This is a genomic window from Longispora urticae (assembly GCF_053902585.1).
The window spans coordinates 112917-169835 of sequence record NZ_JAQZSH010000002.1; the positions used below are offsets into that span (position 1 = coordinate 112917).

At 71.3% G+C, this 56919-nt stretch carries 51 protein-coding genes (2 of these 51 running past the window's edge); 17 read left to right on the forward strand and 34 right to left on the reverse strand.

All coding sequences use genetic code 11. From position 1 onward, the window contains the following. On the forward strand, window positions 1-1144 hold the 3' portion of the coding sequence (locus PT931_RS00675) for an AMP-binding protein (RefSeq protein WP_456243757.1). The gene continues 401 nt to the left of window position 1, outside the view; 1144 of the gene's 1545 nt are visible here — the last part of the coding sequence; the start codon falls outside the window, past its left edge; its stop codon occupies window positions 1142-1144. Window positions 1145-1367: 223 nt separating this feature from the next. Here the strand turns inward: PT931_RS00675 and PT931_RS00680 are convergent, their stop codons facing one another. The 4 genes from PT931_RS00680 to PT931_RS00695 form a co-directional block, all read right to left on the reverse strand. Then, window positions 1368-2375, reverse strand: a complete 1008-nt coding sequence (locus tag PT931_RS00680; RefSeq protein ID WP_456243758.1) for an N-acetyltransferase family protein — start codon at window positions 2373-2375, stop codon at window positions 1368-1370. Further along, window positions 2372-3286 carry a GNAT family N-acetyltransferase gene (locus tag PT931_RS00685; RefSeq protein WP_456243759.1) on the reverse strand — a complete coding sequence of 305 codons (915 nt, stop codon included), beginning with the start codon at window positions 3284-3286 and terminating at the stop codon, window positions 2372-2374. Before PT931_RS00685 ends, PT931_RS00680 begins: the two co-directional genes overlap by 4 nt. Beyond that, the gene (locus PT931_RS00690) at window positions 3286-4200 is read right to left on the reverse strand and encodes a GNAT family N-acetyltransferase (RefSeq protein WP_456243760.1); all 915 of its coding nucleotides are present in this window, start codon (window positions 4198-4200) and stop codon (window positions 3286-3288) included. The genes PT931_RS00685 and PT931_RS00690 overlap by 1 nt, the downstream gene beginning before the upstream one ends. 94 nt (window positions 4201-4294) lie before the next feature. Next, window positions 4295-5113, reverse strand: coding sequence for a hypothetical protein (locus PT931_RS00695; protein WP_456243761.1), 819 nt, complete (start codon window positions 5111-5113; stop codon window positions 4295-4297). Between the two features lie 175 nt (window positions 5114-5288). Here PT931_RS00695 and PT931_RS00700 point away from each other — a divergent pair, with 175 nt between their 5' ends. Further along, window positions 5289-5558, forward strand: a complete 270-nt coding sequence (locus PT931_RS00700) for a GlsB/YeaQ/YmgE family stress response membrane protein (protein ID WP_456243762.1) — start codon at window positions 5289-5291, stop codon at window positions 5556-5558. Between the two features lie 4 nt (window positions 5559-5562). Here the strand turns inward: PT931_RS00700 and PT931_RS00705 are convergent, their stop codons facing one another. Together PT931_RS00705 and PT931_RS00710 are read right to left on the reverse strand one after the other, a co-directional pair. After that, window positions 5563-6054, reverse strand: coding sequence for a hypothetical protein (locus PT931_RS00705; RefSeq protein WP_456243763.1), 492 nt, complete (start codon window positions 6052-6054; stop codon window positions 5563-5565). Between the two features lie 100 nt (window positions 6055-6154). Then, entirely contained in the window at window positions 6155-6895 is a 741-nt protein-coding gene (locus PT931_RS00710) for a hypothetical protein (protein ID WP_456243764.1), read from the reverse strand. Between the two features lie 101 nt (window positions 6896-6996). Between PT931_RS00710 and PT931_RS00715 the strand changes: the two genes are divergently transcribed. Together PT931_RS00715 and add are read left to right on the forward strand one after the other, a co-directional pair. Beyond that, window positions 6997-7467 (forward strand): hypothetical protein, encoded by a 471-nt coding sequence (locus tag PT931_RS00715; RefSeq protein ID WP_456243765.1) that lies wholly within the window; start codon window positions 6997-6999, stop codon window positions 7465-7467. After that, window positions 7464-8399 carry an adenosine deaminase gene (add, locus tag PT931_RS00720; protein WP_456243766.1) on the forward strand — a complete coding sequence of 312 codons (936 nt, stop codon included), beginning with the start codon at window positions 7464-7466 and terminating at the stop codon, window positions 8397-8399. The genes PT931_RS00715 and add overlap by 4 nt, the downstream gene beginning before the upstream one ends. A gap of 119 nt (window positions 8400-8518) precedes the next feature. Here add and PT931_RS00725 read toward each other — a convergent pair whose 3' ends face one another. From PT931_RS00725 to PT931_RS00760, 8 genes are all read right to left on the reverse strand, one after another. Continuing rightward, a complete protein-coding gene (locus PT931_RS00725) occupies window positions 8519-10753 on the reverse strand; it encodes a tetratricopeptide repeat protein (protein ID WP_456243767.1) in 2235 nt (744 codons plus the stop codon). Continuing rightward, on the reverse strand, window positions 10734-12254 hold the full coding sequence (locus PT931_RS00730) for a hypothetical protein (RefSeq protein WP_456243768.1): 1521 nt from the start codon (window positions 12252-12254) through the stop codon (window positions 10734-10736). Before PT931_RS00730 ends, PT931_RS00725 begins: the two co-directional genes overlap by 20 nt. 111 nt (window positions 12255-12365) lie before the next feature. Beyond that, window positions 12366-13793 carry a glycoside hydrolase family 18 protein gene (locus PT931_RS00735; RefSeq protein WP_456243769.1) on the reverse strand — a complete coding sequence of 476 codons (1428 nt, stop codon included), beginning with the start codon at window positions 13791-13793 and terminating at the stop codon, window positions 12366-12368. Window positions 13794-13883: 90 nt separating this feature from the next. After that, window positions 13884-15104, reverse strand: coding sequence for a hypothetical protein (locus tag PT931_RS00740; RefSeq protein WP_456243770.1), 1221 nt, complete (start codon window positions 15102-15104; stop codon window positions 13884-13886). After that, the gene (locus tag PT931_RS00745) at window positions 15097-15615 is read right to left on the reverse strand and encodes a SigE family RNA polymerase sigma factor (protein ID WP_456243771.1); all 519 of its coding nucleotides are present in this window, start codon (window positions 15613-15615) and stop codon (window positions 15097-15099) included. Before PT931_RS00745 ends, PT931_RS00740 begins: the two co-directional genes overlap by 8 nt. An 86-nt stretch (window positions 15616-15701) precedes the next feature. Next, window positions 15702-16637, reverse strand: a complete 936-nt coding sequence (locus PT931_RS00750) for an ROK family protein (protein ID WP_456243772.1) — start codon at window positions 16635-16637, stop codon at window positions 15702-15704. 11 nt (window positions 16638-16648) lie between these two features. Then, the gene (locus PT931_RS00755) at window positions 16649-17416 is read right to left on the reverse strand and encodes a DUF7158 domain-containing protein (protein ID WP_456243773.1); all 768 of its coding nucleotides are present in this window, start codon (window positions 17414-17416) and stop codon (window positions 16649-16651) included. After that, on the reverse strand, window positions 17413-21678 hold the full coding sequence (locus tag PT931_RS00760; RefSeq protein ID WP_456243774.1) for a glycoside hydrolase family 38 N-terminal domain-containing protein: 4266 nt from the start codon (window positions 21676-21678) through the stop codon (window positions 17413-17415). The genes PT931_RS00755 and PT931_RS00760 overlap by 4 nt, the downstream gene beginning before the upstream one ends. 167 nt (window positions 21679-21845) lie before the next feature. On the opposite strand from PT931_RS00760, the gene PT931_RS00765 reads away from it, so the two are divergent. The 3 genes from PT931_RS00765 (at window position 21846) to PT931_RS00775 (ending at window position 27990) form a co-directional block, all read left to right on the forward strand. After that, on the forward strand, window positions 21846-23852 hold the full coding sequence (locus PT931_RS00765) for an endo-beta-N-acetylglucosaminidase (protein WP_456243775.1): 2007 nt from the start codon (window positions 21846-21848) through the stop codon (window positions 23850-23852). 218 nt (window positions 23853-24070) lie between these two features. Further along, window positions 24071-27091, forward strand: a complete 3021-nt coding sequence (locus PT931_RS00770) for a UvrD-helicase domain-containing protein (RefSeq protein ID WP_456243904.1) — start codon at window positions 24071-24073, stop codon at window positions 27089-27091. A 17-nt stretch (window positions 27092-27108) separates the two neighbouring features. After that, on the forward strand, window positions 27109-27990 hold the full coding sequence (locus PT931_RS00775) for an LppU/SCO3897 family protein (RefSeq protein ID WP_456243776.1): 882 nt from the start codon (window positions 27109-27111) through the stop codon (window positions 27988-27990). 89 nt (window positions 27991-28079) lie between these two features. Here the strand turns inward: PT931_RS00775 and PT931_RS00780 are convergent, their stop codons facing one another. Beyond that, window positions 28080-29213, reverse strand: a complete 1134-nt coding sequence (locus tag PT931_RS00780; protein ID WP_456243777.1) for an FAD-dependent oxidoreductase — start codon at window positions 29211-29213, stop codon at window positions 28080-28082. Between the two features lie 93 nt (window positions 29214-29306). Here PT931_RS00780 and PT931_RS00785 point away from each other — a divergent pair, with 93 nt between their 5' ends. After that, a complete protein-coding gene (locus PT931_RS00785; protein ID WP_456243778.1) occupies window positions 29307-29864 on the forward strand; it encodes a TetR/AcrR family transcriptional regulator in 558 nt (185 codons plus the stop codon). Here the strand turns inward: PT931_RS00785 and PT931_RS00790 are convergent. From PT931_RS00790 to moaC, 6 genes are all read right to left on the reverse strand, one after another. After that, window positions 29861-31051, reverse strand: coding sequence for an AAA family ATPase (locus tag PT931_RS00790; protein ID WP_456243779.1), 1191 nt, complete (start codon window positions 31049-31051; stop codon window positions 29861-29863). The genes PT931_RS00785 and PT931_RS00790 overlap by 4 nt on opposite strands. Before the next feature lie 245 nt (window positions 31052-31296). Next, window positions 31297-32064: a methyltransferase domain-containing protein gene (locus tag PT931_RS00795; RefSeq protein WP_456243780.1), complete on the reverse strand. Its 768-nt coding sequence runs from the start codon at window positions 32062-32064 to the stop codon at window positions 31297-31299. Between the two features lie 46 nt (window positions 32065-32110). Beyond that, a complete protein-coding gene (locus tag PT931_RS00800; RefSeq protein ID WP_363729087.1) occupies window positions 32111-32524 on the reverse strand; it encodes a molybdenum cofactor biosynthesis protein MoaE in 414 nt (137 codons plus the stop codon). Continuing rightward, entirely contained in the window at window positions 32521-33702 is a 1182-nt protein-coding gene (locus PT931_RS00805; protein WP_456243781.1) for a molybdopterin molybdotransferase MoeA, read from the reverse strand. Before PT931_RS00805 ends, PT931_RS00800 begins: the two co-directional genes overlap by 4 nt. Beyond that, complete coding sequence (locus PT931_RS00810) at window positions 33702-34220, reverse strand: MogA/MoaB family molybdenum cofactor biosynthesis protein (RefSeq protein WP_456243905.1); 519 nt, start codon at window positions 34218-34220, stop codon at window positions 33702-33704. The genes PT931_RS00805 and PT931_RS00810 overlap by 1 nt, the downstream gene beginning before the upstream one ends. Before the next feature lie 221 nt (window positions 34221-34441). Further along, the gene (moaC, locus tag PT931_RS00815; RefSeq protein WP_456243782.1) at window positions 34442-34927 is read right to left on the reverse strand and encodes a cyclic pyranopterin monophosphate synthase MoaC; all 486 of its coding nucleotides are present in this window, start codon (window positions 34925-34927) and stop codon (window positions 34442-34444) included. 60 nt (window positions 34928-34987) lie between these two features. On the opposite strand from moaC, the gene PT931_RS00820 reads away from it, so the two are divergent. Then, a complete protein-coding gene (locus tag PT931_RS00820) occupies window positions 34988-36208 on the forward strand; it encodes a glycosyltransferase family 87 protein (RefSeq protein ID WP_456243783.1) in 1221 nt (406 codons plus the stop codon). On the opposite strand, the gene PT931_RS00825 is transcribed toward PT931_RS00820, so the two are convergent. Together PT931_RS00825 and PT931_RS00830 are read right to left on the reverse strand one after the other, a co-directional pair. Then, window positions 36205-36723, reverse strand: coding sequence for a hypothetical protein (locus tag PT931_RS00825; RefSeq protein ID WP_456243784.1), 519 nt, complete (start codon window positions 36721-36723; stop codon window positions 36205-36207). The genes PT931_RS00820 and PT931_RS00825 overlap by 4 nt on opposite strands. A gap of 15 nt (window positions 36724-36738) precedes the next feature. Continuing rightward, the gene (locus PT931_RS00830; RefSeq protein ID WP_456243785.1) at window positions 36739-37278 is read right to left on the reverse strand and encodes a hypothetical protein; all 540 of its coding nucleotides are present in this window, start codon (window positions 37276-37278) and stop codon (window positions 36739-36741) included. Window positions 37279-37380: 102 nt separating this feature from the next. Between PT931_RS00830 and PT931_RS00835 the strand changes: the two genes are divergently transcribed. Further along, window positions 37381-37776 (forward strand): TFIIB-type zinc ribbon-containing protein, encoded by a 396-nt coding sequence (locus PT931_RS00835; protein WP_456243786.1) that lies wholly within the window; start codon window positions 37381-37383, stop codon window positions 37774-37776. A gap of 99 nt (window positions 37777-37875) precedes the next feature. Here PT931_RS00835 and PT931_RS00840 read toward each other — a convergent pair whose 3' ends face one another. Further along, window positions 37876-38829, reverse strand: a complete 954-nt coding sequence (locus tag PT931_RS00840) for a helix-turn-helix domain-containing protein (RefSeq protein ID WP_456243787.1) — start codon at window positions 38827-38829, stop codon at window positions 37876-37878. A gap of 55 nt (window positions 38830-38884) precedes the next feature. Here PT931_RS00840 and PT931_RS00845 point away from each other — a divergent pair, with 55 nt between their 5' ends. Continuing rightward, a complete protein-coding gene (locus PT931_RS00845) occupies window positions 38885-39862 on the forward strand; it encodes an NADP-dependent oxidoreductase (protein ID WP_456243788.1) in 978 nt (325 codons plus the stop codon). A 114-nt stretch (window positions 39863-39976) separates the two neighbouring features. On the opposite strand, the gene PT931_RS00850 is transcribed toward PT931_RS00845, so the two are convergent. Beyond that, entirely contained in the window at window positions 39977-40234 is a 258-nt protein-coding gene (locus PT931_RS00850; protein ID WP_456243789.1) for a hypothetical protein, read from the reverse strand. Between the two features lie 463 nt (window positions 40235-40697). On the opposite strand from PT931_RS00850, the gene dnaB reads away from it, so the two are divergent. Beyond that, window positions 40698-43601: a replicative DNA helicase gene (gene dnaB / locus PT931_RS00855; protein WP_456243906.1), complete on the forward strand. Its 2904-nt coding sequence runs from the start codon at window positions 40698-40700 to the stop codon at window positions 43599-43601. A gap of 416 nt (window positions 43602-44017) precedes the next feature. Here the strand turns inward: dnaB and rplI are convergent, their stop codons facing one another. From rplI to PT931_RS00880, 5 genes are all read right to left on the reverse strand, one after another. Continuing rightward, window positions 44018-44467 carry a 50S ribosomal protein L9 gene (gene rplI / locus PT931_RS00860; RefSeq protein ID WP_456243790.1) on the reverse strand — a complete coding sequence of 150 codons (450 nt, stop codon included), beginning with the start codon at window positions 44465-44467 and terminating at the stop codon, window positions 44018-44020. Between the two features lie 11 nt (window positions 44468-44478). Continuing rightward, entirely contained in the window at window positions 44479-44718 is a 240-nt protein-coding gene (gene rpsR, locus PT931_RS00865) for a 30S ribosomal protein S18 (protein ID WP_197006297.1), read from the reverse strand. A 62-nt stretch (window positions 44719-44780) separates the two neighbouring features. After that, window positions 44781-45317, reverse strand: a complete 537-nt coding sequence (locus tag PT931_RS00870; RefSeq protein WP_456243791.1) for a single-stranded DNA-binding protein — start codon at window positions 45315-45317, stop codon at window positions 44781-44783. 88 nt (window positions 45318-45405) lie between these two features. Further along, window positions 45406-45696 (reverse strand): 30S ribosomal protein S6, encoded by a 291-nt coding sequence (gene rpsF / locus PT931_RS00875; RefSeq protein ID WP_197006295.1) that lies wholly within the window; start codon window positions 45694-45696, stop codon window positions 45406-45408. Between the two features lie 222 nt (window positions 45697-45918). Continuing rightward, window positions 45919-46662, reverse strand: coding sequence for a hypothetical protein (locus tag PT931_RS00880; RefSeq protein WP_456243792.1), 744 nt, complete (start codon window positions 46660-46662; stop codon window positions 45919-45921). An 87-nt stretch (window positions 46663-46749) separates the two neighbouring features. Between PT931_RS00880 and PT931_RS00885 the strand changes: the two genes are divergently transcribed. After that, window positions 46750-47523, forward strand: coding sequence for a deoxyribonuclease IV (locus PT931_RS00885; protein ID WP_456243793.1), 774 nt, complete (start codon window positions 46750-46752; stop codon window positions 47521-47523). Window positions 47524-47624: 101 nt separating this feature from the next. Continuing rightward, window positions 47625-49472 (forward strand): hypothetical protein, encoded by a 1848-nt coding sequence (locus tag PT931_RS00890; protein ID WP_456243794.1) that lies wholly within the window; start codon window positions 47625-47627, stop codon window positions 49470-49472. Here the strand turns inward: PT931_RS00890 and PT931_RS00895 are convergent. The 3 genes from PT931_RS00895 to PT931_RS00905 form a co-directional block, all read right to left on the reverse strand. Next, window positions 49362-51032 carry a glycosyltransferase family 87 protein gene (locus PT931_RS00895; RefSeq protein WP_456243795.1) on the reverse strand — a complete coding sequence of 557 codons (1671 nt, stop codon included), beginning with the start codon at window positions 51030-51032 and terminating at the stop codon, window positions 49362-49364. The genes PT931_RS00890 and PT931_RS00895 overlap by 111 nt on opposite strands. Window positions 51033-51202: 170 nt before the next feature. Continuing rightward, complete coding sequence (locus tag PT931_RS00900; RefSeq protein ID WP_456243796.1) at window positions 51203-53863, reverse strand: transglycosylase domain-containing protein; 2661 nt, start codon at window positions 53861-53863, stop codon at window positions 51203-51205. Further along, on the reverse strand, window positions 53856-54248 hold the full coding sequence (locus PT931_RS00905; protein ID WP_456243797.1) for a DUF5318 family protein: 393 nt from the start codon (window positions 54246-54248) through the stop codon (window positions 53856-53858). The genes PT931_RS00900 and PT931_RS00905 overlap by 8 nt, the downstream gene beginning before the upstream one ends. A gap of 121 nt (window positions 54249-54369) precedes the next feature. Here PT931_RS00905 and PT931_RS00910 point away from each other — a divergent pair, with 121 nt between their 5' ends. Then, window positions 54370-54984, forward strand: coding sequence for a PadR family transcriptional regulator (locus PT931_RS00910; protein ID WP_456243798.1), 615 nt, complete (start codon window positions 54370-54372; stop codon window positions 54982-54984). 26 nt (window positions 54985-55010) lie between these two features. Beyond that, the gene (locus PT931_RS00915) at window positions 55011-56090 is read left to right on the forward strand and encodes an inositol-3-phosphate synthase (RefSeq protein ID WP_456243799.1); all 1080 of its coding nucleotides are present in this window, start codon (window positions 55011-55013) and stop codon (window positions 56088-56090) included. Window positions 56091-56267: 177 nt separating this feature from the next. On the opposite strand, the gene PT931_RS00920 is transcribed toward PT931_RS00915, so the two are convergent. Then, complete coding sequence (locus tag PT931_RS00920; protein ID WP_456243800.1) at window positions 56268-56681, reverse strand: hypothetical protein; 414 nt, start codon at window positions 56679-56681, stop codon at window positions 56268-56270. A 200-nt stretch (window positions 56682-56881) separates the two neighbouring features. Between PT931_RS00920 and PT931_RS00925 the strand changes: the two genes are divergently transcribed. Next, on the forward strand, window positions 56882-56919 hold the 5' portion of the coding sequence (locus PT931_RS00925; protein ID WP_456243801.1) for a hypothetical protein. It continues 496 nt past the right edge of the window; 38 of the gene's 534 nt are visible here — the first part of the coding sequence; the start codon lies at window positions 56882-56884; the stop codon falls past the right edge of the window.

Here is a 56919-nt window from a genome sequence, read left to right on the forward strand (position 1 = left end):
CCTGTCCCTCGTGGACGACCGGTTCCCGTGCGGCCTGGACAACGTCGTGCTGTTCGGCGACCTGATCGCGGCGGCCACCAAGAAGTCCGAACAGTTCGCGAACGTGGCGACGGCCGCCGACGACGTGGCGCTGCTCGCGTTCACCTCGGGCACCACCGGCCGGCCGAAGGCCACCATGCACTTCCACCGCGACGTGCTCGCCATCGCGGACACCTTCTCCACCCAGGTACTGCGGCCCGACGCCGACGACGTGTTCGCCGGCTCGCCCCCGCTCGGCTTCACCTTCGGGCTCGGCGCGCTCGTGATCTTCCCGATGCGGGCCGGGGCCTCGACGGTGCTGCTGGAGAAGGGCACACCCGACGTACTGCTGCCGGCCGTCGTCGAGCACAAGGTGACGATCCTGTGCACGGCGCCGACGGCGTACCGGGCGATGCTGGCCCAACTGCCCGGGCTTCCGTACCTGAAAAAGTGTGTTTCCGCTGGTGAGCCGCTACCCAAGGCGACCTGGGAGGCCTGGCACGAGGCGACCGGGATCAAGATGATCGACGGCATCGGGGCCACCGAACTGCTGCACATCTTCATCTCGGCGACCGGCGACGACATCCGGCCGGGCTCGACCGGCAAGCCGGTGCCCGGCTTCGTGGCGACGGTGCTGGACGAGGACGGCAACGAGGTCGGGCCGGACGTGGTCGGCCGGCTCGCGGTGAAGGGTCCGACCGGGTGCCGCTACCTGGCCGACGACCGGCAGGCCGTCTACGTGCAGAACGGCTGGAACCTCACCGGCGACACCTACCTGCGCGACGAACACGGCTATTTCTGGTACCAGGCGCGCAGCGACGACATGATCATCTCTGCCGGGATCAACATCGCCCCGCCCGAGGTGGAGTGGGCGCTGCTCACGCACCCGGACGTGCTCGAATGCGCGGTGGTGGGGCTGCCCGACGACGAGCGCACGATGGTCGTCGCGGCCTACGTGGTGCTGGCGCCCGGGGTGACCGGCGACGCGGCGAAGGCCGACGAGCTGCGGGAACACTGCCGGCGGGAGATCGCGCCGTACAAGATGCCGCGGGTGGTCGAGTTCCTCGCCGCGCTGCCGCGGACGTCCACGGGCAAGGTGCAGAGGTACCGGCTGCGGGACGCCTGAGCTTCCGGTTCCCCGGCGGCGGGCCCCGCCGGGGAACCGGAGAGGCCCGCCGGGAGCCGCTCGGCTCGGGACCGGGATCCCGCCGGGGAACTCCCGCTTCGAGGCCAGCGGCCCGCTTCGGAACCGGGGCGCGGCTTCGGGACCGGGGCACGGCTTCGGGACCGAGGCACGGCTTCGGGACCGGGGGCCTGGCTGGGAAGCCGGCGCGACCCCGGCCGGAGGTTCAGAGCTTCCGGACCACCGTGACCTGCGCCATCGCCTTCCGATACCCCAACCAGTCGTTGACCGCGAGCATCGGCCCGTTGGTGCTGTCGTTACCGGTGTACGCCCGGGTGATCCCGGCCGCCGCCGCCCGGCGCAACGCCTCCACCTTCACGATCTTCGCCAGCCCCAGCCCCCGGTGCGACCGCAGCGTCCCGGTCATGTTCGTCCAGGACCGGCCGGTCGCCGGGTCCGCGATCGTCAGCGTGTACGCCACCGCCCGCTCCCCGTCGAGCGCCACCACGCTGCCCGCCCGGAACAGGTCCGGGTTGCCCCACACGACGCGCAGCCAGTCCTCGTACGGGATCGGGGCGATCTGCACGTTGGTCGGGATGTCCGGCCCGGTGGCGCTCTCCAGCTCGTACACGACGCGGGGGTCCACGTCGTCGAACGACACCAGCCGGAGGTGCTCCGGGCAGGCCACGGCCTGGGTGACCTCGCGCGGGTCGACGATCGAGATCTGGGCCGTGTGGCCGGGGCCGGACCCGAAACCGTGCCGGGTGGCCCACGCCAGGGTCTCGGGCTCGTCGAACACCCGGCCGCGCGCCGTCACCGCGCCGAGCTCCGCCAGGTGCGCCAGGCCCCGGTTGAGCAGGTCCGTGCCGATGCCGCGCCGCCGGAACTCCGGCCGCACCACGACACCGATGTCGGCAGCCCCGGGCTCGGAGGTGAACATGCTCATGCCCGCGCGGGTCCAGCCGACGATCCGGCCGTCGAGCTCCGCCACCTGCCAGCGCAGCCGCACCCACTCGGGCGTGGCGGCGAGGGCGGCGCGGGTGCCCACGACGCTCGCCACCAGGAACGGCATCACCTCGGCCCGCAGCAGGTTGATCTCCTCGATATCGCCGTCGGCGACGTCCCGGACCACCGGAAGGTCAGCGGCGCCGCCGGCCACGGGGCCACCACCGGCCTCGCGGGTCGCGGAACCGCCGTCGACGGTCTCGCGGTCATCGCCCGCCCCGCCCGTCACGCGAGGTCCTTCAGGCACGACCACTGACTGGCGGTCACCTCGTACCCGAGCCAGTCGTTGATCGCGAGCATCGGCCCGTTGGAGTAGTCGTTGCTCGTGTAGGCGGCGGTCACCCCGACCTCGGCGGCCCGGCGCAACGACACGGACTTGAGCAGCTTCGCCAGGCCCCGGCCCCGGTAGGCGGGCAGCGTGCCGGTGCCGCCGGACATCGCCCAGCCGGTCTCGGGATTGACGTCGAGGAGTACCGAGGAGACAGCCATGCCGTCCACGATAGCCACGACACTCGAGTACCTGTCGAGGTCGGGACCGTTCCAGATCTTGGACATGAAGTCCTCGAACGGCATGCCGTCGTAGGGCACGTCCCCGGGCTCGTCGGCGAACGCGGCCGTGTCCAGCTCGTGCACCGCCTCCGGGGTCACCTCGGACAGGCCGAGCACCGTGACACCGTCCGGTGTGGGCGGCAGCGGGGGCAGCATCCGGGGGTCGACCACCGAGTACCGGTCGCTGGCGCCCTGGACGAAGCCGTGCCGCTTGGCCCAGGCCGTGGTCCGGTCGTCGTCGTTCGTCCAGCACCGGACCTGGGTGGCGCCGACCGACTTCAGGTGCTCCTCGATCTCGGCGAGCAGCGCCCCGCCGATCCCCAGCTCCCGGTAGTCGGGGTGCACGAGCAGGGTCAGTTCGGAGGCGCCGACCTGGCTGGTGGTGACGTTGAGCCCGCCGGTGGCGAAGCCCACGACCTGCCCGTCCACCTCGGCGCACACCCGCGTGCTCCGCGACTTCGGTGAGGCGGTGTTGAACCAGTTGCGCTGGGCGGCGACGCTCGCGCCGAGCCAGGGCGTGACCACGGCGCGGATCCGGGCGAAGTGTTCGACATCGTCGACCGTCGACGGTCGGGTGGTGAATCTCGTCATCACAGTGTCCTCATACAGGACCACTGGGTCGCGGTGACCCGGTAGCCGAGCCAGTTGTTGACCGCCAGCATGGGCGCGTTCTGTTCGTCGTTCGCGGTGTACGCCGCCGTGATCCCGGCCGCCGCCACCCGGCGCAGCGACTCGGACTTGACCAGCTTCGCCAGGCCCCGCCCCCGGTACTCCCGGAGGACACCGGTGCCGCCCGACCAGCTGCGCCCCGTCGACAGGTCGGCCTGCACGTTGGTATGCGCCACCGGCTTCCCGTCCACGACGGCGAGCACACTCAGGTCGTGCTGCCGGTCGGGGTCGTCCCAGTCGAGGGCCAGCCACTCGTCGTAGGGCACCATCTCGATCGCGATGTCGCCGGGTTCGTCGGTGACGGTGACCCGGTCCAGTTCGTACATCGCCTCGGGGCCGACCTCCGCAGCCGCGAGCAGGGTGACACCGGGCGGGAGGTCCGGCATCGGCGGCAGGACCTTCGGGTCGGCCAGGGAGTAGGACACCGGGCGGCTCGGCTCGAAGTCGAACCGGCGGGCCCAGTCGAGCAGGGCGGCTTCGCCGGGGACCCAGGTGCGCACCCGGTGGGCCCCGATCTCGCCCAGGTGCAGCTCCGCCTCGCCGAACAGCGCCGCGCCGATGCCCTGGCCCCGGTGGTCGGGACGCACGAGGAGGTCCACGGCGGCCGCGCCCGGTTCGGAGGTGAAGATGTCCAGCTCGGCGGTGACCCTGCCGACCACGGCGCCGTCGGCGACGGCCACCAGGTCGCGCTTGCGGGCCCGGGCGGGCACGGTCGAGAAGTTCCGCTGGTACGCCTTGACGCTGCGCACCAGATACGGGTACTCCGCGAGGCGGACCGCCGCGATCCCGGGCAGGTCCTCGACCGTCGTCGGCCGGATGATCACTTCGCCTGACATGCCTCCTGTCTAACAGCAGGCGCCAGTCATTTTCCGGGCATCACATCCCAGGAGTCCACGAGCCCGGACACGAGGTCCCGTCAGCCCGGACCCGTCAGCCCGACCACCACGGCAGCGGCCCGGCCTCGCACTCCACCAGCAGCTCGTCCCGCCGCGCGGTCGCCCGTTGCCCGCCGGTGTCGCCCCGCCGGAAGCTGGCCTTCACGGCGGCGTCGGCCAGCTCGGCGGCCAGGTGCCAGTGCTGGAGCTGCGCGTACCCGTCGCTGACGACCAGGAGTTCGCTCGGCTCGGGCTCCACGAGGGCCCGGATGTGCGCGACCCGGACGGCCGTGACCGGCGAGTCCCAGCCGTGCCCGGTCACGTCGTGGCACACGCCGAGCCGGGCGAGCATGGTCAGCGCGTCGATCCGGCGGGCCGGCGCGTCGTTGGCGAGGCACTCGTCCGCGAGGGCCACGAGCCGGATCCGGGCCTCCTCGACCCTCCCGAGGCACGCCAGCGCGTACGCCTCGGCGAGCAGTCGGGACGCCCTGCGCGGGTGCCGGACCGGGTCCTCGGCGTCCTCCGCCTCGGCGAGCAGCCGGTCGACGGACTGCGCGCCCATGGTGGCCTTCGCGGCGGCCAGCTCGGCGAGCTGCCAGGGCAGCATCCCGCACGGGTCCTGCCCCCGGGTCAGTGCCACGGCGGCTTCGAGCAGCTCGGCGGCGCGGCGGGTCCTGCCCTGGGCGGAAGCGGCGAGTGCCTCGATGTGCAGGCCGTAACCACGGCCGGCCGGGTAGCGGCTGCGCCAGCCCCAGTCCCGCAGTTGTCTACCGATCGCCACGGCCTCGGAGATTCTGCCGAGCTCCAGGAGCGAACAGGCTTCCGTGTGGGTGAGCGAGACGGTGCGCTCCCTGTCGGGCGCCAGATCGGGCAACGCAGTCCTCCCGTTCTGTCGTTGGTACCAGAAGATCCTGTGCTCGCAGTCGGCTCTCGTCCATGGTTGCGGTAGGTATCCGACAGGCTTTTTACGTTGATCTTCTTAAACGGGACTTTCAGGGGCAGAGATCAGTGATGATGCCCGTACAGGCTGTGGACAAAAGGAGAGCACGATGGGACGAATTCTCGGCATGCTGCTGGCCTCGATCATCATTGGGCCGATCATCGGGGTGATCGCCCGGCTGCTGATTCCCGGCCGGCAGAACATCACCATTCTCAAGACCATCGGCGTCGGCATCGCGGCCGCGTTCATCGGCGGCGTGATCGCGCTGCTCTTCAAGGTGGACTCCACCTCGGGCATCGACTGGTGGCAGTGGGCGATCCAGATCGTACTGGGCATCATCGGCGTGAGCATCGTGGCCGCCGGTGGCAAGAAGGCCTAGAGACCTAGAAGCTTCTCCGGCGGTACCAGACGACGGCGACACCCACCGTCGAGAACGCGAGCCCGGTCGCCCCGGCCACGATCAGCAACTTCGGGTCGGGGAGCCGGGCGTCACGCTGCGTACCCGAGACCGGGACGCCGTCCGGCGCGGCCGTCGGTTCGGGGAGCGGCTCGGGCTCTGCTCTGTAGACCCGGGAGTCGGGGGTCTGCTCGACGGCGTCCGGCTCCGGCTCGGCCTGGTCGGGCTGGCCCTGGGCGGGCTGCGGAACCTGGGCCGGCTGGCCGATCATGTTCGGGAACTGTGAGGGCGCCGCCGGCTGGGGCGCGAGGGCCGCGGACGGTACGGGGCTCGGCGTCGCGCTCGGGCTGGGCTTCACAGGGCTGACCACGACCGGAGAAGGGGCGGGCTGCGCCGCGACCGGTGCGGCCAGGAAGAGAACCGCGCCGGCAATGCCGACGCTGACCGCCAGTCGACCCGAGTACCGTCCAGCCACCATCTGGACCCCTCCAAAGGGGCGATGTCACCGGGTTTCAGCTCCCACTCAGATTACGTCCACACAGACCTGTTTATCAGGCGTTTCGCGCCGCCGGTGCCTGTCAGGCGTTGCGCGCCGCCACCCAGTGCGGATGCTGCCGGCTGCGCTCGCCGGGCTCCGATCCCAGCGGCTCCAACGGGTGATCGACCCGGAACCGGAGCCGGTAGCCCACGGCCGCGCGCGCCCGGCCCAGCCAGACCGCGTACCCCGACGGCTCGGGCGGGAAGCCCAGGCCGTACTTGAACCACGGTGGTTGGGCCTGCTGGGCCGCGTACCACCCGATGAGTTCGTCGATTCTGCGGTCGAGCTCGGCGCGCGCCGTCTTCGCGGTCTCCAACGCGGGCCGGTGATCATCCAGGTACGCCCGGTGCCGGCTGAGCTGCTCCTCCAGCACGTCCCGCGCGGCGGCGGCCTTGCCGGCCCGGGCCCGCAGGATCGCGTGGTGCCCCCGGTCGACCCGGAGCTGGCGGGCCAGCGCGTGCCGGCGGGCCGGCTGGAGCCAGCTGAACGCCGAGTCGAGCTGGGTGGTCACGGAGTCGATGTGCCGGGCGAGGCGCTCCTCGGCGGCGGCGGCCTCGGTGGCGGCGAGCCGGGCCCGGGCGAGCAGGTCGGGGTCCGGGGCGGGCGGGGCGAGCGCCCGGGTGCTCTCACCGGTGGCGACCTGCCGCCAGAGCAGCCGTTCGTCGCCCCCGGAGCCGGCGCCGGACGCGGGCGGCGGCACGGGCTCGGCGCCGCCGGGGAGCAGGGTGAGCTGCGGCGTTGTCGTGAGCTGCGGGGCGGTCGCGTTTCCGAACTCGTGCACGGTGGCCTCTCATGGGCGTCGCCGGTGAGGGCGCCATTCGTTGTACCGGTGAACCCCGGGAGACCAGACGCCAACTATTCGTACAAGTAAGGCTAAATATAATGAATCATCCCACGGATAGCTTCGGTAACTCGCGCGGGACGGTCGAGGATCCGCCCCAGTTCCGCGGCCAGGTCCGCCAGTCCCCGGGGCCGCAGCCCGGCCCGCCCGAGTCGGACCGCGCGGCGGACCGAGCGCCGGAACGGGGCCCCGACCGCACCCTCGGCCTGCGCCACGAGCTGGCCCACCAGATGGCGCACCACAACGGCGCGGAGCCCGCCGGCCACCTGCCGGGATCCCGCGAACTGCCGCCGCTGATCGAGCCGGTCTACGCCGAACCGTCCTTCGACCCGGAGCTGCACTTCGGCCCCGAGAACCTCGCCGACCACCCGCTGCTGCGCGGCCTGCTCCAGGAACTCCCGCCGCGCGGGGGCCAGCCGCCGAACGTCGAGTGGCTCGACCGGTGGTTCGAGGCGACCCGCTCGATCCTGGACCTGCTGTACAGCCAGGGGTCGTACAAAATAGGAGCATGACGACCCCGAAGATCGAACTGCACGTCCACCTCGAGGGCACCGTCCGCGCGCAGACGCTCCTGGACATCGCCCGCCGCAACGACCAGCCCCTGCCGGCAGACACGGTCGAGGGCCTGGCCTCGCTGTACGAGTTCACCGACTTCGAACACTTCATCCGCACCTGGATGCTGACCACCAACTGCCTGCGCCGCGCGGAGGACTTCCGCCAGATCGTCGTCGACTACGCGCAGGAGGCGGCGTCGCACGGCGTCGTCTACATGGAGGGCATCTTCTCGCCCGCCGAGCGGGTCAACAGCGGGATCCGCTGGTCGGAGATGTTCATCGGGTACACCGAGGGTGCGGTCGAGGCGCGGGAGCGTTTCGGGATCGAGATCCGGTTCACCCCCGACCTGTACCGGAGCATGACCGACTTCGAGCTGGCCGAGGAGTGCGCGCGCCAGTGCGTCCGGTACGCCGAGTACGGCATCGTCGGCATGGGCGTCGGCGGCAAGGAGCAGGGCTACTCGCTGCTGCCGTTCCGCCGGGCCGCCCAGATCGTCCAGGAGGCCGGCCTGGGCTTCGTGCCGCACGCCGGGGAGGGCGCGGGTCCCGAGTCGGTGATCGAGGCGCTGGCCCTCGACCCGCACCGGATCCGGCACGGCATCCGCGCCGTGGAGGACCCGGCGGTACTCAAGGAGATCGCCGACCGGGGCATCGTGCTGGACGTGTGCCCGATCTCGAACCTGCGCACCAAGGTCGTGCAGAACCTGGAGGAGCACCCGTTGCCGCAGCTCGTCGCGGCGGGCATCCAGTGCTCGATCAGCACGGACGACCCGGCGATGTTCGACACGGACCTGGCGCGGGACTACGCGGCGGCGGCCTCGCTGGGCTACACGGCGGAGCAGGCCTACGCGGCCGGCGTCGCGGGGGCGCTGGACTTCACGCCCGCGTGACGATTCGACTGCCCGGGCGGCGGCACCACGTCGCCGCCCGGTGAAAAAATCACACCCTCGACAACAGCAGCTGGTTACGCCACGTGACCGACCCGGGCGCATCAGCACCTCTGAGGGGTCTAGAGCCCTCTGACCTCGGCCTCGAGCCGCACCTCGACCGCCTCCGCATGGTTCCCCTGCGCGTCCAGCAGCTCCGCGAGCAGCAGGAACGAGTCGATCGTGTGCGCCCCGGCCCCGGACGCGATGGTCGCCTCGATCGCGGCCCGGAGCAGCGCGATCGCCTCCACCGTCTGGCCCTGCTTCGCGACGATCCGCGCGGCCATCAGTTCGGCGAGCCCGGCGCGCACGTCGTCGCCCGCCTCCCGGTACGCGTCGGCGGCCTGCAACGCGGGCGCCACGGCCTCCGCGTACCGCTTGAGCACGGCCAGGGAGCGCGCGGTCACGTCGGCCAGCTCGGCGAGCAGCATGGGCTCGCCCAGCCGTTCGGCCTCCTCGCGGGCCTCGGCGAGGTCGTTGAGCCCCAGCGGGTCGCCGCTCTCGCACCGGGCCAGCCCGAGCGACCGGCGGACCTGGGCGACCGCGATCGGGTCCCGGGTCTGCTCGATGTGGACGAGCGATTCGAGGTACGCGGCGATGGCCGGCGGGAACTTCTCGTCCTGGTGCCACAGCTCGGCGATGGTGAAGTGGATCCGCGCGGGCTCGGCCTGGGAGTTCGGCGAGTCCTTCAGCACTTCGAGGGCCTTGTTCCAGCAGGCCAGCGCGCCGCGCTTGTCGCCGCGCTGCCGGATGGCGACACCCAGCCAGTACCAGACCTCGCCGGCGAGTTCGGCCAGGTCGGCGACGTCGTCCTCGGACCCGGCGACCCCGTCGGCGGCTACGTCGAGTTCCTCGGTGATCCGGCGGAGCACCTCGACGGCCTCGTCGATCCGGTGCCCGGCGATCAGCAGCGAGCCGAGCTTGCAGCGCAGCGACCAGCGGGCCGTCGCGTCCCATTCGGCGTGCTGGGTGCGCTCGATGGTCCAGCGCAGCCGCTCGGCGGCGGCGACCGGGTCGCCCATCTCCGCGAGGTACGTGACCTCCAGGGTGGACGCGTGGCCCACCCAGCCGGAGGAGCCGGGCAGGGTGGCGAAGTGCTCGGTGGCCTCGGCGGCGGTCTCGGCGGCACTCGCGAGCTGCCCGGACACGGCGAGGATCTGGGAGAGCAGGAGCTGGAGGCGCGGCCGGGTGGCCGGGCGCAGCTCGGGGCGGGACAGGGTGGCGCGCAGCACGTGCTCCGCCGCCGCGTACTCCCCGGTGATGGTCAGGGCGTGCGCCAGGGCGTAGACGGCGCTGTCGGCCATCCGGTGCGCCCCGCCGGCCCGGGCGTGCTCGACACCGGTCTGGAGTTCGGAGACGGCCTCCTCGGCGCGCAGCGCGTACAGCAGGACGTGGCCGAGGAGCAGGCGCGGCATGGCGCGGACCCGGAGCGGCAGTTCCTCCCGGTCGTACTCGCTGACCAGGGTCTCCGCGAGCGCCACCTCGTCGCCGGTCAGCGGCTGCACGGCCAGCTCCGCGGAGCGCTCCAGCCAGCCGGCGTGCGCGTCCTCGCCGAGCCCGCGGAGCAGGGCGGCCCGCTCGGCGATGATCGGCGGGATCTCCTCGCGGCGCTCCAGCTCCGACAGCAGCCGGACCCGGTAGCCGAGGACCTCGGCGCGGACCTCGGGGCCGGGGTTGAGGGCGAGCGCGTTGCCCGCCGCGTGGTACGCCGACTCGTACTCGTGCAGCTCGGCCAGTTCGTCGCACCGGTCCAGCCAGCCCTCGGCGGTCGCGGGCAGGCCGAAGTCCATCGGCGGCGCGGACAGCCGGGCGCTGGGCAGAGTGGACAGCGCCACGTCGTAGTGCTCGGCGCGCAGCTCGCTGCGGGTCTCCCCGATGGCGGCGGACACGCTGGCGATGGTCGGCGGGCCGGACAGGCCGAGGGTGAAGGCGACGTCGATCGGGACCCGGAGCGGGGCGGCGCCGTGCCCGGCGTCGACGGCGCGGCCGAGGACCACGTTGAGCGCGGCCAGCTCTGTCATCAGGTCGCCGATGTGCTTCTCGGCGAGCGCGACGGCCCGGTCGAGGTTGCCGGTCAACGCGCAGAACAGCAGGTGCTGGGCGACGAGCGCGGGGTGTCCGGCGGGGTCCTTCAGGATCCGGTACCCGCGCAGGTGGGCGCGCCGCGCCTCGCCGAACTGGCCGGCGTGCAGGAACGGCAGGAGGAGCAGCGCGAGGGCGTGCTCGTCCTCCTGTCCGAGGTAGGTCTCCAGGAGCTGCGCGTCGTCGAGGTCGGCGGCGGCGGCGCAGCGGGGGCAGTCAGCCATGGTCCAGCCCACTCAGGTCTTCTTCGAGTGCCGCGAGCTGTACGAGGTCGAGCAACGCGCCACTCAGAAGTTCGGTGTCGACACCGCGCAGCGGCAGGTGGCCGTGGAGACGGGCCTGGGCGTGAAGGAGCTGCACAGTACGTGACAGTACGGTCTGATCGGATAGTCGCGCCAGATGCTGAATGATCGGGCTGCGGTGATTGAGGCATAAAGTGGCGGGATCGCCCAGGTACAGCACGGGCAGACTGGCGGGTTCGAACGACTTGACCACCGTCGCGCAGCCCGTGGCGGCCAACGCCGAGTCCGCCACCTTGCGCAGCCTGAGCTGGGCGACCCGGTCCGCGAGCGGCGGGTCGTCGAGGTCGGCCATGATGTCGGACACCTCGACCCGCTCCACGGTGACGTCGTCGTAGAGCTCCGGGAGCTGTTCGAGCAGTTTCACGTCGTGCAGGTGGCCGGCGTTCACGAAGGGCGTGTTGCGGCCGGCGATCGGGGCGAGCTGCCGGAACACGTCCCGGGTCGTCGCGTACCGCACGTGCCGGGTCCGGCCGAGCAGCTCGGTGAGCGTGAGCCGCCCCGCGCTGGTCTCGAACGGCAGCCAGCGGGTGATGATCCGGGCCAGCTCGGGGTCCTGGGCCGCGTGGATCTTCAGCGCCAGGTGGTGGGTGTTCACGAACTGGGTGAGCCGGCGCGGCTGGCGCGCGGACAGCAGGAGCAGCCAGCTGCGCAGGGTCTGGCCCAGCTGGGTGCGCGCCTCAGCGCGGTCGGCGGGCAGCGCGCCGGCGTCGAGGACGCACCGGGCGAAGAACGCCCACTCGGGCAGCAGGTCCGCGCCGTCGTCCTCCAGCAGCAGGCCGTCGCGGTACAGCGCGTGCTTCTGGACGGCCCGGGGCGCGGGCGACGTGGGCAGGATGTACGCCACGCCGAACGTCTCGCCGGTGGGCTTCTTGAGCGCGACCATGTCGAGCGGGTCGGCGTCGAGCAGCTCCGCCCCGTACTCCGCGATCTCCAGGGGCTTGTCCAGCAGCCACGGGGGCTGGCGGTTCACGTTCTGGGTCGCGCCGCCGGGCATCGCCACGTCCACCGGGATGGGCGACATCTCGGCGAACCGTCGGGCCAGCTCCACGACCTTGGACGTGTTCAGCAGGGTCTCGCCCCGCCGGCGGCGCAGTGTGACGGTCGTCCCGGTCAGGTCGTCCTCGACGGCCGTGGTGGTGTGCGTCCCGCTGATCCGGCCGACCCACTTGGTGCCGGCGCTGGTCCGGGTGACGGAGTCGCTGACCAGGAGGCCGGCCACCAGGCCGTCCTCTCCGGGCAACCGACCGTCGGGAACGGTGGTCTCGCCGTCGTCACTGATCTGGAACTGGCCCCTGTTCACGTCCGCCGGGACAATCCGGATGCGCTTGGCGTTTCTCGTCACCGAATGACGAATCAGTTCGGCGAGATAGCGCTGCGGATCGGGATAACGCAGCTTGAGCAGGGTCGGCAGATCCACCCGGAACGCCTTGGCCACGTCGCCTCCCTGCCCCTCACCGACACAGTCCGCCACCAGCCTAGGCCGTGTCCCCACGATGGGCATAGGCGTGTCCGGCAGATCATGCCGATCTGCCGGACACAACATGATTCAGTGGGGCAGAACACGTGCCATCTCGGTGAGCAGTGCGTGATCGTCGGAGTCCTGGCTCAACTCCCACGCCATCAGCCCGCGCAACTTCACCGTCTTCACCAACGCGACGCGCAACGCGATCGATGTCGGATCCGTGTAGGTGATCAGGGTCGTCGTCGATTCCGTGTACGGAGCCGAGCAGGTCCCATCTGGGTTAAACGCGCCGCACAGCTGGTGGGTTGCGGTCCCGTACAGGGAAGGTTCCCCGGTGAGCGGATTGCGGCTGAACTGCAGGCCCTGGGCCTTGCTGATGTCCCGATAGGTCGGGTTGGGCGTCGAATCCCAGCGCAAAGTGTTCGCGTCCAGCCCGCGGCTGTCGTGCGTCTTGTAGAGGCCGTCGGTGCGGAGGAACTGGATTCCGTAGAACGGCACCCCGACAACGAGTTTGTTCGCCGGAACGCCGTTTTGCAGATAGTGCACGACAGTGCCCACGGTGTTCGCGGTGAGATCGGCGGAGTTGGCGTCCCGCGGGTCCCATCCGAACGGCGAGGAGGGACCGGTCTTCTGGTCACCGCCGACCGTGTAGTCGTAGGTCATGACATTGACCCAGTCGAGTATCTTCGCGACCTTCGAGAGCTCGAAATACTTCGTGCTCTTCGATGTGGCCGGCAGTGCGGCGGTCAGAAGGTAGTGCTTGCCAGTCGACTTTCCGACAGTGTCGAGCTGCGCGCGGAACTCCTGGAACAGCGCCGTGGCGTTCTTCCGGTCCTCCGGGCGCGGGTCGACGTTGCCGCCGGCCACCTGCGTCGGGTACTCCCAGTCGATGTCGATCCCGTCGAACACCCCGGCGGCGGCACCGGGGCCGCCCGCGTTCTCCGGCCAGCCGCCCGTCGGCAGGTCACCCTTGATGAAGGTGTCGACACAGGATTTGACGAAGGCCGCCCGCCGCTCGGGCGTCTGCGCGACCTTGGAGAACCACGTCGACTTCGTCCAACCCCCGAGCGAGATCTCGACCTTGAGATGGGGGTACTTGGCCTTGAGCTTGCGGATCTGGTTGAAGTTTCCGTAGAGCCGCTGGTCGGGGTAGTTGTCCGCGACGCCGTCGACCGTGTTCTCCGGGCCCCAGTAGACCTGCTGGTAGTCGGCCCAGGCGTCGACCGGCGCGCAGCCGACCTTGCCGGTGGCCTCGTCGAAGGTCGGGTAGCCGAACGCGTACTGGATCACGTTCAGCTTCGTGGCCGGGATGTCCTTCACGAAGTACTGCCGGCCGTAGACGTCCCAGCTCGCGAAGTACGCGGTGACGACCTTGCTCGGGACGCCGTTGCCGGCGGCGGCGGGGGCCGGCGCGGCGGGCGCGGCCGGGTCCGCCAGCGCCGGGGCGGCGGCGAGGGTGGAGAGCAGGGCGGCGCCGACCAGGGCGGCGGCCCAGCGTCTGGCTGGTGGCATGGCGTTCCTCCAGGTGTCCGTAGAGGACCACCCTGACGACCCCGACCACTGACTGTCAATACTCTTAACTATTTCCATGTCTCGTGGTGTCTACTGCCACCGGATGACGATCGGCCCGCTGTTGTTGGCGAGGTCGCCGTCCGCCAGGGTCTCGCCGAACGGCATCCGCGCGCCGACGTTCAGCGCCGGCGGCCCGCCCAGGGTGACGTCGGCGTTGTCGTAGGCCATGTGGGAGGTGAACTCCACCTCGAAGACCCTGGACTCGCCCGGCCTCAGCTCTCCCGAGTGGCACGTGCTGAGCCGCACGAACGGTTCCTCGCGTTCCGGACTGCAACCGTTCCCGGTCTGCCGCAGCCACTCGGGCACCCGGATGTCGAGGGCCAGGGACGGTGCCGCCAGGGTGCCGTTGTTCGTCACCGTGACCTTGAGGACGCCGCGGCGCTGGCTCTTCACCTCCGGCCCGAGGACCAGGTCGGCGGAGGTGACGGCCAGATCGACGTACAGCTGGTTCGCCGGGAACGTCGTCGGGCCCGAGACCTGGGTGAACGCACCGCCGCGCTGGGCGTACGTGCGCCACTGCGGCTCCGTGCGGTGCTCGGCGTCGGCGGCCCGGGACACCTGGTGGTCGGACACCTGCGCCGAGACCGTTCCGCCGAGCTCCAGGCGCAGGTCGTAGATGGTCGCGACGGGGCCGCCGGGCTCGTTCTGGACCACCGTGCCCACGGTCGTGAACGTGCCCGGGCCGGTGGGGCGGAAGGTGACCACCTGGAGGCTCGGGTCTCGGACCGCGCACGTGAGCAGCGCCGTGATCTCGATACTGCCGTCGCCGTCCAGGTCCGACTCGACCGTCTTCAGGATGGTGTAGTTCAGCTCGCCGTCCAGGACGCTGATCCCGGCCTGGAAGGTGTACCGACCGCCCTTGCACAACGACCCGGCGCCCCGGCCGGGAAGGTCCAGGGTGGCGTGGGCCAGCTGTCCGTCGATCCCGTCGAACACCTGCCGACCGGCCGACGCCCGGGGCGAGGCGCCCGGCGAAGGTCTGTGTGACGGGCCCGGCGTGGCGCTCGGCGGCACGGAGCTGCCGGGAACCGGACCCGGCCCCGGGGAGGAGTCCCGCGTCGCGAACGCGGCCACGGGCACGGCGACGGCGAGCACGGTCACCACCCCGGCGGCCAGGGTCCGCACCCTGCGCTGGTGCCGCACCGTCGCACGGGCCTGCCGGGTTCCGGCCGGCTTCACGAACGGTGCCGTCTCCTCGCGCAGCTCGGCGAACGCGCCGTTGATCAGGTTCAGGTCGTCGGACTCAGGCATCGCGCTTCTCCTTCAGCTGCGTGGCGAGGACCGCACGACCGCGGTGCAGCCAGGACTTGACGGTGCCCTCGGCGACGCCCTCCTGGCGGGCGATCTCCGCGATCGGCAGGTCCGCGAGGTGGTGCAGGATCACGGCCCGGCGGTGGGCGGGCGGCAGGGTGGCCAGGGCGACGGCGATCGCGACCCGGTCCGGGGACGGCCCCTGGACGTGTTCCTCGCGCTGGCTACGCAGGAACCCGAGCGCGACCTTCGCCCGGCGGAACCGGTTGGTCGCCAGGTTCATGGCGACCCGGCGGACCCAGGCGACCGGCTCCTCGTACCCGGAGATCCTCGACCACCGCGCCAGCGCGCGGCAGAACGCCTCCTGCACCACGTCCTGGGCGTGCCCCAGGTCATTGGTGTAGGCGAACAGCTGGATCGTCAGCCCTCGGAAGTGGGCCGCGTAGAAGTCGTCGAAGCTGGTGCCGACGTCCGGCACCGCCCCGACTCCCCCGTTCTCCTGCAACGTCACCACTCTGCTTCCTCCCCGTGCGGCCAGACGTTCCGGCTGGCTCGGGAACAACACACCGCAGGGTGGGGAAGGGTTGCAGGGGACTTTCAGCGCCGGAAGGCCAGGGCCGCCGCGCCGATCACCCCCGCCTCCGTGAGCTCCGCCGGGAGTACCCGCAGGCCGCGGAGGAAGTCCAGGCCGGCGAGGCGGCCGATCCAGTCCCGGAGCGGGTCGAAGAGCAGGGGACCACTGGCCGCGACGCCGCCGCCGATCACCACGGTGTCGAGGTCGACGATCGCCGCCGCGCTGAGGATGCCCGCCGCCAGGGCCTTCGCGCCCCGGTCGAAGGCCGCGAGGGCGACCGGGTCACCGGCGGCGGCCGAGGCGGCCAGGTCGCGGGCGGTGGGGGCCTGGCCGGGCGAAGCGGGGGCGGCCGGAGGCGCGGCGCTGGGCGGGGCCACGACGGGGGACCAACCGTTCGACACGGCCCACCGGACCAAGGACGGACCCGACGAGTACGCCTCCACGCAGCCCCGGCTCCCGCACGCGCACGCCGGACCGTCCGGGTTCACGATCGCGTGCCCGATGTGCCCGGCGTTGCCCGACGGGCCGAGGATCAGCTCGTCGGCGAGGATCAGGCCGCCGCCGACCCCGGTGGACACCACCATGCCGAGCAGCGCCCTGCTGCCCCGGCCCGCGCCGAGCCAGTGCTCCGCGAGGGCGAAGCAGTGCCCGTCCCCGGCGAGGACCACGGGCCGACCGAGGGCGGTGGTCAGCCTCTTGACCAGGGGGAACTCGCGCCACGCGGGGGTGTTCAGCGGGCTGACCGTACCCCCGAAAGGGTCCAGTGGTCCTGCCGAGCCCACGCCGATCACGGGCGCGTCGAACGGGGTCAGCAGGTCCAGCACCGCCTCGAACACCACCTCCGGGTCGTCGGTGACCGGGGTGGGGACGACGCGGTGCCCGTGCACCGTGCCGTCCCGCCCGACCAGGCCGGCCGCGAGTTTGGTCCCGCCGATGTCCAGGGCCAGTACTTCGGTCATCTCCGCTGCTCTCAGTGCTTGTGGTGGTTGTCTGGCTGCCGCGGGTCACCCGGATGTTCCAGCCCCTCGACGAGCGTCAGCCGCTCGGCCCGGGACCGGTCCAACCAGTGGGCGAAGGTTCTTCGCCGGGCGGCGGCGAGGAGTGCGGCCCGGATCGCGGGCGCGTCGTCCTGAAAGGAGGGTAGAGCCCCGGGGATGATCTCCTCGACGGTCCACTCGTGTTCGCCGATCGGGTCACTCGCCCGGGTCTCGCCGAGCTCGACGCCGGCCCGGACCGCCCGGGGCAGCTCCTCCAGGGTCACCGGCCCGAGCGGCTGCCACGGACCGCCGTCGAGCCGGTGCCGGAGCCGCCAACGGTCGGGTTCCGGCCGCGCCCACGCCTCCCAGTAGCGCCGGACCTCCTCCTCGGGCACCGTCACACCCGCCGTGACCTGCGCGAACGCGGCCCGGACGGCGGGGGAGCCCTCGTAGGCGGCGGCGGTGATCGAGCCGTACTCGACCGCCGCGACCGGGTCGAGCGGGCCCGGGTCGACGGCGGGCGCGTCGAGGGTGGCGCAGAGCTCCTCGGTGAGGATCACCTGCGCGACCCAGCGGACGAGCTGGCGGCCCTCCGAGCTCTCCGGCACCGGGAGCGCGGCGGCCCGGGAGCTGCGCCGCAGCCCGTCGAGGCGCCGGTCGAGCCGGTCGCGCGGGATGGGCCGCCCGTCGAGATACCCGAGGACCGCCCCGGTCCCCGAGGCCGCCCCGGGACCGGTCGCGACCACCGCGTGCCCCGTCACACCACCACCTCGACCTTGACCGTCGGCGCGTACTGGCACCGCCCGAACCACAGCACCTTCGCCATCGCCCACGCGTGCCCCGGCTCGAAGTCCGCCGGCACCGTCACCGGGAACTCGACCACCCGGGTCTCCCCCGGCGCGACGCCGAACCCGCTGACCACCGCCGGGAACAGCTCCCACGTCCCCCACGGCGACACCAGGTGCACCTCGCCGTGGATCTCGTCGCGGGTCGTGTTGGTCAGGGTGACGCCGAGGGTGCCGGTGCCGCCGGGGCGGACCACGAGGCTCGTCGACAGCGCCGCGACGGCCAGCCCGGTGTCGCGGGACGTGACCGAGGTCGTGCCCTGCGCCGCCGTCCAGTCCTCCGGCAGGTTCTCGATCGGCGTCGGCAGCACGCCCGGCAGGTCACCGACGGCGACCGTGACCACGTCCTCGGAACCGTCGATCCCGGCGGCGACGAAGTACAGGCCGTCCGGGCACGCGCCCGGGGTCACGGTGGCGGTGAACCGGGTGTGGCCGTCCGCCGGCAGCCGGTAGACGCGCTGGCCGGGGGAGACGGACCAGCCCTCGGGTACCCGGATCGTCGCCAGCCCCTCGACGGCCGTGTCCTGGACCTGGCTGGCGAGGACCACCTCGACCTCGAACGGCTCCCCTGCGGTGCGCAGGATCCCGGGCGTCGCGGTGACCGTGACCGGCGCGTACCCGATCGGGGCTGGCCCCCGGTTGTGCAGCCAGTACCGCGAGTAGGTCGGAGCGAGCTCCGCCGTGGCCCCGAGGACCTCGCCCCCGGAGACCGCGCCGACCGGAGTACCCACGTATGTCACAACTGTCGAGCCTGCCAGGTCGAGGCTCCCGGCGGGGCCCGAGGGGCGTTCCAGCAGATCAGCGACCTGCAAAGAGTCCAACGCGAACCCGTCGAGCCGGGCGGTCCGGCCGAGCCCCGTGCTCTCCGCGAGCCGGACCGTGACGCCGCGCGCCGGGTCGACCCCGGCCCCGGAGCCGGCCGCGATCGGGTTGCCGGTCGGCTTGAGCGCGCTGAGCAGGACCTCCCGCTGGGGTTCGACGCGCAGGAAGGAGTGCGTGGCGGGGAAGGTGCCCGGCTGCGGGCCGAGTACCCGGGGCAGCAGCGGCGTCGAGTGCTCCTGGCCGCGCGACGGCAGGGTGGACGCGCGCCAGTCCCCGTCGCCGGCCACCAGGGCGTAGGAGAACTCGTGCGTCCAGTGCTGCATCTGGAAGCTCAGCCCGTCGGGCGCGGTCCGGCGCGGCGGGTCGATCCACACCCCGGACGGCCAGCCGGTGCACGACCGCATCAGCGACAGGTGCAGCGCGCCGGTCGGGTCGACGGCGAAGCCCGGCAGGCCGTAGGTGAGCAGGGCGACCGTGCCGTCGGTGAGCGGTTCGGTGTTCGCGCCCAGGGTCGGCGCGGTGATCGTGGCGTCGGCGACGTCGGCGACCAGGGCCGGCAGGTCGCGGAGCACGATCAGGGCCGGGAGCGCGCGGGCGTCGCGCAGGTCGGCGTTGGGCTGCCAGACCTCGGTGAGCGGCTTGGCGGCCGGCACCCAGACGTACGCGTGGTCGCCGGGGTCGGTGTCGCCGAGGATCTCGCGGGCCAGCTCGTTGGTGTCGGGGCCGCCGAGGACGATCCGGAAGTCGGGCAGGTTGGAGTCGACGTCGAGCCAGCCGTACCGGGACCAGTCGGCGCTGGAGGTGGTGGCCGTGACGCCGACCCTGGCCAGGGCGACGACCAGGTCGCGGGCCTCCGGGGCGCTGGCCAGGTCGGGGACGACCACCTCGGCGACGCCCAGCGCCCGGGACGTCCCGTCGCTCAGCACCACCCGGGCCGTCGAGCCCAGCCCGAACCACGTGTTCGCCGGGTTGTCCAGCGTCCACGGGGCCTCGGCGACGTCCACGTCCGGCAGCGCGTAGCCGCGCCCGACGACGGCGGAGGCGACCTCGGAGATCGGCAGCGCGCCCGGCAGGTCGATCGGGAACTTCACCCGCAGCAGCTTGTCCACGCCCGCGTAGTCGAGGACCCGGGTGGAGCATTCGAGCTGGTCGGAGCCGTGCCAGAGGGTGACCGTCTGCTCGTAGGCGAGCCCGTCGACGACGCCGGTCGAGATCAGCCGCTCCCCGAGGTCGCTGGTCTCCTTCCGCACGGTCCCCGCGCCGGCCGCCGAGGAAACCACCTTTCCGTTGGGTACGAGGTGCCACGGCCCCTCGCCGAAGTCCGGATGCGCCGGGTACTCGGCGTACAGCCGCAGCTCGTTGCCCACCTCGCCGGCCTGGAGCAGCTCGCGCCCACCGGCGAGGATGCTCGACAGCGCGCCGCCCCGGGCCGGGTCCGCCGTGACGGTCAGCGCCTCGTTGCCGATCGTGTGGCCGGCGGCGGGGGACCAGCCCCCGGCGGTGCCCTCCACCAGCGGGAACGTCGTCCAGCCCAGGGCCGGTACGTCGGCGGCGCGGAACACCAGCGTGCCCCGGTCGCGCACGGCGCGTACCCCCGGAACCGTCTTGTCGGTCTTGATCCTCACCAGGCCCGTGCGGTCGAAGCCCAGGGTGTTGGCGACCACCACCGACGCGCCGTCCAGCGCGATCTGGCTGGTCAGCGCGTCGAGCGCCCGGTCCCGCACGTCGGAGGCCAGGTCGAACGCCTCCCGCCAGCCCGCCAACAGGTCGATGTACACCTGGTCGGACTCCGAACCCGTGATCGCGTCGTGGTGCGCCCCGTACGCCAACTGCCGCCAGACCTTGTCGATCGCGGCGTCCGGGTAGCGCCCGAGGCCGTGCAGGCTCGCGATCGTCGCCAGCTTCTCCGCGTCGGTGACCGCCACCTCCCCGGCCCGCTGCGCCTGCTTCGTGTCGATGTAGGACACGTCCTTGCCCGTGTAGATCGGGTTCATGTCCCGGGTCTGCGGCGCGGGCCGGCCGATCTGGGAACGCACCCCGTCGAGGAAGTCGCGCGGGATGGCGCACTGGAACCGCGGCCAGACGTACTTCTCCGCCCAGCTGCGCATGATCGCCGTCACCCACTTGTTCGGCGGGGTGTAGTCCGTGCCCACCGGCAGCAGGATGTGCTTCGTCGCGGCCACCGGCTTCAGGTTGCGGTACAGCTGGAAGACCGCCTGCTCCGCCTCCTCCAGGGTCGCGCTGGAGTCCATCCACCAGCCCGCCGAGTAGTGGTTCGGCATGTAGTGGGTCAGCACGCCCAGCCCCGACGGCGAGATCCACTCGAACTCGCTCGGGAACTGCATCACCGTCGCGTCGCCCTTGGCGTCCCGGAAGTTCTTCTGGATCGGCCCCCACTGGTGGAACGGGCCGCGCGCCCAGGCGCTGCCGGTCAGCCCCGCGTCGGCCAGGTAGCCCGGGAACTGCGGGTCGTGGCCGAACACGTCGAGCTGCCAGGCCGTCTGCGGGTCGCCGTGCAGGATGCTCCGCTGGTAGCCGATGCCGTAGACGATGTTGCGGATGGTCGTCTCCGCGCCCGTCAGGTTCGTGCTCGGCTCGTTGTACGTGCCGCCCATCAGCTCGACCCGGCCCTCGGCGAGGAGCTGGCGCAGGTCCTTCTTCCGCTCGGGGTGCACGTCGAAGTACGGCTTCAGGTAGTCGATCTCGGCGAGCACGAACTTGTAGTCCGGGTCCCGCAGCGCCAGGTCGATGTGCGTGTCCACCAGGCGGAACGCGTTGCGCTCCCACAGCGGGCGGGTGCTCGCGTCCCCGGACAGCCACTCCCACGGGGACGTGTACGCCGCCTGGGTGTTCCACCAGACCGGGTCGTAGTGGAAGTGGGAGATGAGGTGCATGGTGTAGCCGGGCTCTTCGAGGGTGAAGGTGGCGGCCAGGCTCGTGTCGCCGGCGGAGATGGTGATCCGGCGGGTGGGGCGGGGGCGGCTGGGGTGGCCGGTGGTCCCGGGTGCCGAACCGGCCGGCTCGGAGGGCCCGGCGTTCCCGGGCGCTGCCCCGGCGTTCCCGGGCGCTGATCCGGCGCTCTCGGGCGCTGATCCGGCGGTCTCGCGTTCCGGTCCGGCGGCCACGTCGGTGCCGGCCTGCCCCGGCTGGTCGGCGGCCCGATCGGTGTCGAGCCCGACCTCGACGACCACCTCACCCGCCCCGGCGGGGATCTCCGCGCTCCCCGTGGCCTCGCCGGTGACGGTCAGGGTCGTGCTCTCGGTGGTGTCCCGGACGATCGTGACGCGCAGGACCTGGCGGGGGGCCTCTTCGGTACCGACGAACAGGTCGGTCGACTCGGCGGCGGTGATCTGCATGCGGCCACTGTAAGGTCCGCGATGCCCTGATGGCAACGTTGTCATGGTGCCTGTTTCCCGCGCCCCGGTATCCCCCGCCATATCGATCACCGTGGACCCTTGCCTCGGGATGGCAACGTTGTCATGCTGGCGTCCACACCAGACGAATCCCCCTTCGGAGGTCGACAGTGCCAACGCTCAGTCGTCGCACCCTGCTCATCGCCGGCGCGGTCGGGGCCGCGGGCGCCACCGTCGGAGCCGGCCCGGCCGCCGCGGCCCCCGGCGGCCCGGCCCCGCACTCCGGCATGGCGGGCGCGGCGGCCACGGCGACCCCGCCTCCCCCTGCCGGCCAGCCCTTCGCGCCCAACTGGTTCCCCGCCGACATCCCCGGCTGGTCCCCCGACACCGACCCCGACGCCCGGTTCAACCGGAGCACCACCCCGCTGACCAGCAGGATCATCGACCGGCACACCACCGCCAACGCCGAGGCCCGCCGGCGGCGGATCCTCGCGCTGTCCGTGTTCGGCAACACCGACGGCAACCCGTCGCAGGGCAGCGCCCAGTTCGACTACTACACCAGCGAGTTCTGGCAGTACATCGACAGCCTGGTGTTCTGGGGCGGCTCCGCGAGCGAGGGCCTGATCCTCGCCCCGAACCCCACGGTCACCGACGCGGCGCACCGCAACGGCGTACCCGTGCACGGCACCGTCTTCTTCCCGCCGAACGTCTACGGCGGCAACCTCGACTGGGTCCGGCAGTTCCTCCAGCGGGACGCGCTCGGCAGGTTCCCCGTCGCCGACGGCCTGGCCCGGATCAGCCGCTACTTCGGCTTCGAGGGCTGGTTCATCAACCAGGAGACCGACGGGGCCGATCCGGCGCTCGCCGAGGAGATGCGGCTGTTCGTCGTCGCGCTGAAGACCCGAACATCCGTCATCTGGTACGACGCCATGAACACCACCGGGCACATCGGCTGGCGGGGCCGGCTCGACGAGTTGAACGCCCCGTACTTCGCCACCTCCGACACCATGTTCGTCGACTTCCGCTGGGACTATCCGGACCTGCCGTCCTCGGCGGGCTACGCCCGGGGGATGGGCCGCGACCCCGGCCAGCTGTTCTGCGGCGTCGACACCGGGTGGCGGCAGTTCAAGGTGCAGCTCGACTTCGACGCGGTGTTCCCCGCCAAGGACCCCAACGGGCTGTCCATCGGCCTGTACCGGCCGGACTTCACCCTCACCAGCATCGACGACAAGACCCAGTACGAGGCCCGCGAGCAGCGGTTCTGGGTCGGCGCGGACGGCGACCCGGCCACCTCGACCGCCGACGCGGACGGCTGGAAGGGCGTGTCGTCGAAGGTCGCCGAGGCGGCGGTGGTGACCCGGGCGCCGTTCGTGACGACGTTCAACACCGGGCACGGGCGGCTCTGGGCGTCGGGTGGCCGGCTGTGGCAGCGCGGCGAGTGGAACAACCTGACCGCGCAGGACGTGCTGCCGACCTGGCGCTGGCGGGTCACGGGTTCGCCACTGACCGCCTGTTACGACTACGCGAAGGTGTGGGAGGGCGGTTCGTCCCTCCGGCTGACCGGCACGCTCGCCTCCCCGACCCGCGTCGACCTGTACGCGACCCGGGTCCGGCTCACCGCCGGTAACCGGATCTCCCTGACCGCGACGGCGACCCGGGCGACAACGGTGCCGGGCGGCACGGGTGGCACGGGTGGAGCGCCGGAGCCCGGCATCGGCGGCGACACCGCGTCGGCCGACGCCACCGTGCCCGACGCGCCGGCCCGCGACGATCTCCGGATCAGTGCTCTTCTCCGGTTCCTCGACGCCCCCGACACCGACGTAGAGGTCCCCCTCGGCCGGTTCGGTGACCGCTGGACCACCCGGGATACCGGTTTGTCGCGCTTCCACGGCCGGACCCTGATCCGGATCGCCCTCCGGATCAGCGGCACCCCGGGCCCCACCGACCTCCACATCGGCCGGTTGGCCCTGGAGGAGGCGGCCGACCGCGAGCCCCGCCCGGTGCGCGGCGTCCGGGTCGACGGCAACCGGATCACCTGGTCGGGCGGCCCGGGCCGCTACGACGTCCGCGCCGTCGACCGCCGGGGGGCCAGGACCTGGCTGGGCCGCACCACCAGCACGGCCTTCTACGCGGCGTCGATCCCCGCCGATACCAAGATCGAAGTCCTCGCGCTCTGACCCTGCCGCGCGGAGCCGGGGGCGTGGTGTTCCCGGCTCCGCGGCAGCCCCGGCCCGGCCGCCCTTCCCTCCCGCGTGCTGCTTCCGCCCGGGCCGGCCCTCCGGCCCCCGTGGCGCGCCGTCCCGATCCCGAACAACTCCGAACGGCGCTCCTGGCGTGCCGGCTGCCGTACCCCGCGGCGGGCATGTCAGGATGGGTCGCCGTGGGAGACTCGACAATGGCTGGCCGGTTCTACGCCGACCTGCATATACATTCGAAGTACTCCCGTGCCTGCAGCAAGGACTGCGACCTCGAGAACCTCGCCTGGTACGCGCGCCGCAAGGGCATCGGCCTCGTCGGTACCGGAGATTTCACCCACCCGGCCTGGTTCGCGCATCTGAAGGACAACCTGGTCGAAGCCGAACCGGGGCTCTATGTCCTGCGGGCGGACATCGCGAGCGGCGTCAATCAGCGGCTGCCGAAGAATCTGCGCGGTCAGACCCGCTTCATGCTGTCGGTGGAGATCTCGACGATCTACAAGCGAGGCGACAAGACTCGCAAAGTACACCATCTCATCTATCTTCCCGATCTTGCCGCTGTCGAGCGGTTCAACACCGCGCTCGGCCGGATCGGCAACCTGGGCTCGGACGGCCGGCCGATCATCGGCCTCGACTCCCGTGACCTGCTGGAGATCGTGCTCCAGGCCAGCCCGGACGGCTATCTGGTGCCCGCGCACATCTGGACGCCGTGGTTCTCCGCGCTGGGCTCGAAGTCCGGTTTCGATGCGATAGCGGACTGTTATCTTGACCTGGCCGACTATATTTTCGCCGTGGAAACCGGCCTCTCCAGCGACCCCGAGATGAACTCTCGCGTGTCCTCGCTGTCCGGCTACACGATGCTCAGCAATTCCGACGCGCATTCCCCGCCGATGCTCGGCCGCGAGGCCACGGCCTTCTCCACTCCTTTCGACTACTTCGCCATTCGCGACGCGCTGCGCACCAAGTCGGGCTACGAGGGCACGCTGGAATTCTTCCCCGAGGAGGGGAAGTACCACGCGGACGGCCACCGTAACTGCGACGTCGTGCTCACCCCGAGCGAGACGATCAAACTCGGCGGGAAATGCCCCGGCTGCGGAAAGCCGGTGACCGTGGGCGTGCTGAGCCGGATCGAGGCGCTGGCCGACCGCCCCGCGACGCCGGACCCGCGCGCGACCAGCATCATCCCGCTGCCGGAGATCCTCGGCGAGCTCAACGGGGTCGGCCCGAAGACCAAGACCGTCGCCGGGAAGATCGACGCGCTGGTCGCGGAGCTGGGCCCGGAGTTCGAGATCCTGACCAGCACCCCGATCGAGGACGTGGCGAAGGCCGGCGGCGAGCTGCTCGGCGAGGCCATCGACCGGCTGCGGCGCGGCGACGTGCGACGCGAGTCCGGCTTCGACGGGGAGTACGGCACGATCCGGCTCTTCGACCCCGCCGAGCTGCGCGCCGAGGCGACCCTGTTCGACGGGCTGTTCGAGAAGGTGCCCGCGCCGAAGCGGCCGAAGAAGCCCAAGGTCGTCGCGGAGCCGGAGTTCGACTACGACCTCGAACCACGCCCGGAACCCAAGGACCTGCCCGCGCCGTCGCCGCACGAGCCGATGGAGCCCGTGCTGCTCGGCATGGAGGAGGTCGGCACCGGCCTGCTGGACCGGCTCGACGCGATGCAGCGGGTGGCCGCGTCCGCCTCGACGGGCGCGATGCTGATCGTGGCCGGCCCGGGCACCGGCAAGACCCGGACCCTGACCCACCGGATCGCGTATCTGGTGGCGGAGCTCGGCGTCGCCCCCGCCTCCTGCCTGGCGATCACGTTCACCCGGCGGGCGGCCGGCGAGCTGGCCGAACGGCTGCACGCCCTGCTGCCGGACCGGGCCGCCGAGCTGAACGTCGGCACCTTCCACAGCCTCGGCATGCAGATCCTCCGCGAGCACCACGACCGGTTCGGCCTGGCCGCCGACTTCCAGGTCACCTCCGAGGAGGAGGTGCCCGACGGCTTCGTGAGCATGGACGACCTGATCAGCCTGCCCGTCCAGCTGCTGTCGGCGGATCCGGCCCTGGCGGACCGGTACCAGGCGCGGTGGCCGTGGATCTTCGTCGACGAGTACCAGGACGTGGACGAGGCGCAGTACAGGCTGCTGACCCTGTTGTGCCCGCCCGACGGCAACCTGTACGCGATCGGCGACCCCGACCAGGCCATCTACGCGTTCCGCGGCGCCGACGTGAAGTACTTCCTCCGGTTCGCCGAGGACTTCCCCCAGGCGCGCACGGTCCGGCTGACCCGCAACTACCGCTCGGCCGCCCCGATCCTGGCCGCCGCCGTGCAGGCCATCGCGCCCGGCTCGCTCGTGCAGGGCCGGATCCTGGAGCCGGCCCGCCGCGACCCGGATCCGACCCTCGTCGGGCTGTACGCGGCGTCCAGCGAGGCCGACGAGGCCGACCACGTGGTGCGCACCATCGAGGAGCTGGTCGGTGGCTCCTCGCACCACGCGATCGACTCGGGCCGGGCCTCGGGGCACACCGCCCTGGAGGTCGGCTTCTCCGACATCGCCGTGTTGTACCGGACGGACGCGCAGGCCAAGCCCCTGCTAGCGGCCCTGGAGCGCGCCGGCATCCCGGTGCAGAAGCGCTCGCACAACCGGCTCACCGACCGGGCCGGGGTCCGGGCGATCGCCCGCGAGCTGCCGTTCCTGGCCGGCACGGTGGCCGCCAGGATCCGGGCCGCGGCCGCCGGGCTCAGTTCGGGCACCCTCGCGGGGGCCGGGCTGGAGGCCGCCGACGTGCACACCGCCGTCGAACTGCTCGCCCCGCTGGCCCGCCGCTGCGGGGACGATCTGGACCAACTACTCACCGAGTTGCGTACCGGGGCAGAAGTCGATGCCCTGGACCCCCGCGCGGATCAGGTGACCCTTCTCACGCTGCACGCGGCGAAAGGGCTGGAGTTCCCGGTCGTGTTCATGGTGGGCTGCGAGAACGGCCTGCTCCCACTGCGGTTCCCGGGTCAGGAATCCGACGAGGCCGAGGAGCGCCGGCTCTTCTTCGTAGGATTGACCCGGGCACAGGACCGCCTGTATCTCTCACATGCGGCCCGGCGTTACCGGCACGGGGCCGAGCGGGAGCTGCCGCCCAGTCCGTTCCTGTCCGCGATCGATGCGTCACTCCTGGCCCGACGGGGAGCCGGAGTCTCCCGCCGAAAGCCCCGCGACCAGCAGTTGCGGCTGCTCTAGACCCCTCAAGGAGAACCATGTCGAACTACGGGCCGCCGCCCGGGGATCCCGGTCAGCAGCAGCCGTATGGTCCGCCGCCCCCGCCGAACGACCCGTACGCGGCACCTCCCACGTCGCCGTACGGCCCGGGTGCTCCCCAGCAGCCGCCGACGTACGGTCCGGGCGCGGCCGGCTACGGGCCACCCCCGCCGAGCGACCCGTACGGGCAGCCCCAGCAGCAGCCGGACCCCTACAACCAGCCGGGGTACGGGCAGCCGCAGCAGCCCCAGCCCGGCTACGGCCAGCCCCAGCAGCAGTCGCCGTACGGGCAGCCGCAGTACGACCCGACCCAGCAGTACCCGGGCCGGCCGATGTCGGGTCCGCCGATGTCCGGGCCGCCCATGTCGGGTCCGCCGGTGACGGGCATGCCGCAGCAGGGCTGGAGCGACCCGCAGCCGTGGACGCAGGCCCCGCCGCCGAAGAAGAGCAAGACCGGCCTGATCGTCGGGATCATCGTGGTCGCGTTCGTGCTCCTGCTGGCCTGTGGCGGCGGCGCGTACTTCGTGATCAACAAGGACAAGAAGACCCCGACGCCGCCGACCCCGACGCCGAGCAGTTCTCCGACCCCGTCGCCGACGCCCTCGCCGACTCCGAGCGTGTCGAAGACGCCGGACAAGACGACCGCGCTCCGCGCGATCACGCCGGGCAAGTGCATCAAGAACTCGGGCACCAACGAGAGCCCGGACATCTCGATCGTGGCCTGCGGTGCGGGCACGTACGAGGTGCTGAAGAACGTCCCCGGCCAGGCCGACGCGAAGGCGTGTGACGGCGTTCCGGGCTACACGACGAGCTACACCAGCAAGAACCCGCTGTACGAGTCGCTCAGCTTCACCCTGTGCCTGAAGACGCGCACGTCGTAGCACCGCATCGAGAAGCGGGCCCGCTCCGGTGGGCCCGCTTTTTCGTACCCCTCGAATCTTGGATTTTTGGTAGAGAGGGCTAGATCGGTCTAGCGGTAGACCAGGCCCGACAGCCGCCACGCCAGCATCCGGCGGAACCCCGGGAACAGGGCCAGCCCCCTGATCAGCAGGTTGCGCACCGGCCGGAGCGCGCGCGGCACGGTCGCGATCCGGGTCATCCGGTCGGTGAACGCCACCACCTGGGCGGCGACCGGCCGCCGACGGGCCTCGTACTCGTCCAGCACCGACTCCGGCGCCCCGCCGAGCACGGCCGCCAGCGCCTCGGCGAGCGGCACCGCGTCCTGGATGCCGGTGTTCATGCCCTGGCCGCCGGCCGGGCTGTGCACGTGCGCGGCGTCCCCGGCGAGCAGCACCCGGCCCGACCGGTAGGTGTCGGCCACCCGGTGGTGCACCCGGAACCGCGAACCCCAGGTGACCTCCTCCACGACCAGCCCGTGGGCGCGGGGGCCCCGGGTGTCGAGCAGCCGCTGCACGTAGGCCGCGTCGGGGTGTTCGGGCGCGTCGTCCACGGTGGCCACGACCCGGACCGTGCCGCCGGGCAGCGGGGCGGTGACCAGGATGCCGTCCCGGGAGAAGTAGAGCCCGGCCTCGGCGGTGGGCAGCGGGCCCCGGAGCCGCACGTCCGCGAGGGAGAACGACGCCGGGTAGCTGCCGCCGGTGAAGCCGATCCCGGCCTGCTCGCGGACCGTGCTGTGCATGCCGTCGGCGCCGACGATCCACCGCGCCCGGACCTCGGTGCCGTCGTCCAGGGTGGCCGCGCCGGTCGCCGGGTCGAGGGCGACCAGGGTGCGGGGCCGCAGCACGGTGCCGCCCAGCTCGGTGAACCGGGCGAGCAGGATCTCCTCGGTCTGGAACTGCGGAATGAACACCATCTGCGGGTACTTCGTCGGCAGGCCCCCGAACCGCACCTCCACCAGCACCGTGTCCCGGTCCCGCAGCACGAACCGGTCCGCGGCCAGCCCCGCGTCGACGAGCCGCCGGGCCACGTCCAGGTCGTCGAGGACCTCCAGGGTGCGGGAGTGCACGACGCCGGCCCGGGAGGTGTTGGCGCCCTCGGCCAGCTGGTCGATCACGGTGACGTCGACGCCGCGCTGGGCGAGGGCGGCGGCGAGGGTGAGGCCGGTGGGGCCGGCTCCGACCACGAGGACATCTGTGCTGAGCATCGGGGGCTCCCCAGTTTGGTCAACGACTGTTGACTTAGACGGTAGGCCCGCCCTCGCAGGATTGTCAACGCGCGTTGGCCTACAATCGTTGACATGACTGAAGCGACGGGCGGCCGGCGCTCCGACCGCACCCGGGCCGCGATCCTGGCCGCCGCCCGCGAACGGTTCGCGGCGGACGGCTACGAGAAGGCCACCATCCGGGCCATCGCCGCCGACGCGGGCATCGACCCGGCCATGGTGATGCGGTACTACGGCAACAAGGAGGGCCTGTTCGCGGTCGCCGCACAGCTCGACCTGCGGCTCCCCGACCTGACCGCCCTCGACCGCGCCACGATCGGCGACACCCTCGCCGGGCACCTGTTCGACCGGTGGGAGGACGACGACGCCCTGGTCGCGATGCTCCGCGCCGGGGTCAGCAACGCCGACGTCCTCGACCGGCTGCGGGAGATCTTCGCCCGGCAGGTCGGGTCCGCCGTCGCGGCCGTGTGCCCGGACGATCCGGCGACCCGGGCCGGGCTGGTCGCGACCCAGGCGCTCGGCCTGGCCCTGTGCCGGTACGTGCTGCGGCTGCCGCCCGTCGTCGGGTTCACCCGGGCGCAGGTGGTCACCTGGCTGGGGCCGACGTTCCAGCGCTACATCGTGGGGGACTAGGCGGTGGGCTGACTCCGCAGGTACCTGCCGAAGTGCGGCACCGTGAACGCCACCGTGCCGCGTTCGCCCGAGTAGATCAGGCCCTTCTTGATCAGCGCGTCGCGCGCCGGGGACAGGCTCGCCGGCTTCCGGCCCAGGCTGCGCGCGATCTCGGCCGTCGGCACCGCGTCGGAGTCCCCGAGCTCGGCCATCGTCCGCATGTACTCGCGCTCGGCGGGCGTCGCCCGGTCGTACCGGGAGCCGAAGAAGCCCACCGCCAGCTCCGCCTCCGCCTCCGGGGCGGCCACCCGCACGTCCTCGACCGTGACCGGGGTGCGCGGGGCGTGGTCCCAGACCGACTTGCCGTAGGCCTGGATGAAGTAGGGATAGCCGCCGGAGCGCTCGTACAGCTCGATCAGCGCCTTCTCCTCGAACTCCACGTCCTCCCGGCGCGCCGGCAACGTCAACGCCAGGTCGGCGGACTCGCGACCCAGCCGGTCGATGCGCATATAACGGAAGAGCCGCTCCGAATAGGACTTGCTCGCCGAGAGCACCGCCGGCAGGTGCGGCAGCCCCGCCCCGACCACGATCAGCGGCGCGCCGGTCTGGGACAGCTCGTGGCACGCCGCGCACAGGGCGGAGACGTCCGCCGCCGGCAGGTCCTGCAACTCGTCGATGAAGACCGCGATGCCGGTACCGACGTCCGTGGCCACCCCCGCCGCCGCCGTGAACAGCTCCACCAGGTCGATCTCGATGTCCCCCGAGTCGGCGCGCCCGTGGGTCGGCGGCACCTCGATCCCCGGCGACCAGCGGTCCTTGAGCTTGGTGTCCGCCGCGTTCACCTTCAGCGCGAACGCCTTCAGCACGCCGAGGAACTCGTCGATCCGGGCCGGGGACGGGTGCCGGGGCGCGAGCTCGCGGACGGCCATGTGCAGGGCGGCGGTCAACGGCCGGCGCAGCGACTGGTCCGGGCGGGCCTCCAGCTTGCCCGTGCCCCAGAGCGCGCCCATGGCCTGGCTGCGCAGGGTGTTGAGCAGGACCGTCTTGCCGACGCCGCGCAGGCCGGTGAGGATCAGGCTGCGTTCGGGGCGGCCCCGGGCGACCCGTTCGAGGACGATCTCGAAGGCGTCGAGTTCGCGGTCGCGGCCGGCGAGTTCCGGGGGGCGCTGGCCGGCGCCGGGGGCGTACGGATTCCGGATCGGCTCCATCCCCGGAGAATATCCAGCTCTCTAGCGTCGGGGGTAGAAGCCGGTAGAACCTGTCATACCCGGCGGCATTGCCGGGAGCTGTGGGGCGCACCGGGCGCAGGGCGGCTAGGGGCCTGGCGCGGCGGCATGGGGCCGGCGCGGCACGGGGCCGGTGCGGCACGGGGCCGGTGCGGCACGGGGCCGGTGCGGCACGGGGCCGGTGCGGAGGTCTGGCGCGGCACGGGGGCCGGATGCGGCACGGGGTGTCACGGCGCCCAGCCCACCGCCTCGCACCAGAACCGGGCCAGGAACGCCCCCGGCTCCTCCCCCCAGGCCCGCCATGCCTCCTGGATCTCCGCCATCTCCTCCCTGGTCGCCGACCCCTCGGTCACCATCCGCAGCGCCGACGCCGGATAGCCGAACAGGCTCGCCGTGAACTCCCCGATCCCCCGGACCTCGTCAGGCGTGCCGTGGTGCGTGGCCCGCGCGTACCCCTCGCAGCGTTCGAAGCCCGCCTCGGTCAGCAACGACCGCAGCTGCTTGCCCACGAACGGGCTGGTCCCGGCCCGCATCTCGCGCATCAGCTCGTAGGACCGCTGGAGCACGGGGCTGGTCGGGTGCAGCAGCTCCCCGTCCCAGTCGGCGTCGACCAGGCCGATCACCGCGCCGGGCCGGGCCACCCGGCGGGCCTCGCGCAGCACGGCGAGCGGGTCGGGGACGTGCTGGAGCAGCGCGCTGGCGAAGATCGCGTCGAAGCTGGCGTCGGGGAACGGCAGGTCGTGCACGTCGGCCGGGACGAGGGTGATGTCGTGGTCGCCGTCCGGCAGCCCCGGATCGCGGTCCACCCCGGTCGTGGGGCCGGGGGCCACGGCGGCGGCGAGCCAGACGGTGATCGAGCCGGGGCCGCAGCCCAGGTCGAGCAGCGCCATGCCGGGCCGCAGGTGCGGGAGGAAGAACGCGGCGTGCGAGTCGGCGGTGCGGCGGGCGAAGTTGGCCCGCCGCCGGTGCATGTGTTCCTGCGCGGTGGAGTCCATGACCCGGACATTCGCACGGTCACCGCGCGGGGGCCATCGATTTAGATCAAGGGCAGTTGACCCATTCCTCGGTACCGTCCGTGAAGGTCTGCCGCTTCCAGATCGGCAACCGCGCCTTGACCTCGTCCACCAGCCGCGCGCACGCCTCGAACGCGGCCGCCCGGTGCGCGGTGCACACGGCGGCGGCCAGGGCCACGTCGCCGATCTCCAGCGGGCCGACCCGGTGGCTGACCGCGACGGCGTACACGTTCGGGTCGGCGGCCAGTTCGGCGGCGACCTCGGCGAGGATGGCGGCGGCGGTCGGGTGCCCCTCGTACTCCAGGGACGCCACCTGCCGGCCGTGGTCGTGGTCGCGCACCACGCCCTTGAAGGTGACGACCGCCCCGGCCCGCGCGTCCGCCACGAACTTCTCGTGCGCCGCGATGTCCAGCGGCTCCGCGGTGACCTCGGTGTGGATCATGCGAACTCTCCCGGGTACAGGGGCAGCGGCGCCAGCTCGACGACCGTACCCGCCGCGCCGTGCGTCCCCGGCGGGATCACCGCGAACCCGACGGCCCGGGCGAGGCCGCGCAGCATCGAGGACCCGGCGTGCGGCAGCGCGTGGGCCAGCCCGTCCGCGTCGAGGCGGACCAGGGCCAGGTGGGTGTAGTCGCCCCGGCCCGGAATGTCGGAGCCCAGGGTGACCTTCGGCAGGTCGGCGCCCCGGCCGGACAGCCCCGCGACCAGCGGCGCGACCAGCGAGACCAGCGCCACCACCGCCGACTGCGGGTTGCCGGGCAGCCCGCCGAGGAACTTGCCCCCGGGCAGCCGGGCCAGCAGCATCGGGAACCCGGGCCGCACCCGGACCGTGTTCACCACGTACTCCGCGCCGAGCGCCTCCAGCGCCGGGTGCAGGTGGTCCACCGGCCCGTGCATCGTGCCGCCCGTGGTGCACACCAGGTCGGCGCGCGCCAGGGCCGCCTCGATCGCCTCGACGTGCGCGTCGAGGGTGTCCTTGACCGGGGGCCCGACCGGGGCGACCTCGCAGCCGTACCGGGCCAGCCACGCCGGCAGCTGCGGCCCCAGCGCGTCCCGGACCCGACCCGCGCCCGGCAGCCCCTCCGTGAGCAGCTCGTCCCCGAAGACCAGCAGCTCGGCGCGCACCGACCGGCGGACCGGCAGCGCGTGGTAGCCACAGGAGGCGGCAAGACCGACGACCCCGGGCGTCACAGGGGTACCGGCCGGCAGCAGCTCCTCGCCCCGCGCCGCCTCCTCGCCCGCGTCCCGCCAGTCCCGCATGGCCCGGGCCTGGCCACGGACCCCGTCCTGGTCGGTGCTCGAATCCTCGACCCGCACGATCGCCGCCACCCCGTCGGGCACCGAGGCCCCGGTCGCGATCTCCACGCACGTGCCGTCCTCGTCCAGCGGCGCCGGATCGTCCCCGGCGAGCACCCGGCCGACGATCCGCCACGGCTGCGGCCCGCGCCCCGCCCAACCGTCCACGCTGGAGGTCGGGAAGGCGGGCAGATCGGTCAGTGTGACCAGCGGTTCGCCCAGCGTGCGGCCATCGGCGACGGCCAGCGGCACGCTCTGGGTGGCCGGCGGGACGGCCGCCCCGGCGGCGTGGCAGGCGGCGCGCGCCTCGGCCCAGGTCAACATCAGTGGTCGCCTCCGCTCAACTGGGACACCGCGTGGGCGAGCAGCGGACCCAGCACGGCCAGGCCGTCGCGGGCGCCGCCGGTCGAGCCGGGCAGGTTCACCACCAGCGTACGACCGGCCACCCCGGCCAGGCCCCTCGACAGCGCTGCCGTCGGCACCTTCGCGTACGCCCGGATGGCCTCCGCGATCCCCGGCACCTGGTAGTCCAGCAGCGGGCGGGTCTCGTCCGGGGTCCGGTCGGTGGGGTTGATCCCCGTACCGCCGCTGGTCAGGATCACGTCGGCGTGGTCGAACACGGCCGCGCGGATCGCCTCGCCGACCGCCGCGCCGTCGGGGACCACCACGGGGACGTCCACCTCGAAGCCGAGGTCGCGCAGGCCGGCGACGAGGATCGGGCCGGAGGTGTCCTCGTAGACGCCGGCGGCGGCCCGGTTGGAGGCGACGATGACCACGGCGCGCCCGGCACTGCCCGGCGGGACCTTCGCGGGCTCCGGGGAGCCGGCCGGGCCCCCCGGCATGAAGTCCGAGAACCCGGGCCCGGGGTGCGGCTGCGGGGCGTGCCGGGCGGTGCCGGTCGGCCCGATGTGCTCCGTCGGCCCGACGTGCTCGTGCGCCCCGGCGTGGTCGTGCGACCCGGCGTGTTCGTGGGCCCCGGGGTGCTCGTGCGACCCCGCGTGCGCCGCACCGCCCTTCGAGGAGGCAGCCGGCGTGGACCGCGTCGACCAGGGCTGCTGCTCCGTCACGGCCGCACCCACTCGCCGGTCTTGCCGCCCAGCTTGCGCGTCACCCGTACCCCCTCGATGGAAGCGGCCGGATCCACGGCCTTGATCATGTCGATCAGGGCGAGCCCGGCGGCGGCCACGGCCGTCAGGGCCTCCATCTCGACCCCGGTCCGGTCGGCGGTCCGGGTCGTCACCGAGATCTCGACCCGGTCGGCGCCGGGCGTCAGGTCGACCGTGACGCCGTGCAGCGCGATCGGGTGGCAGAGCGGGATGAGGTCCGGCGTCTTCTTCGCGCCCATGATGCCGGCCAGCCTGGCCACGGCGAGCGCGTCGCCCTTGGGCAGCCCGCCCGACTGGAGCAGGCCGATCACCTCCGCCGTGGTCATGACCGTCCCGACGGCGGTGGCGCTGCGGGCCGTCACGTCCTTCGCGGAGACGTCCACCATCCGGGCGGCCCCGGCGGCGTCGACGTGCGTCAACCCTTGTTCGCTGCTCGCGCTCATGCCGCCCATTCTGCCCGTTGGTGATCGAGCGGCTAGGTTGGGCTCGTGGCTGCGCACTGGATGAGACGGGCAAACCGGGCAGGTGGCGGCGTCGCCGTCGACCTCGCGCTCTATCTGCTGTCGGCGGGGTTCGCCTGGCTCACCGCCAGCTCCAACCTCCCGGCGCACCGCCCGTGGGGGGCGATAGCCGCCATCGGGTACGCGGTCGCCGCGCTCGCCGCCCTCGTCCAACTGGTCACCCGCAACCGGGGCGGCCGGGGCGCCGTCGTCCTCGGCACCTGGGGCGCGGTCTGCCTGCTGCCCCTGGTCTTCGAGGCGGTGCAGCGCGCCGACGGGCGGCTCGACCGGGCCCAGGAGGAGGTGCTCGTCGTCGAGAACTCCGGCATCCGGATGCTGGAGACCGGCAGCCCGTTCCTGAGCCGGGCGGACATCGCGGCCCTCCCCGAACCGCTGCTGGGCTACACGCCGTACCAGCCGGCGATGGCGGTGTTCGGGCTGCCCCGGGCGGCGCTGGGCGCGCACTGGTACACCGATGCCCGGGTGTATTTCGCCCTGGCGACCGCGGTGTGCCTGTTCCTGGCGCTGCGCACCGCCACCGGGGAGGCCGCGAGGAGCGGGCGGGTGCGGGCGCTCCAGGCGGTCACCGTGCTACCGGTCGCGGCCCTGACCCTCGCCACCGGCGGCGACGACCTGCCGGTGCTCGCGCTGACCCTGCTCGGGCTCGCCTACCTGGCCCGGGGCCGGGACACCGCCACCGGCGTCGTGCTCGGCCTGGCGGCGGCCCTGAAACTCTTCGCGTGGCCGGTCGCCGCCGTCGTCCTCATCGCCCGGCTGCTCACGAGACGCTCGACGGGCGCGGGGATCGGGAAGCTCGCCGGGCCGATGATCGCGATCCCGGTACTGACCGCGCTGCCCGCGCTGATCGTCGACCCCGGGGCGTTCGTGGAGAACGTGCTGAAGTTCCCGCTGGGCCACGGCCTGGTGAAGAGTCCGGCCGCGAGCCCGCTGCCCGGGCACCTGATCACCGAGAACGTGCCCGGTGGCCGGTACATCGCCCTCGGCCTGCTCGGGCTCGCTGCCTGCGCGCTCGGCTGGTGGTTGCTCCGCCGGCCACCACGCACAGCGGCGGCCGCAGCCGCGGTGTGTGCCACCGGACTGCTGACCGCCATGCTGCTGATGCCCGCGACCCGGTTCGGCTACCTGCTGTACCCGGCCGCGTACGCCTTGTGGATCCCGTTCCTGGGCTCCCTCGGTCCTGTGAGGGAGCCCGACCCGGCCTAGACCGCGTTGTACGGGTTCTGGCTGGCGTCCCCGTAGTGCACGGTGTCGAAGTTGCCGTCGTAGTTCGCGTCGGTGGTGGTGTTCCACTGACCGTCCTCGTCGGAGTCCGTCTTCACCGAGTCGTACTTCTCGTCCAGGTTCTTGTCGTCGTAGACGGTGTCGGCCCGGCCGTTGTAGTTGTTGTCCGCCACCACGTGGTCGAACGTGCCGTCCTCGTTGGTGTCGACACCCGCGAGGTCGGTGTTCCCGTCGTGGTTGCGGTCGGCGACCTCACGGTCCTGCCAGCCGTTCCCGTTCGTGTCACCGGTGTGGGTCTCGAACTTGCCGTCGAAGTCGTTGTCGTACTCGGCCGACTCGATCAGGCCGTCGCCGTCGTGGTCGTGGCCCACGAAGTCGGTCTGACCGTCCCCGTTCTGGTCGACCAGGATGTTGTACCCACCAGAGCCGTCCGACTCGATGGTGTGGTCATCCCAGGTGCCGTCGCCGTCAGCGTCAACAGTGGTGTCGTAGCTCATGGTGAGGGTTCCTAACTAGTTGTTGGCGAAGGGGTTCGGGGACTGACCGGCGAGCGGGTTGGTCTCGGTGTCACCGTAGTGCACGGTGTCGTAGTTCCCGTCGAAGTTCGAGTCGGTCGTGGTCACGTTCGCCTGACCGTCCTGGTCGTAGTCCTTGGCGTCGAAGTCGGCGTTGCCGTCGTAGTTGCGGTCCAGCGTGCTGTGGTCCACGACGCCGTCGTAGTTGTCGTCCGCGTAGACGGCGTCGACGCGCTGGTCGTCGTTGCGGTCGAGCGAGTTGGTGTCGAAGCGGCCGTCGTGGTTGCGGTCGCCCAGCTGCTGGTCGGCGTCGCCGTCGTCGTCGCGGTCGATCGTCGCGGTGTCGAGGTCGTGGCCCGCGCCGTACTGGTGGGTGTAGCCGACCTCGTCGTTGCCGTCGCCGTCGTGGTCGGTGCCCGCGTAGTCCGCGTAGCCGTCGTGGTTGGTGTCGACGGCGGTCTCGGTGTGGCCGTCGGAGTACTCGGCGGTGATGCCGGTGTCGGCGGAACCGTCGTGGTCGAAGTCGAACTCGCTCATCTTGCTCTCCTCAGGCGGGGTGGCTGTGTGTCACCACGATACGAAAGCGGAACAAGTTTTAGCTCCCGGGTTCGTGCCACCCCCAGCAGGTACCGTTGGGGGATGCAGATCACCTGTCCGAAGTGCCACGCCGAGATGCGTCAGTACGAGCGCAGTGGCATCGTCATCGACCAGTGCACTGAGTGCCGAGGCGTGTTCCTCGACCGCGGTGAGCTGGAGAAAATCATTCAGGGCGAGGGTTCGCCGGCGGGTCGGAGCCCGCAGCCGCAGCAGTCGCACACCCCTCCGCCGCCCCCGCCGCCGGCCACCTACCCGGCCCAGCCGCACCAGCCCCAGCCCGGTTACGGCTACCCGCCGCCGCCCCCGCCGCCGCCGGTCTACGCGCAGCCCGGGTACGGACATGGGCACGTCAGCCATGGTTACCGGCACGGTGGCCACGGCCACGGCTACCGGCACGGGCGCCGCAGGAAGGGCTTCCTCGGCGAACTTTTCGACTAATCGCTACGGAGTGTGACAGAGGGGACTCCACGGGGTCCCCTCCCGCACCTGTACCGCCCCGCCGTCCGGGCCGACTGTCACCAACATGACAGGGCCGGTTCAGACAAACCGGTCACCCAGCTCGGTCCGCGCGTACAGCACCACCCGGCCGGCCCGGGCCCGCGCCACCAGACCGGCCCGGCGCAGGACCCCCAGCTGCTGGGACACCGCGCTCGGGGTCACCCCCAACCGCCGGGCCAGCTCGGTGGTGGACGCCGGCCCGTCGAGCCCCGCCAGCACCACCGCCCGGGGCCGGCCCACCAGTTCGGCCAGGGCTTCGGGCGGCCGGATGTCGGCGGTCTCCCACAGGGTGCCCACCCCGCGGGCCAGGTACATGACCGTGGGCGGCTCGTCCGGGCCCACCTGGCTGATCGTCTGGGGCACGAACAGGCCGGGTACCAGCCACAGCCCGCGCCCGGCGACGTCGACCTCGTAGTCCAGGCCGGCACCCGCGTACAGGCGCAGCTCGCCGTCGGCCCAGCTCACCCGGTGGTCCAGGTCGGTGAACACCGCGGCCGCCCCGTCCCGGGCGAGCAGCCGGGCCCGGTGCAGCATGTCGGCCTCCAGGACGCCGCGCATCCGGGGCCAGTGCGGGGCGACCGCGCGGCGCCAGTACCGGCCGAGGGATTCCGCGATCGACGCCGGGGAGCGGCGCAGCGGGTCGGGCACGGGTTCGGCGGCGTAGACGGCGCGGATGTCCGCCGCGGCCTTGGCCGGCGGGGTGTCGGCGACCCGGCCCAGCTCCTCGGACAGGTCCGGCAGGGGCGAGGTGGGGCGCGGGGTGACGAAGTCCGGCAGCCAGCCCCGCGTGGACCCGATCAGGGCGCGCAGCACGGCCACGTCGTCGGGGTCCAGCTCCGCGAGGGCGGCCCGGGTGGCCCGGATCCAGGGCAGGTGCAGCACGTACCGCTCCGGCCAGCGCAGCGCCCACAGGCTCGTCGTGGTCTCCAGCAGCGGCGAGCACGCGAACCGCATGTCCGCGAGGTCCTCGACGCCCAGCCGGTACGTGATCATTAAGCCCCATCCTAAATCTCTGCCCCGGGGCCTGCGGCTCTGGTTCGTTGGGGGCATGTCTACCGTCGTGCACCAGATCGCCCGGCCACACGGCTCGCCCACCGGGGCGGAGTTCGCGCTGGTCTCGGAGCCCACCCCGACCCCGACGCCCGGCACCGCCCTCGTCGAGAACCTCTACCTGTCCGTCGACCCGTACATGCGCCAGGTGATGGACGACGGCGACCTGCACGCCCCGATGGAGGGCCGCGCCCTCGGCCGGATCGTCGACTCGCTCGACCCCGCGCTCCCGGTCGGCGGGCTCGTCTTCCACCGGCACGGCTGGCGCACCCACGCCCTCGTGACGCCGGAGGACTCCCGGCCGCTGCCCGACCTCCCCGGCGTGCCGCTCAGCGCCCATCTGGGGGTACTCGGCGGCACCGGCCTGTCCGCCTACGTGGGTCTCGTGCGGATCGCCCAGCTGCAACCCGGCGAGACCGTGTTCATCTCGGCGGCGGCCGGCGCGGTCGGCAGCGCGGCCGGCCAGCTCGCCCGGCTGCTCGGCGCGTCCCGGATCATCGGCAGCACCGGCTCGGCCGCGAAGGCCCGGCACCTCACCGACGCCCTGGGCTTCGACGCGGCCCTCGACTACCGGGCCGGCGACCTCACCGGCCAGCTCGCGAAGGCGGCCCCCGACGGCATCGACGTGTACCTCGACAACGTCGGCGGCGACCACCTCGAAGCCGCGATCGCCTCGTTGCGGGAGCACGGCCGGATCGCCTGGTGCGGGGCGGTGGCCCAGTACAGCAGCCTCGAACCGCCGGCCGCGCCGCGCAACCTGTTCGGGGTCATGGAGAAGAGCCTGCGGCTGGAGGGGTTCCTGGTCCGCGAGCACCTGGACGCGCGCCCGGAACTGGAGGAGCTGCTCGTCCCGCACATCCAGAGTGGACGGGTGTCGGTCGACGAGACGGTGGTGGACGGCATCGACAACATGGTGTCGGCGTTCCTGGGGATGTTGCGGGGGGAGAACCTGGGGAAGATGATCGTGCGGCTGTGACCCGCCCGCACTGCTTTCGGTCGGCCCGGCCAGCGTGGGTGGGCTGCGGCGCTCGCGGCCGGGTCGCCCGGCCGGAAAGAGGTGGTGTCGGGTGGCTGGAGCCAGCCTGCTACGTCAGGAGCTGCCGACGCCCGTGAACAGGATCGTCGTCACGCCCGCGCTGATCACCGAAGCCGCGAAGCCCACCGACATCGCCTGCCAGCCCCTGGTCATCATCCGGATCGGCACGGTCAGCACCAGCCCCATCACGACGGCGGTCGCGATCACCGCCGGCTTGAGGTGGATGCCCCCGCCGGTCGACGTCCGGGAGAAGAACAGGAACCAGAGCACGAAGAGGAAGGCGGGTACCAGATACCATCCGGCCGTGGCCATCATGGCTGGTAGGACCCTGCGTTCAGCGGAGGCGGGGTCCCTGTGTCGAGGTCCGTCCCAGGTTCCGATGCCTTTGTCCACGTCCGGCATTATTCCTCATTCGGTGACCTGTATCCATCCGCCGTTCGGGCGGTTCTGCCGGCAGTTTCGACACGCCGTGAATTCCGACACGCCCGACTATCTTTCATCCACAGGCTGTGGGGATTGTTTTCGCAGCTCAGGGGCATGTGGGCAGGTTATCCACAGAAGTTGTGCACAGGCTGTCCACAGGGTTATGCACCGCCAGAGGGCACTTATCCACAGGTTATCCACAGAGTTATCCACAGGCAGATTTGGCTGTGGAGCTGCGGGTTCCTAGTGTCAGACGAATGCTTCCGGCGCGTCGGCGCCGTTCGGGGGGCTCAGCGGCGAACACTCGTGCGTAGCCGCAGGTGAGGGGGACGGCGTGGCCGTATCGGATGACGTGAAGCCCGGCAACGCACCCACAACCAACACCTACGACGGCGCGGGCTACGACCGGACGCCGCCGCAGGACGTCGCAGCCGAGCAGTGCGTTCTCGGCGGCATGCTGCTGAGCAAGGACGCCATCGCCGACGTCGTCGAGATCCTCCGCCTCCCCGACTTCTACAAGCCCGTACACGCGACGATCTTCGACACGATCCTCGACCTGTACGGCCGGGGCGAGCCCGCCGACCCGATCACCGTGGCCGCGGCGCTCACCGACGCGGGCGAGATCGGCAGGGTCGGCGGCGTGCCGTACCTGCACACGCTCGTCAACATGGTCCCCACGGCCGCGAACGCCTCCTACTACGCCCGGATCGTCGCCGAGCGCGCCATCCTCCGCCGCCTCGTCGAGGCCGGCACCCGGGTGGTCCAACTCGGGTACGGCGCGGGCGCCGGCGCCGGCCGCGACGTCGACGATGTCGTGGACCTCGCCCAGCAGGCCATCTACGACGTGACCGAGAAGCGGGTCAGCGAGGACTACTCGGTCCTCAGCGACCTGCTCCAGCCCACCCTGGACGAGATCGAGGCGATCGGCGCGGCCGGCGGCGCCATGACCGGCGTCCCGACCGGCTTCACCGACCTCGACCGGCTCCTCGGCGGCCTGCACCCCGGCCAGCTGGTGATCGTGGCCGGCCGACCCGGCCTCGGCAAGGCGCTTGCCCTGGACACCCCGCTACCCACACCGAACGGCTGGACCACGATGGGCGATGTCCAGGTGGGTGACCAGCTCATCGGGGACGACGGCCTGCCGACCACGGTCGTCGCGGCGACCGAGGTGATGCAGGGCCGCCCGTGTTACGAGGTCGAGTTCTCGGACGGCACGGTGATCGTCGCCGACGCCGAGCACCTGTGGCGTACGACCACCAGGGCCAGTCGCCGGCAGAAGTCCGAGCCCTCCGCCGGTAAGCACTGGCCCGAGGAGTCGTTGACGCGGCTCCGGAAGGCGTGCGCGGCGGTGGCCGAAGGGCCGGATGAGCTGATCAAGTTCGCCGATGCGCGCGCGGAGTTGGGCGACGAGTTCCGCAATGTCCTGCACACAGTGGGACGCCAGGTCGGGCTCGCGGGACGACTTCCGCAGGCTGTCGAGCGGGCCGGCACAGTCCGCAACTGGACGGCGCCTGCCTACTCGCGTAAGGCGTTGTACACCGCGTTGCTGGAACGGGCGGAGCGCCCGGTCAACGCGGCCAACACGGCTGTTCACGACGGGGTCTTCACGACGGCGCAGATCGCGGCGACGCTGCGGACCACGACTGCGGACCGACGTCTCAATCACGCGGTCACCAACGCCCGGCCCGTGCAGCTGCCGGACCGTGACCTCCTCATCCCCGCCTACACCCTGGGGGTGTGGCTGGGCGACGGCACGAGTGCCGGCGCCATGGTCACGACGGCGGATCCTGAGCTGGCTGCCCACGTGGCGGATGACGGGTTCGTCGTGCGTGCCACCGGTGCCCAGTACCGCTATGCGATCCGCCTGCCCGAGCTGGCCGCTGTCCCACTCCGGCTGTGCGTGGTCTGCGGCACGGAGTTCGCACCGCGCGCGACGAGCGTCAAGACGTGTGGTCGGTCATGTGGGGCCAGGTCCCGGTTCGTCTCCGCGCCGATGCCACTCCAGGAGTGCGTGACCTGTGGGGTCGTGACGGACGGGACGGCGAACGGCAGCAGGCGGTGCGCGCCATGCCACAGTCGGTTCGGATCGTTCACCGGTATGTTGCGTGAAGTCGGGGTCTTGGGCGACAAGCACATCCCCGGGCCCTACCTCCGTGCATCCGAGGCGCAGCGGCGCGCGCTGCTGGCTGGGCTCATGGACACGGACGGCACTGTCGCACCGACAGGGAACGTGCAGTACACCACCACGTCGGCGCGGCTGGCTGACGACGTCTACGAGCTGATCGTCAGCCTCGGCTACCGGTGCACGATCAACCGGAAGGCCGTCAAGGGACGCACGCCAGAGTCCTCGGTGGCATTCACCCTCAATTTCACGACTGTGGACAATGTCTTCAGGCTGGAACGTAAGCGCAGCGCGCATCGGGAACGGCGGCGGGCGGCTACCACGGTCCGCACGGACTCCCGTTTCGTTGTGGACATCCGGCCGGTGTCCAGCGTGGCGGTGCGGTGTGTGCAGGTCGACAACGACCGGCACATGTACCTGGCGAGCCGGTCGATGATCCCCACCCACAACTCGACCATCGCCATGGATTTCGCCCGGTCCGCCTCGTTGAAGCATGGTTTGTCCAGCGCGCTGTTCAGCCTCGAAATGAGCAAGATCGAGATTGTGATGCGTCTGCTGTCGGCGGAGGCCCGGGTACCCCTCCATGTCCTTCGTTCCGGGCAGTTGTCCGACGACGACTGGACGAAGCTGGCCCGCCGGATGGGCGAGATCAGCGAGGCCCCGCTGTTCGTGGACGACACGCCCAACATGACGCTGATGGAGATCCGGGCCAAGGCCCGCCGGTTGAAGCAGCGCAACGACCTCAAGCTGGTCTGCGTCGACTACCTCCAGCTGATGAGCTCGCCGAAGAAGACCGAGAGTCGGCAGCAGGAGGTCGCGGAGATCTCCCGTGGGCTCAAGCTCCTGGCCAAGGAGATCCAGTGCCCGGTGATCGCGGCGTGTCAGCTGAACCGTGGCCCCGAGCAGCGCACCGACAAGCGCCCGCAGCTCTCCGACCTGCGTGAGTCGGGCTCGATCGAGCAGGACGCCGACGTCGTGATCCTGCTGCACCGCGACGACTACTACGACAAGGAGTCCCCGCGCGCGGGCGAGGCCGACTTCATCGTGGCCAAGCACCGTAACGGGCCGACGGACACGATCACGGTGGCGGCGCAGCTGCACCTGTCCCAGTTCGTCGACATGGCGATCGTCTGACCCGACCGGCTGCCAACGTCCGGCCGCCCGAGCCCGATCACCCGACCGCGACCGCCCGACCTCTCGCGCCGCCCGACCACCGCAGGCTCCACGCTCGGCTGCGTCCGGCGGCACCAGGCTCGGGCCCGACCGCGTAGCGGCTCCGGACCCGCTCGGGTCGCCCTCCCCGTCGGGCGTTACCCACCCTGTTTGCGCACGGGTCCCGGACCTGCCGTCTGGTCTCGGCCCCACCGACTCCGCGCGGCCATCTGCCCGTCGCCGCAGATGACCGGCCCAGCCGCCCGCCCCGCGCGGCTGGGTCCCGCCCCCCGACCTGCCCGCCGGCCCGGCCATCCCACCCTGACATCGGCGGCGACCGGGGACACGGAAGCGGCGGCCCGTCCGTGAGGAGGGACCGCCGCTTCGACGTGCGGGAACTACTTGGAGACAGCCACCTTGACGGTGAACTTCGCCGTGACCTCCGGGTGCAGCTTGACCTGCACCTGGTGGTCGCCGAGCGCCTTGATGGCGCTCTTCAGCTCGACGCGACGACGGTCCAGGATCGGACCACCGGCGGCCTTGACGGCGTCGACGATCTCGGCGGCCGTGATCGAGCCGAACAGCCGGCCACCGTTGCCGGCACGGGCCGCGAGGCCGTACGTGCGGGCCTCGAGGGCGGCCTTGATCTCGTTGGCGTGGTCGAGGTCGCGGACCTCACGGGCCGCACGGGCCCGCTTGATCGTGACGACCTGCTTCTCCGCACCCTTGGTCCAGCCGATGGCGAGACCCTGGGGGAGCAGGTAGTTACGGCCGTAGCCGTCCTTGACCTCCAGGACGTCGCCGGGAGCACCGAGGTTCGAAACTTCCTGAGTCAGGATGATCTTCATGTCGGCCCTCCTTAGCGGGACTGCGCGGTGTACGGCAGCAGGGCCATCTCCCGCGCGTTCTTGATGGCGCGGGCGACCTGCCGCTGCTGCTGGCTGCTCACCCCGGTGACCCGGCGGGCACGGATCTTGCCCCGGTCGGAGATGAACTTGCGCAGAAGCGCCGTGTCCTTGTAATCGATGTAGGTGATGCCCTCCTTGTCGAGAGGGTTCACCTTCTTCTTCGGCTTGCGGGTCGACGGCGGCTTAGCCATGATCCCTAACTCCTTAACCTGCTACTGCAATGAGGCCGACGCCCGTCGGAGCCATCACTGGCCTAGAACGGGGGCTCGTCGCTGAACGAAGATGAGCCCGATCCCTGACCGCCACCGGAGGAGCCGCCGGCCGGAGCCGCGGAGGCCCAGGGGTCGTCGTTGGCGAAACCGCCACCACCGCCACCCTGGCCACCGGAGGCGCCGAAGCCACCGCCACCACCACCGCCGGAGCCGCGGGACATCTTCTGAATCTTCGCTGTGGCGTACTTCAGCGAGGGTCCGACTTCTTCGACGTCCAGCTCGTAGACCGTGCGCTTCTCGCCCTCACGGGTCTCGTACGAGCGCTGCTTGAGACGGCCCTGCACGATCACTCGTGTCCCGCGGGTCAGCGTCTCGGCGACGTTCTCGGCCGCCTGACGCCAGATCACGCAGGAGAGGAACAGCGCTTCGCCGTCCTTCCACTGGTTCGTCTCACGATCCATGATCCGCGGGGTCGAGGCGATGCGGAATTTCGCAACGGCCGCGCCCGACGGGGTGAATCGAAGCTCCGGGTCGTCGACCATGTTGCCGACGACCGTGATGATGGTCTCTCCTGCCACGGCTACTCCTTGTGTGTGGAGACCAGAGTCGCACCTGGGTACGACAGGACCGGGCGCCACGCGGTCGACGACCGCGTGACAGAAGTACCTAGCGGGTCTCCGGGCGGATCACCTTGGTACGGAGGATGGCCTCGTTGAGGCTGAGCTGACGGTCCAGCTCAACGACAGCAGCGGGCTCGGCCTGCACGTCGATGACGGCGTAGATGCCTTCGGTCTTCTTGTTCATCTCGTACGCGAGCCGCCGGCGGCCCCACACGTCGACCTTCTCCACGGAACCGCCAGAAGTGCGGATCACGTTCAGGTACGTGTCGAGCGACGGAGCGACGGTGCGCTCCTCGAGCTCCGAGTCGAGAATTACCATGATCTCGTAGTGACGCAAGACGTACTCACCCCCTGTGGACTATGCGGTCGCAGGCTCTCTGCGACAGGGGTCTTTGCGTAGTTCACGCGCCAGCGGCGGGGAGGTCCCCGCTCTTGACAGGTGAACTCGGTAACGATACAGCCGCGGGGCGCCGAATCCACTTCCGGGGTGGGACCTGGGGAGGAACGACCACACCTACGAGGTGATACGAGCGCCCCGCGGGGCCTATTTCCCTACCTGTTACGTGGTCGTTGTCCGAACCGTGCGCTGCGCGCCGATCGCGCGGACAGCTGCGGCTGAGACGCCGATCACACATACGGTGGCCACCATGGCCAGCAGGCTCGACGCGCGGCCCGGTACCTGACCTGCGGCAACGGGCTCGATCGCCGGCGAGTCGATCGGCCCCGAAGCCGATGACGTGGACATGCTCGGGGTCGGCTCGACCAGGTTCGGGGAGACCGCCGCGCCGGGGGCCGGGGCGGCCACCGAAGGAGCCGGCACGGTGGGGCGCGGGTTCGCCCGGGTCGGGCCGCCGCGGGGCGCGGGGGGCGCAGGTGCGGCGGGGGCCGACGTCTGGGGAGGTGCCTCGGGGCCACCCTCGGGAGCGGTGCTCGGCTCCACCTGGATGGTGACCTTCTCGTACGTGGGGAGCAGCCCGAGACCGCAGGCCGGTTCCATCAGCGCCTCGGCGGGGCCGCTGGCGATCTGGAGGTCCAGGTACGTACCCGGATTGAGGGTGTAGCGCGCGCCGCCCGGCAGGACCAGGTCGGCCCTGATCCGCAGCCCGTTGATGAACCGGACCGGGGTCATCTCCTCGACGGTGAGGTCGGCGACGCTGGGCCGGGAATGGGCTCCGATGCCCAACAGGCCGCAACTGCCGGAGAACGTGACGGTGGGCGAGTCCGCGAAAGCCGTGCCGGCCCCGAGAAGGGCACAGGCGGTGCCGAGGAGGCCAACTGTGGCGAGAGCTTGCAGGCGACGCACACTACCCCCTGTCGGTCGGAGTTTTTCTACCGAAGTCAACGACGCGCACGAGTCCAAGTAACGCACCCGGGTCCTACACTCGGCCGTATGCGAATCGGTGCCCATGTCGACGCCACAGACCCACTCGCCGAAGCGAAGGCTCGTGGTGCGGACGTCGTCCAGTTTTTCCTGGCAGACCCCCAGGGTTGGAAGGCCCCGAAACCCCGCGACGACGCGGAGGCGTTGCGGGACAGTGAGGTCGACATCTATATCCATTCGCCTTACGTGATCAACGTGGCGACCGGAAACAACCGGATCCGGATCCCCAGTCGCAAACTCCTGCTCGCCCATGCCCGGGCGGCGGCCGAGATCGGGGCCAAGGGTCTGATCGTGCACGGCGGGCACGTCAACGCCGGGGACGACATCGAGTCGGGTTTCGACAACTGGCGCAAGGCCTTCGCGTACGCGGAGTCGGAGGGCGGCTTCCCGCTCCCGGTGCTGATCGAGAACACGGCCGGCGGCGAGAACGCGTGCGCCCGCCGGTTCGACATGGTCGCCCGGCTGTGGGACGCGCTGGACGGCCACGAGGTCGGGCTGTGCCTGGACACCTGCCACGCGCACGCCGGCGGCGAGGACCTGGTCGGCATCGTGGACCGGCTCAAGGCCATCACGGGGCGGATCGACCTGATCCACGCCAACGGTTCCAAGGACGGCTTCGACTCCGGCCGGGACCGGCACGAGAACTTCGTCCGGGGCGAGATCGACCCCGAACTCATCAGTGAGGTGGTCCGGTCCTCCGGCGCGCCCGCGGTCTGCGAGACCCCGGGCAGTGTCGAGGACCAGGCCGCGGACATCGCCTACCTGCGGGAGCGCCTGCCGTGACGTCTAGCCCCAAGCCCACGTCGACGCCCGAGCACGGGACGGAGGAGCCACCGGGCGGGGAGGAGACCAGGCCGGAGGCCGTCGCGGATCCGAATGAGTCGGTGAACTCCGCCGAAACCAGTACCAAAGACACCACGGAAACCCCGGACGAGACGGGTACGCCGGACGACGGATCTCCCGACGACGGCGACTCCCCCGACAAGGACGGGGACAAGTGGGAGGCCTTCGCCCCGGACGCCCCCAAGGTCCGGCGCGGCCGGATCCGCCGCCTCGTCACTCACGAGTGGACGGTCGCCGCGGTCAGCAGTGTGCTGCTCGCGGTCCTGATGACCTGGCCGACGGTCAAGGACATCACGAAGACCATCCCCGAGGACATCTACGACCCGCTGCTCCAGGCCTGGCAGATCGCGTGGGCGGGGCACGCCCTGATCACCGACCCGGTGAACCTGTGGAACGCCAACCCGTTCTACCCCGAGCCGGCGAGCCTGGCCTTCACGGACGCCATTCCCGGGTACGCGCCGTTCGGCATGATCGGCGAGGGCTTCACGGCCGCGGTCGTCCGGTACAACATCGTGTTCGTGCTCCTGCACGCCCTGGCGTTCTTCGGCGCCTACGTGCTGCTCCGCCAGTTGGGGGCGCGCCGCCCGGGTGCCGCGGTGGCCGGCATGGCCTTCGCCTACGCGCCGTGGAAGCTCGCGCACGGCGGCCACATGAACGTGATCTCGGTCGGCGGCATCGCCCTGGCGCTGGCCATGCTGGCCCGGGGCCACGGTTTCTCGCTGACGGCGGGCTACCGCGCCGACCGGACCCGGATCGGCTGGGTGATCGGCGGCTGGCTCGTCGCGGCCTGGCAGATGACCCTCGGTTTCGCGATCGGCATCCCGTTCGGGTACGTGCTGCTCACGATCGGCCTGGCCGCCCTGGTGTCCTGGTTCGTGAAGAAGCGCCCGGTCGTCCCGTGGCGGATCGTGTTCGCCAACCTCGGCGGCGGCGCCCTGTTCGCCACGGTCACCCTCACGATCGCCTCGGTGTACTGGCACGTCCGCGACACCCACCCGAACGCCGAGCGCACAGAGGCCGACCTGGCGCTGTTCTCGCCCCCGCTGCACGGCCTGCTGACGGCCCCGTCGGAGAGCTGGCTGTGGGGTTCGGCGCACGAGCAGGCCCGCACCACGCTGCCGTACCTGGCGGAACAGCCCCTGCTGCCCGGGTTCTTCCTGATCGGCATGGCCATCGCCGGCATGTTCTTCTCGACCTGGAAACTGTCCACCCGGCTGTGGCTGGGCGGCACCACGGTCCTGATGACCTGGCTCGCGCTGGGCACCCAGTCCTGGGGCGACGGCGAGTACGGCTACCTGCTGGTCTACCGCAGCCTGCCGGGCATGGAGGCGTTGCGTACCCCGGGCCGGCTGATGCTCTGGGTCACGCTGCTCCTGGCGGTGCTCGCGGCCGGCGCGGTCAGCGCGTTCGCCCAGCAGGCGTACGAGGTGGCCCGGTCCCGGCCGCTGCACCAGCTCGGCATCCCGCTCCGACTGGCGATGGTGCTGCCCGTGCTGCTCGTGGGCGTCGAGGGCTGGAACAACACCCCGCACCCGGAGGTGCCGACCCCGCCGGTCGCGTTCAGCACGCTGAAGGCCCCGCTGATGGTGCTGCCGAGTGACCAGTTCACCGACGAGGCCGCGATGCTGTGGTCCACGGACGGCTTCCCGACGATGGTCAACGGGGGCAGCGCGTTCTACCCGATGCGCCAGGACGAGATCCGCAACGCGTCGATGAGCTTCCCGAGCCCCGAGAGCGTGCAGTACCTGCGCGACCTCGGGGTCAAGACGGTCGTCGTGCTACGCGACCGGATCCCCGGCACCGCGTGGGAGCGGGCCGCCGACGCCCCGACCGACGGCCTGGGGATCGACCGCCGCGAGGACGGTCGGACCGTCATCTTCACGCTGTAGCAGCGGTTCCCGGTCGGGTGCGCCCGACCGGGAACCGTCCGGCGCGTTGAGGCGGGTCACCCAGGGGGCGTCGGGCGCCCCGTCGAGGACGCCGCCGTCCGGGTCGTCCGGGTAGCTGTCGCGGACCACGTCCTCGCGGGGCTTGAGGATGTCGCGGACCACGAAGCCGCACAGCACCGCGAGGGTCACGAGCCGGAACCCGGACGCGGTGACGAACACCCACTCGGGGAACGCCTGCTTGCCGCCGCTCGCGCCGAGCAGTTCGCCGTAGAACGCGATGAAGTAGCCGATCTCGGCGGCCTGCCAGGCCAGGAACGCGCCCCACCGGGGCCGGGCGAGGACCGCGAGCGGGATCAGCCACAGCACGTACTGCTGCGACCAGACCTTGCCCGTGATCAGGAACGCCGCGAGCACCAGGAACGCGAGCGCCGCGAGCCGGGGCCGACGCGGGGCCATGAACGTCAGGGCGGCGATCGCGGCGCAGCAGATCACGAACAGCAGCAGGTACGCCGTGTTGAGGGTGTCGACGTTGCCGGCGATGTTCTGGAAGAACGGGATGCCGTACCGGTCACCGCCGAGCGGGAAGTGCGCCCCGATGTACCAGAGGGTGCCCCAGTCCACGCCGCGCGTGCTGTTGAGGTCCCAGAACCGCATCCAGGACTCGCGCCAGAAGTACCAGACGGGGCCGTTGATCGCGGCCCAGGTGAGCACCGCCACGGCGAGGGTGGTCAGGGCGTGGCGCAGCGGCGGGTTGAACCGCCAGAACGCCGCGAGACGGCTCTCCGTGGGCTGGTCGGGCTCCTCCGTCACGTCGGCGTCGATGGCCGGGTCGACCTTGGGCGGCACCCGCAGCGTCCGCACCACGAGCAGCAGCAGCGGACCCACCATCAACAGTGGATAGAACTTCGCCGCGACCGCCAACCCCAGGAACAACCCGGCCAGCACCGGCCGCTTCCGGGCCCAGAACAGCATCGCCGCCGCCGTCAGGCACAGCACCAGCAGGTCCCAGTTGACGGTGGCCGTCACGAGCATCGCCGGGGCGCAGGCCAGCAGGGCCGCGTCCCAGGGCCGGCGGCGGCGCAGCGCGAGCAGGATGGCGACCGTGATCACGCCCAGGATGCCCAGGACGACCGCGTTGACGTTGTAGAACAGCATCGCCTGGTTGATCGCCGGGTTCTTCACCCCGAGCGCGTGCACCGGGAGGCCGAGGAGGCCCATGAAGGCGCCGGTGAGCACCGGGTACTCGACCGGGAAGTCGACGTACGGGATCATCCCGTCACTGAGGTGCTCGGCGTAGTACAGCGCGAGGACGTCGGTGTAACAGCCCTTCTTGTACTGCACGTTGTCGACCCACGCGCCGTCCATGCACGGGGACTTCTGTAGCCAGTTCAGGGCGATGACCAGGCACGCGAGCGCCAGCACCACCCGGGCCGGGGTCCAGAACCTGCCCGGCCTGGCCGTGGCGAACCGGCCGGCGGGCCCCCCGACGAGCTGACTGAGTCCTCGGACGAACCAGTCGGTGCGGCCCGGGCTGGCGGTCCTGTGATCGACGTCGCGCATGTGCACATCTTGCCGTACGGGATGGTCCAGCGGTCACACCGACGCCGGGGCGTACTTCGCCGCGGGCACTGGTCGGGCCGGGTGCCCCCGTCGACGAACGTCGCTGGACGGATGAGAAAGGTGGCGGTGTCCCCATGTCGAGGACACCGCCACCGAGGGTCGCGCTACGGCTACCGGCGTCTGCCGGTCGGGATCGTGTTCGGGACCGGGAGACCGTTGTTCGGGTTGGGGTTCGGGGTCGGGGACCCGCCACCGCCGCCCGGGGTCTGGCCGCCGGGGCAGAACGGCGGGAACGGGCAGGACGGGTTGCCCGAGGCGGGCGGCGGGGTCGGCGGGGCCGTCTTGCCGTTGCCGGCCAGCTCGGGGTTGCCGACCGGGGTCGCCTTCGGGAAGTTGGTCGGCTTCCAGTTCATCACCTTGTGGGCGTTCTCCATGAAGGTGGCCCAGATGGAACCGGGCAGGTTACCGCCGTACATGTCGCCGGCGGTGGAGCCGTTGGCGTTCTTCACCTTGAGCGCGAACTCGGTGTCCTTGGAGCCCACCCACACGGCCGTCGCCAACTGCGGCGTGTACCCGGCGATGGAGGCGTGCGCGTTGCCCACGTTGTTGCTGCCGCTGAACTGCCAGGTGCCGGTCTTGGCCGCCGCGACCCGCTTGCCGCCGTCGAGGCCGTTGGACCACTTGCTGTCGTACGGGTGGATGTCCTTGAGCACGTCGTCCATCGCGTGCACCAGGTTGGCCTCCATGACCCGGGTACCCTGCTGGGCCTTGTCCTCGAAGATCAGGTTCTCGCTGACCTTGCCGCCGGAGTTGACCCGCTGGGTGGCCTTGACCACGAAGTGCTGCTTCATGGCGACGCCCTCGTTGGCGAAGGTCGCGAAGCCGGCGGACTGCTGCAGGACCGTGATCGGGTACTGACCGATGCCGACCTGGGCGTTGAACTTGTCACCCATCTGGTCCAACGGGGTGGCCGCGATGTCGGTGGCCGCGAACGTGCCGTCGGGACGCATGTACTGCACGCCGGTCTTACGCATCATGCCGATGATCACCGGCGGCGTGAGCTCCTCGGCCATGGCGAAGAACGGGGTGTTCAGCGACTGCACGGTGGCCTGGCGCAACGTGCAGTGGTCCCCGCACTTGCTGGTGCCGTCGGAGTTGGTCACCGGGCCGGCCGGGCTGCCCTTGACACGGCCGGTCTTCGGGAACTCCTTCGGGGAGCTGCCGTCCCACAGGGAGTTGACCGTGTACCCCTTCTCCAGGGCCGCCGCCAGCACGTACACCTTCGCGGTCGAGCCCGGCGGGTGGAAGCCGAAGCCGCCGATCGCCCCGGTCTTCGGGTCCTTGTTGTAGCCGGCGAAGTCGCTGCCGTTGACGCCGTTCGGACCGCCGTAGTAGGCGAGGACCCGACCGGTCTTGGGGTCGGTGGCCACGAGCGCCGGCTGGACCCGGGGGTCCTGGCCCGCCATCGGCCAGCCCTTGTCGGTCTTCATCGCCGCGTTCTCGGCTTCCTTCTGGAGCTTGGGGTCGATCGAGGTGACGATCGAGTACCCGCCGCGCTCCAGCTGGCTGTACGGAACCTTCTTGGCGGCCATCTCCTCGATCACGTACTTGACGATGTTGGCCACCGGCCGCCCGCCCAGCTCGGTCTCACCCTTCTTGGGCAACGGCTTCACGTCCGGGAACGTCGCCGCGGCCCGCTGTTCCTTCGTGATGGCGCCGATCTCGACCAGCGAGTTCATCACGTAGCCCCACCGGTCGACGGTGTTCGTGTTCCATTTGTCTTCCGGCTTCAGCTTGTCCGTCGGCTCGAAGTAGCCGCCGGGGCTCTTCACCATGAGGGCGATCACCGACGCCTGCTCGTAGGTGAGCTTCTCCGCGTCCACCCCGAAGTACGCCTGGGCGGCGGCCTGGACGCCGCTGGTGTTGCGGCCGAAGTCGACGGTGTTGAGGTAGAAGTTGAGGATCTCGTCCTTCTTGTATTCCTTGTCGAGCTTCATCGCGATCACGGCCTCTTTGGCCTTACGCGTGTACGAGGAGTCCTGGTTGAGGTCCGCCGCCAGTCGCGCGTACTGCTGGGTGATCGTCGACGCGCCCTGCTGGGAACCGCCGGTGAGGTTGTTCCACAGTGCCCGGATCATGCCCTTGAAGTCGACGCCGGAGTTCTGGTAGAACGACCGGTCCTCGGCGGCCACGATGGCCTGCTTCATCGGGGTGGAGATCTTGTCGAAGGCGACGATCGAGCGGTTCTCCTCGCCGATCGTGTCGATCAGGGTGGTGCCGTCGTTCGCGTACACCTTGGAGATCTGGTTCAGCGGCAGCTCGTTGGGGAGCGGGACGCTGGTGAAGTAGTAGGTGCCGCCGATGAACGCGAGACCCGTCATCATCAGGACCACGGCGATCAGGGCGACGATCCGGTTCCGCCGCTTCCGGCGCTTGCGCACCTTCGGGTCGACGGGACCCTTGCCCCGGCGGGTGACCGCGGCGACCTCGTCCAGCCCGACGGGGGCGGCGCCGCTGACGGAGGCCCGGCCGGCCGCACCGGGTCCGGGCGGGGCGCTCACGGAGGCGCGGCCCGTGGGGTTGGGGTCACCGGGGGGCGGCGCGCCGACCCTGGCCCGCCCGACGGTCGCCCGCCCGGACGTCGACGAGGGCGGCTGCTGGTAGGGCTCGTCGTAACCGCTGCCCTGCTCCCGGTACCCACTCTCGGGTTCGCGGTAGCCGCCGGGTGGCTGGCTGTATCCGCCGTGGGCCGGCTGGTCGTTCGGGCTGGACGGGGTGAGCCCCGGCACAGACGCGCGACCGGTGGGACGCTCGGGGGGATAGTCAGACATTGGGCACCAATTCAGTCTCGAGCCCGGCTTTGCCGAGCAGGTACTGCTCCACCAGGTGATTCCATCCACAGCCCTGGCACACCTCGACGACGTACACCGTGAACTCCTTGTACATCGTCGCGAGTATGGCCAGTTCCTTCAGTCGCCGGGCCTGGCCGGCGGACTGCTTCAACTCGTCACCATAGATGTAGTGAACGTTGATGAGGTGTTCCCGCCGGCATACCGGGCACAGCACCTCGGTGTGCTCGCCGTGAAACCGGGCGGCGGTTCTCAGGTACGGAGAGGCGTCGCACACCTCGTTCGTACCGACCCGGGCGGCGTGGACGTCACGCAGCAGCGCTCGCCGCTGAAGCGAGTAATCCACCACCTGCCGCTGGGTACGCATGGGTTCGAGGGTAACGGCCGATTCTGAGAGGAGCGAGGGGCCGCTTGTCGACACGTGTGGCGAGGGGATACCGTTACGATGTATCGAGCCGATACATCGAGCCGTAGCAAGGGAGGTCCGGATGCTGGAACTGGCGATCCTGGGTCTCCTGCACGAGGCTCCGATGCACGGCTACGAGCTGCGCAAACAGCTCGCGGTGAAGGTCGGGGCGTTCCGGGCGGCGATCAGCTACGGCTCGCTGTACCCGACGCTGCGCCGACTTCAGGCCGGCGGCTGGATCACCGAGGAGAACGACCCGAACGAGACCCCGACCCTGGTCGGGCGTCGCAGCAAGGTCGTCTACAAGATCACCGCAGAGGGCAAGGAGCGCTTTCAGGAGCTCCTGGTCGCGGCGGGGCCCGAGACGTATGACGACGAGGGCTTCGGCGTGCACTTCGCGTTCTTCGCGCGCACCGATCCGGCCACCCGGCTCCGCATCCTCGAGGGACGCCGGCGCCGGATAGAGGAGCGGCGCGAGGGGCTGCGGGAGACCCTGCACCGGGCCGCTGAGCGGCTCGACGCCTACACGCAGGAGCTGCAGCGCCACGGCCTCGAAGGGGCCGAGCGCGAGGTGCGGTGGCTCGAAGAGCTCATCGCCCACGAGCGGGCAGGCAGTGGTCCGTCTGTGACGGTCGCCACAGAACCCGCTCAGGCCACCGAGGCCACCCCGCCACCTGAGGCGGCGACAGACCGATGAAGAGAAACAGTGAAGGAGGCAGCGCGATGGGTTCCGTACGGGTAGCCATCGTCGGTGTCGGCAACTGCGCGTCGTCCCTGGTCCAGGGCGTCGAGTACTACCGCAACGCCGACCCCGCTGAGCGAGTACCGGGCTTGATGCACGTCAAGTTCGGCGACTACCACGTGAATGATGTGGAGTTCGTCGCGGCATTCGACGTCGACGCCAAGAAGGTCGGCCGCGACCTCTCCGAAGCGATCGTCGCCAGCGAGAACAACACCATCAAACTGTGCGACGTGCCGCCGACCGGCGTCACCGTGCAGCGTGGCCCGACCCACGACGGCCTCGGCGAGTACTACACCGAGATGGTCGACGAGTCCGACGAGGCGCCGGTCGACGTGGCCGCCGCGCTGCGTGAGGCCCGGGTCGACGTCGTCGTCGCGTACCTCCCGGTGGGTTCCGAGGTCGCCGCGAAGTCCTACGCCCAGGCCGCCATCGACGCGGGCTGCGGCTTCGTCAACGCGCTGCCGGTGTTCATCGCCTCCGACCCGGAGTGGGCCGCGAAGTTCGAGGCCGCCGGGCTGCCGATCGTCGGCGACGACATCAAGTCCCAGGTCGGTGCCACGATCGTGCACCGCGCGCTGGCGAAGCTGTTCGAGGACCGCGGCGTGGAGCTGCTGCGCACGTACCAGCTCAACTTCGGCGGCAACATGGACTTCATGAACATGCTGGAGCGCAAGCGCCTCGTGTCCAAGAAGATCTCCAAGACCCAGTCCGTCACCTCGCAGATCCCGCACGAGATGCGCGGCTCGGACGTGCACATCGGCCCGTCGGACTACGTGCCGTGGCTCGACGACCGCAAGTGGGCCTACATCCGCCTCGAGGGCCGCTCGTTCGGCGACACCCCGCTGAACGCCGAGCTCAAGCTCGAGGTGTGGGACTCCCCCAACTCCGCCGGTGTGATCATCGACGCGCTGCGTGCCGCGAAGATCGCCAAAGACCGGGGCATCGGTGGTCCGATCCTGTCCGCGTCGAGCTACTTCATGAAGTCGCCGCCGGTGCAGTACAACGACCACGACGCGCACCAGGCCGTGGAGAACTTCATCAAGGGCGAGATCAAGAGCTAGTTTCCCCTTGGTACGAGTGGGGCCGCACCCGTCAGGGTCGGCCCCTTCGTCGTACCCGGCACCGCGTCGCCCTTTGAGCTGGGCGTCTGGAACTTCGGAGGCACACGACGAGGGCCCGGGCGGTGGCCCGGGCCCTCGGTGTACGCGCGGGGTCAGTCGTAGTCGACGCGCGCGGGGTCAGTCGTAGGAGCGGCGCGAGCGGTAGCCGCCGACCGCCCGGGCACCGGCCAGACCGGCCACCAGCAGCAGTACCGTCGCGACAGCGGTCAGCCAGAAGCCGAGCTGGAACACCTGGAGCGCCGCCGGGTGCCGCAGGACATAGAGCAGCCCGCCGACGAGCGCGATGGCGAACGCGACCCACGCCAGGTCGCGCGGGCCGATGACGACGGCCATCAGGGCGACCACGGCGGCGACCAGCAGCACCATCCCGAAGGACACGTAGAAGTTGGCCGGGGCGGTGTTCGAGTTGCCCGCGAGCAGGTCGAGGGCCGGGTACTGCGACGGCAGCATGGCGTTCAGCCAGGGCTGGAAGGCGGCGAGGCCGAGCAGAATGGCGGCGATGAACGTGATGAGCCGATGGGTCGATCTCATCGGGCACTCTCCATCTCAGACGGTCGGTGGGGACCCCGGAGGAATACCCACCGGGCTTCCCAACCGCCAGGGGCACGCGCCGCCGCACCGCCGCCGGTCCGGCCGGCACAACCGACATGTGGCCGGCCCGCGCATCCCGGGTCGGCCAGGACACAGCGCGCGGGTCCGCGCAGGTGGCGGGGGTGCCCTACCGTTAGGTCGTGGGACTCGCGACGCTGATCTTCCTGTGTGTCGGTGG

Bases quoted from the DNA above. Each gene is read 5' to 3' on its own strand.
- PT931_RS00685 (WP_456243759.1), bottom strand. From the start codon at position 3,286: ATGACGAGATTCACCACCCGACCGTCGACGGTCGACGATGTCGAACAC.
- PT931_RS00690 (WP_456243760.1), bottom strand. From the start codon at position 4,200: ATGTCAGGCGAAGTGATCATCCGGCCGACGACGGTCGAGGACCTGCCC.
- PT931_RS00700 (WP_456243762.1), top strand. From the start codon at position 5,289: ATGGGACGAATTCTCGGCATGCTGCTGGCCTCGATCATCATTGGGCCG.
- PT931_RS00705 (WP_456243763.1), bottom strand. From the start codon at position 6,054: ATGGTGGCTGGACGGTACTCGGGTCGACTGGCGGTCAGCGTCGGCATT.
- PT931_RS00715 (WP_456243765.1), top strand. From the start codon at position 6,997: ATGAATCATCCCACGGATAGCTTCGGTAACTCGCGCGGGACGGTCGAG.
- add (WP_456243766.1), top strand. From the start codon at position 7,464: ATGACGACCCCGAAGATCGAACTGCACGTCCACCTCGAGGGCACCGTC.
- PT931_RS00735 (WP_456243769.1), bottom strand. From the start codon at position 13,793: ATGCCACCAGCCAGACGCTGGGCCGCCGCCCTGGTCGGCGCCGCCCTG.
- PT931_RS00740 (WP_456243770.1), bottom strand. From the start codon at position 15,104: ATGCCTGAGTCCGACGACCTGAACCTGATCAACGGCGCGTTCGCCGAG.
- PT931_RS00750 (WP_456243772.1), bottom strand. From the start codon at position 16,637: ATGACCGAAGTACTGGCCCTGGACATCGGCGGGACCAAACTCGCGGCC.
- PT931_RS00760 (WP_456243774.1), bottom strand. From the start codon at position 21,678: ATGCAGATCACCGCCGCCGAGTCGACCGACCTGTTCGTCGGTACCGAA.
- PT931_RS00770 (WP_456243904.1), top strand. From the start codon at position 24,071: ATGGCTGGCCGGTTCTACGCCGACCTGCATATACATTCGAAGTACTCC.
- PT931_RS00775 (WP_456243776.1), top strand. From the start codon at position 27,109: ATGTCGAACTACGGGCCGCCGCCCGGGGATCCCGGTCAGCAGCAGCCG.
- PT931_RS00780 (WP_456243777.1), bottom strand. From the start codon at position 29,213: ATGCTCAGCACAGATGTCCTCGTGGTCGGAGCCGGCCCCACCGGCCTC.
- PT931_RS00785 (WP_456243778.1), top strand. From the start codon at position 29,307: ATGACTGAAGCGACGGGCGGCCGGCGCTCCGACCGCACCCGGGCCGCG.
- PT931_RS00790 (WP_456243779.1), bottom strand. From the start codon at position 31,051: ATGGAGCCGATCCGGAATCCGTACGCCCCCGGCGCCGGCCAGCGCCCC.
- PT931_RS00795 (WP_456243780.1), bottom strand. From the start codon at position 32,064: ATGGACTCCACCGCGCAGGAACACATGCACCGGCGGCGGGCCAACTTC.
- PT931_RS00800 (WP_363729087.1), bottom strand. From the start codon at position 32,524: ATGATCCACACCGAGGTCACCGCGGAGCCGCTGGACATCGCGGCGCAC.
- PT931_RS00805 (WP_456243781.1), bottom strand. From the start codon at position 33,702: ATGTTGACCTGGGCCGAGGCGCGCGCCGCCTGCCACGCCGCCGGGGCG.
- PT931_RS00810 (WP_456243905.1), bottom strand. From the start codon at position 34,220: ATGCCGGGGGGCCCGGCCGGCTCCCCGGAGCCCGCGAAGGTCCCGCCG.
- moaC (WP_456243782.1), bottom strand. From the start codon at position 34,927: ATGAGCGCGAGCAGCGAACAAGGGTTGACGCACGTCGACGCCGCCGGG.
- PT931_RS00820 (WP_456243783.1), top strand. From the start codon at position 34,988: ATGAGACGGGCAAACCGGGCAGGTGGCGGCGTCGCCGTCGACCTCGCG.
- PT931_RS00825 (WP_456243784.1), bottom strand. From the start codon at position 36,723: ATGAGCTACGACACCACTGTTGACGCTGACGGCGACGGCACCTGGGAT.
- PT931_RS00830 (WP_456243785.1), bottom strand. From the start codon at position 37,278: ATGAGCGAGTTCGACTTCGACCACGACGGTTCCGCCGACACCGGCATC.
- PT931_RS00835 (WP_456243786.1), top strand. From the start codon at position 37,381: ATGCAGATCACCTGTCCGAAGTGCCACGCCGAGATGCGTCAGTACGAG.
- PT931_RS00840 (WP_456243787.1), bottom strand. From the start codon at position 38,829: ATGATCACGTACCGGCTGGGCGTCGAGGACCTCGCGGACATGCGGTTC.
- PT931_RS00845 (WP_456243788.1), top strand. From the start codon at position 38,885: ATGTCTACCGTCGTGCACCAGATCGCCCGGCCACACGGCTCGCCCACC.
- PT931_RS00850 (WP_456243789.1), bottom strand. From the start codon at position 40,234: ATGGCCACGGCCGGATGGTATCTGGTACCCGCCTTCCTCTTCGTGCTC.
- rplI (WP_456243790.1), bottom strand. From the start codon at position 44,467: ATGAAGATCATCCTGACTCAGGAAGTTTCGAACCTCGGTGCTCCCGGC.
- rpsR (WP_197006297.1), bottom strand. From the start codon at position 44,718: ATGGCTAAGCCGCCGTCGACCCGCAAGCCGAAGAAGAAGGTGAACCCT.
- PT931_RS00885 (WP_456243793.1), top strand. From the start codon at position 46,750: ATGCGAATCGGTGCCCATGTCGACGCCACAGACCCACTCGCCGAAGCG.
- PT931_RS00895 (WP_456243795.1), bottom strand. From the start codon at position 51,032: ATGCGCGACGTCGATCACAGGACCGCCAGCCCGGGCCGCACCGACTGG.
- PT931_RS00900 (WP_456243796.1), bottom strand. From the start codon at position 53,863: ATGTCTGACTATCCCCCCGAGCGTCCCACCGGTCGCGCGTCTGTGCCG.
- PT931_RS00905 (WP_456243797.1), bottom strand. From the start codon at position 54,248: ATGCGTACCCAGCGGCAGGTGGTGGATTACTCGCTTCAGCGGCGAGCG.
- PT931_RS00910 (WP_456243798.1), top strand. From the start codon at position 54,370: ATGCTGGAACTGGCGATCCTGGGTCTCCTGCACGAGGCTCCGATGCAC.
- PT931_RS00915 (WP_456243799.1), top strand. From the start codon at position 55,011: ATGGGTTCCGTACGGGTAGCCATCGTCGGTGTCGGCAACTGCGCGTCG.
- PT931_RS00920 (WP_456243800.1), bottom strand. From the start codon at position 56,681: ATGAGATCGACCCATCGGCTCATCACGTTCATCGCCGCCATTCTGCTC.